53 protein-coding genes and 4 tRNA genes are annotated in these 50,398 nt (G+C 64.5%); 23 read left to right on the top strand and 34 right to left on the bottom strand.

Annotation, left to right across the window (positions count from 1 at the left end):
- Positions 1-342: 342 nt before the first annotated feature.
- Together IOC69_RS00485 and IOC69_RS00490 are read right to left on the bottom strand one after the other, a co-directional pair.
- A complete protein-coding gene (locus tag IOC69_RS00485; protein ID WP_290541563.1) occupies positions 343-783 on the bottom strand; it encodes a MarR family transcriptional regulator in 441 nt (146 codons plus the stop codon).
- Positions 784-1,890 (bottom strand): twin-arginine translocation pathway signal protein, encoded by a 1,107-nt coding sequence (locus tag IOC69_RS00490; RefSeq protein WP_290541564.1) that lies wholly within the window; start codon positions 1,888-1,890, stop codon positions 784-786.
- 213 nt (positions 1,891-2,103) lie between these two features.
- Here IOC69_RS00490 and IOC69_RS00495 point away from each other — a divergent pair, with 213 nt between their 5' ends.
- A complete protein-coding gene (locus IOC69_RS00495) occupies positions 2,104-2,661 on the top strand; it encodes an NAD(P)H-dependent oxidoreductase (protein WP_290541565.1) in 558 nt (185 codons plus the stop codon).
- A gap of 30 nt (positions 2,662-2,691) precedes the next feature.
- Entirely contained in the window at positions 2,692-3,432 is a 741-nt protein-coding gene (locus tag IOC69_RS00500; RefSeq protein ID WP_290541566.1) for a DUF4386 family protein, read from the top strand.
- A gap of 142 nt (positions 3,433-3,574) precedes the next feature.
- Here the strand turns inward: IOC69_RS00500 and IOC69_RS00505 are convergent, their stop codons facing one another.
- Together IOC69_RS00505 and IOC69_RS00510 are read right to left on the bottom strand one after the other, a co-directional pair.
- Positions 3,575-3,919: a hypothetical protein gene (locus IOC69_RS00505; protein WP_290541567.1), complete on the bottom strand. Its 345-nt coding sequence runs from the start codon at positions 3,917-3,919 to the stop codon at positions 3,575-3,577.
- A gap of 146 nt (positions 3,920-4,065) precedes the next feature.
- The gene (locus tag IOC69_RS00510) at positions 4,066-5,001 is read right to left on the bottom strand and encodes a 1-phosphofructokinase family hexose kinase (protein ID WP_290541568.1); all 936 of its coding nucleotides are present in this window, start codon (positions 4,999-5,001) and stop codon (positions 4,066-4,068) included.
- A 75-nt stretch (positions 5,002-5,076) separates the two neighbouring features.
- Between IOC69_RS00510 and IOC69_RS00515 the strand changes: the two genes are divergently transcribed.
- Positions 5,077-5,418 carry a LysR family transcriptional regulator gene (locus IOC69_RS00515; RefSeq protein WP_290541569.1) on the top strand — a complete coding sequence of 114 codons (342 nt, stop codon included), beginning with the start codon at positions 5,077-5,079 and terminating at the stop codon, positions 5,416-5,418.
- A 41-nt stretch (positions 5,419-5,459) separates the two neighbouring features.
- Here IOC69_RS00515 and modC read toward each other — a convergent pair whose 3' ends face one another.
- The 4 genes from modC to IOC69_RS00535 all read right to left on the bottom strand — a co-directional run bounded on the left by modC (position 5,460) and on the right by IOC69_RS00535 (position 9,051).
- Complete coding sequence (gene modC / locus IOC69_RS00520) at positions 5,460-6,551, bottom strand: molybdenum ABC transporter ATP-binding protein (RefSeq protein ID WP_290541570.1); 1,092 nt, start codon at positions 6,549-6,551, stop codon at positions 5,460-5,462.
- Complete coding sequence (gene modB, locus IOC69_RS00525) at positions 6,548-7,243, bottom strand: molybdate ABC transporter permease subunit (protein ID WP_290541571.1); 696 nt, start codon at positions 7,241-7,243, stop codon at positions 6,548-6,550. The genes modC and modB overlap by 4 nt, the downstream gene beginning before the upstream one ends.
- Positions 7,244-7,402: 159 nt before the next feature.
- On the bottom strand, positions 7,403-7,846 hold the full coding sequence (locus tag IOC69_RS00530) for a c-type cytochrome (RefSeq protein WP_290541572.1): 444 nt from the start codon (positions 7,844-7,846) through the stop codon (positions 7,403-7,405).
- On the bottom strand, positions 7,843-9,051 hold the full coding sequence (locus IOC69_RS00535) for a pyrophosphate--fructose-6-phosphate 1-phosphotransferase (protein ID WP_290541573.1): 1,209 nt from the start codon (positions 9,049-9,051) through the stop codon (positions 7,843-7,845). Before IOC69_RS00535 ends, IOC69_RS00530 begins: the two co-directional genes overlap by 4 nt.
- Before the next feature lie 160 nt (positions 9,052-9,211).
- On the opposite strand from IOC69_RS00535, the gene IOC69_RS00540 reads away from it, so the two are divergent.
- Entirely contained in the window at positions 9,212-9,700 is a 489-nt protein-coding gene (locus IOC69_RS00540) for a DUF2852 domain-containing protein (protein ID WP_290541574.1), read from the top strand.
- A gap of 313 nt (positions 9,701-10,013) precedes the next feature.
- On the opposite strand, the gene IOC69_RS00545 is transcribed toward IOC69_RS00540, so the two are convergent.
- On the bottom strand, positions 10,014-10,442 hold the full coding sequence (locus IOC69_RS00545; RefSeq protein WP_290541575.1) for a flagellar biosynthetic protein FliO: 429 nt from the start codon (positions 10,440-10,442) through the stop codon (positions 10,014-10,016).
- Between the two features lie 187 nt (positions 10,443-10,629).
- On the opposite strand from IOC69_RS00545, the gene IOC69_RS00550 reads away from it, so the two are divergent.
- Positions 10,630-13,155: a PAS domain-containing sensor histidine kinase gene (locus IOC69_RS00550; RefSeq protein ID WP_290541576.1), complete on the top strand. Its 2,526-nt coding sequence runs from the start codon at positions 10,630-10,632 to the stop codon at positions 13,153-13,155.
- Positions 13,156-13,307: 152 nt separating this feature from the next.
- Positions 13,308-14,654, top strand: coding sequence for an amidase (locus IOC69_RS00555; RefSeq protein WP_290541577.1), 1,347 nt, complete (start codon positions 13,308-13,310; stop codon positions 14,652-14,654).
- A 340-nt stretch (positions 14,655-14,994) separates the two neighbouring features.
- On the opposite strand, the gene IOC69_RS00560 is transcribed toward IOC69_RS00555, so the two are convergent.
- The 6 genes from IOC69_RS00560 to IOC69_RS00585 all read right to left on the bottom strand — a co-directional run bounded on the left by IOC69_RS00560 (position 14,995) and on the right by IOC69_RS00585 (position 17,738).
- Positions 14,995-15,072 (bottom strand) — tRNA-Arg (locus IOC69_RS00560).
- A 9-nt stretch (positions 15,073-15,081) separates the two neighbouring features.
- On the bottom strand, positions 15,082-15,390 hold the full coding sequence (locus IOC69_RS00565; protein ID WP_290541578.1) for an ETC complex I subunit: 309 nt from the start codon (positions 15,388-15,390) through the stop codon (positions 15,082-15,084).
- Between the two features lie 35 nt (positions 15,391-15,425).
- Positions 15,426-15,502 (bottom strand) — tRNA-Pro (locus IOC69_RS00570).
- A 63-nt stretch (positions 15,503-15,565) separates the two neighbouring features.
- Positions 15,566-16,057, bottom strand: a complete 492-nt coding sequence (locus IOC69_RS00575) for a DUF192 domain-containing protein (protein WP_290541579.1) — start codon at positions 16,055-16,057, stop codon at positions 15,566-15,568.
- Between the two features lie 41 nt (positions 16,058-16,098).
- Positions 16,099-16,680, bottom strand: a complete 582-nt coding sequence (locus tag IOC69_RS00580) for a cold shock protein (protein ID WP_290541580.1) — start codon at positions 16,678-16,680, stop codon at positions 16,099-16,101.
- 329 nt (positions 16,681-17,009) lie between these two features.
- Positions 17,010-17,738, bottom strand: a complete 729-nt coding sequence (locus IOC69_RS00585; protein WP_290541615.1) for a Sir2 family NAD-dependent protein deacetylase — start codon at positions 17,736-17,738, stop codon at positions 17,010-17,012.
- Positions 17,739-17,782: 44 nt separating this feature from the next.
- Between IOC69_RS00585 and IOC69_RS00590 the strand changes: the two genes are divergently transcribed.
- Positions 17,783-18,202: a VOC family protein gene (locus IOC69_RS00590; protein ID WP_290541581.1), complete on the top strand. Its 420-nt coding sequence runs from the start codon at positions 17,783-17,785 to the stop codon at positions 18,200-18,202.
- 4 nt (positions 18,203-18,206) lie between these two features.
- Here IOC69_RS00590 and IOC69_RS00595 read toward each other — a convergent pair whose 3' ends face one another.
- The 3 genes from IOC69_RS00595 to IOC69_RS00605 all read right to left on the bottom strand — a co-directional run bounded on the left by IOC69_RS00595 (position 18,207) and on the right by IOC69_RS00605 (position 19,867).
- Positions 18,207-18,584 (bottom strand): cupin domain-containing protein, encoded by a 378-nt coding sequence (locus tag IOC69_RS00595; RefSeq protein WP_290541582.1) that lies wholly within the window; start codon positions 18,582-18,584, stop codon positions 18,207-18,209.
- Positions 18,581-19,327, bottom strand: a complete 747-nt coding sequence (locus IOC69_RS00600; protein WP_290541583.1) for an SDR family oxidoreductase — start codon at positions 19,325-19,327, stop codon at positions 18,581-18,583. Before IOC69_RS00600 ends, IOC69_RS00595 begins: the two co-directional genes overlap by 4 nt.
- A 120-nt stretch (positions 19,328-19,447) precedes the next feature.
- Positions 19,448-19,867, bottom strand: coding sequence for a hypothetical protein (locus IOC69_RS00605; protein WP_290541584.1), 420 nt, complete (start codon positions 19,865-19,867; stop codon positions 19,448-19,450).
- Positions 19,868-19,938: 71 nt separating this feature from the next.
- Here IOC69_RS00605 and IOC69_RS00610 point away from each other — a divergent pair, with 71 nt between their 5' ends.
- Positions 19,939-20,514 carry a DUF2878 domain-containing protein gene (locus tag IOC69_RS00610; RefSeq protein WP_290541585.1) on the top strand — a complete coding sequence of 192 codons (576 nt, stop codon included), beginning with the start codon at positions 19,939-19,941 and terminating at the stop codon, positions 20,512-20,514.
- Between the two features lie 394 nt (positions 20,515-20,908).
- Here the strand turns inward: IOC69_RS00610 and IOC69_RS00615 are convergent, their stop codons facing one another.
- Both IOC69_RS00615 and IOC69_RS00620 read right to left on the bottom strand, forming a co-directional pair.
- Positions 20,909-21,358: a hypothetical protein gene (locus IOC69_RS00615; RefSeq protein ID WP_290541586.1), complete on the bottom strand. Its 450-nt coding sequence runs from the start codon at positions 21,356-21,358 to the stop codon at positions 20,909-20,911.
- Positions 21,359-21,370: 12 nt separating this feature from the next.
- Positions 21,371-21,622 carry a hypothetical protein gene (locus tag IOC69_RS00620; RefSeq protein WP_290541587.1) on the bottom strand — a complete coding sequence of 84 codons (252 nt, stop codon included), beginning with the start codon at positions 21,620-21,622 and terminating at the stop codon, positions 21,371-21,373.
- A 235-nt stretch (positions 21,623-21,857) separates the two neighbouring features.
- On the opposite strand from IOC69_RS00620, the gene IOC69_RS00625 reads away from it, so the two are divergent.
- The 7 genes from IOC69_RS00625 to IOC69_RS00655 all read left to right on the top strand — a co-directional run bounded on the left by IOC69_RS00625 (position 21,858) and on the right by IOC69_RS00655 (position 27,477).
- The gene (locus tag IOC69_RS00625) at positions 21,858-22,226 is read left to right on the top strand and encodes a hypothetical protein (RefSeq protein WP_290541588.1); all 369 of its coding nucleotides are present in this window, start codon (positions 21,858-21,860) and stop codon (positions 22,224-22,226) included.
- 10 nt (positions 22,227-22,236) lie between these two features.
- The gene (locus tag IOC69_RS00630; protein WP_290541589.1) at positions 22,237-23,289 is read left to right on the top strand and encodes an HD domain-containing phosphohydrolase; all 1,053 of its coding nucleotides are present in this window, start codon (positions 22,237-22,239) and stop codon (positions 23,287-23,289) included.
- 293 nt (positions 23,290-23,582) lie between these two features.
- Positions 23,583-23,933: a hypothetical protein gene (locus IOC69_RS00635; RefSeq protein WP_290541590.1), complete on the top strand. Its 351-nt coding sequence runs from the start codon at positions 23,583-23,585 to the stop codon at positions 23,931-23,933.
- Between the two features lie 79 nt (positions 23,934-24,012).
- The gene (locus tag IOC69_RS00640) at positions 24,013-24,990 is read left to right on the top strand and encodes a formylglycine-generating enzyme family protein (RefSeq protein ID WP_290541591.1); all 978 of its coding nucleotides are present in this window, start codon (positions 24,013-24,015) and stop codon (positions 24,988-24,990) included.
- Positions 24,990-25,496 (top strand): hypothetical protein, encoded by a 507-nt coding sequence (locus IOC69_RS00645; RefSeq protein ID WP_290541592.1) that lies wholly within the window; start codon positions 24,990-24,992, stop codon positions 25,494-25,496. Before IOC69_RS00640 ends, IOC69_RS00645 begins: the two co-directional genes overlap by 1 nt.
- The gene (locus IOC69_RS00650; protein WP_290541593.1) at positions 25,493-25,933 is read left to right on the top strand and encodes a DUF202 domain-containing protein; all 441 of its coding nucleotides are present in this window, start codon (positions 25,493-25,495) and stop codon (positions 25,931-25,933) included. The genes IOC69_RS00645 and IOC69_RS00650 overlap by 4 nt, the downstream gene beginning before the upstream one ends.
- A gap of 35 nt (positions 25,934-25,968) precedes the next feature.
- Complete coding sequence (locus IOC69_RS00655; protein WP_290541594.1) at positions 25,969-27,477, top strand: arylsulfatase; 1,509 nt, start codon at positions 25,969-25,971, stop codon at positions 27,475-27,477.
- 360 nt (positions 27,478-27,837) lie between these two features.
- Here the strand turns inward: IOC69_RS00655 and IOC69_RS00660 are convergent.
- The 10 genes from IOC69_RS00660 to pyrH form a co-directional block, all read right to left on the bottom strand.
- Positions 27,838-27,912, bottom strand: a tRNA-Glu gene (locus IOC69_RS00660).
- Between the two features lie 53 nt (positions 27,913-27,965).
- Positions 27,966-29,762, bottom strand: a complete 1,797-nt coding sequence (gene recJ / locus IOC69_RS00665; RefSeq protein WP_290541595.1) for a single-stranded-DNA-specific exonuclease RecJ — start codon at positions 29,760-29,762, stop codon at positions 27,966-27,968.
- Positions 29,759-31,063 (bottom strand): homoserine dehydrogenase, encoded by a 1,305-nt coding sequence (locus tag IOC69_RS00670; protein WP_290541596.1) that lies wholly within the window; start codon positions 31,061-31,063, stop codon positions 29,759-29,761. The genes recJ and IOC69_RS00670 overlap by 4 nt, the downstream gene beginning before the upstream one ends.
- Before the next feature lie 199 nt (positions 31,064-31,262).
- Complete coding sequence (fabZ, locus tag IOC69_RS00675) at positions 31,263-31,736, bottom strand: 3-hydroxyacyl-ACP dehydratase FabZ (RefSeq protein ID WP_290541597.1); 474 nt, start codon at positions 31,734-31,736, stop codon at positions 31,263-31,265.
- A gap of 231 nt (positions 31,737-31,967) precedes the next feature.
- Entirely contained in the window at positions 31,968-34,343 is a 2,376-nt protein-coding gene (gene bamA / locus IOC69_RS00680) for an outer membrane protein assembly factor BamA (RefSeq protein ID WP_290541598.1), read from the bottom strand.
- Between the two features lie 103 nt (positions 34,344-34,446).
- Complete coding sequence (gene rseP / locus IOC69_RS00685; protein ID WP_290541599.1) at positions 34,447-35,595, bottom strand: RIP metalloprotease RseP; 1,149 nt, start codon at positions 35,593-35,595, stop codon at positions 34,447-34,449.
- 221 nt (positions 35,596-35,816) lie between these two features.
- Positions 35,817-36,665 (bottom strand): phosphatidate cytidylyltransferase, encoded by an 849-nt coding sequence (locus IOC69_RS00690; protein WP_290541600.1) that lies wholly within the window; start codon positions 36,663-36,665, stop codon positions 35,817-35,819.
- Positions 36,665-37,399: an isoprenyl transferase gene (locus tag IOC69_RS00695; RefSeq protein ID WP_290541601.1), complete on the bottom strand. Its 735-nt coding sequence runs from the start codon at positions 37,397-37,399 to the stop codon at positions 36,665-36,667. The genes IOC69_RS00690 and IOC69_RS00695 overlap by 1 nt, the downstream gene beginning before the upstream one ends.
- Positions 37,400-37,418: 19 nt before the next feature.
- A complete protein-coding gene (gene frr, locus IOC69_RS00700) occupies positions 37,419-37,985 on the bottom strand; it encodes a ribosome recycling factor (protein ID WP_290541602.1) in 567 nt (188 codons plus the stop codon).
- A 4-nt stretch (positions 37,986-37,989) separates the two neighbouring features.
- Complete coding sequence (gene pyrH / locus IOC69_RS00705) at positions 37,990-38,784, bottom strand: UMP kinase (protein ID WP_290541603.1); 795 nt, start codon at positions 38,782-38,784, stop codon at positions 37,990-37,992.
- 370 nt (positions 38,785-39,154) lie between these two features.
- On the opposite strand from pyrH, the gene IOC69_RS00710 reads away from it, so the two are divergent.
- Together IOC69_RS00710 and IOC69_RS00715 are read left to right on the top strand one after the other, a co-directional pair.
- A tRNA-Thr gene (locus tag IOC69_RS00710) sits at positions 39,155-39,229 on the top strand.
- A gap of 38 nt (positions 39,230-39,267) precedes the next feature.
- Positions 39,268-40,077, top strand: coding sequence for a hypothetical protein (locus IOC69_RS00715; protein WP_290541604.1), 810 nt, complete (start codon positions 39,268-39,270; stop codon positions 40,075-40,077).
- A 31-nt stretch (positions 40,078-40,108) separates the two neighbouring features.
- Here the strand turns inward: IOC69_RS00715 and IOC69_RS00720 are convergent, their stop codons facing one another.
- The gene (locus tag IOC69_RS00720; RefSeq protein ID WP_290541605.1) at positions 40,109-41,128 is read right to left on the bottom strand and encodes an O-methyltransferase; all 1,020 of its coding nucleotides are present in this window, start codon (positions 41,126-41,128) and stop codon (positions 40,109-40,111) included.
- Positions 41,125-42,561, bottom strand: a complete 1,437-nt coding sequence (locus IOC69_RS00725) for an ATP-binding protein (protein ID WP_290541606.1) — start codon at positions 42,559-42,561, stop codon at positions 41,125-41,127. The genes IOC69_RS00720 and IOC69_RS00725 overlap by 4 nt, the downstream gene beginning before the upstream one ends.
- A gap of 109 nt (positions 42,562-42,670) precedes the next feature.
- Here IOC69_RS00725 and IOC69_RS00730 point away from each other — a divergent pair, with 109 nt between their 5' ends.
- Positions 42,671-43,753, top strand: coding sequence for a DNA cytosine methyltransferase (locus IOC69_RS00730; RefSeq protein ID WP_290541607.1), 1,083 nt, complete (start codon positions 42,671-42,673; stop codon positions 43,751-43,753).
- 43 nt (positions 43,754-43,796) lie between these two features.
- The gene (locus tag IOC69_RS00735; protein WP_290541608.1) at positions 43,797-43,943 is read left to right on the top strand and encodes a hypothetical protein; all 147 of its coding nucleotides are present in this window, start codon (positions 43,797-43,799) and stop codon (positions 43,941-43,943) included.
- A 380-nt stretch (positions 43,944-44,323) separates the two neighbouring features.
- Here the strand turns inward: IOC69_RS00735 and IOC69_RS00740 are convergent, their stop codons facing one another.
- Both IOC69_RS00740 and IOC69_RS00745 read right to left on the bottom strand, forming a co-directional pair.
- Entirely contained in the window at positions 44,324-44,830 is a 507-nt protein-coding gene (locus IOC69_RS00740) for a DUF1269 domain-containing protein (RefSeq protein WP_290541609.1), read from the bottom strand.
- A gap of 245 nt (positions 44,831-45,075) precedes the next feature.
- A complete protein-coding gene (locus IOC69_RS00745) occupies positions 45,076-46,125 on the bottom strand; it encodes an ABC transporter ATP-binding protein (protein ID WP_290541610.1) in 1,050 nt (349 codons plus the stop codon).
- A gap of 359 nt (positions 46,126-46,484) precedes the next feature.
- On the opposite strand from IOC69_RS00745, the gene IOC69_RS00750 reads away from it, so the two are divergent.
- The 4 genes from IOC69_RS00750 to IOC69_RS00765 form a co-directional block, all read left to right on the top strand.
- Complete coding sequence (locus IOC69_RS00750) at positions 46,485-47,840, top strand: NAD(P)H-dependent oxidoreductase (protein WP_290541611.1); 1,356 nt, start codon at positions 46,485-46,487, stop codon at positions 47,838-47,840.
- Positions 47,837-48,853, top strand: a complete 1,017-nt coding sequence (locus IOC69_RS00755) for a thiamine pyrophosphate-dependent dehydrogenase E1 component subunit alpha (RefSeq protein ID WP_290541612.1) — start codon at positions 47,837-47,839, stop codon at positions 48,851-48,853. Before IOC69_RS00750 ends, IOC69_RS00755 begins: the two co-directional genes overlap by 4 nt.
- A complete protein-coding gene (locus IOC69_RS00760; RefSeq protein ID WP_290541613.1) occupies positions 48,853-49,839 on the top strand; it encodes an alpha-ketoacid dehydrogenase subunit beta in 987 nt (328 codons plus the stop codon). Before IOC69_RS00755 ends, IOC69_RS00760 begins: the two co-directional genes overlap by 1 nt.
- Position 49,840: 1 nt before the next feature.
- Positions 49,841-50,398, top strand: a 558-nt coding sequence (locus IOC69_RS00765; RefSeq protein WP_290541614.1) for an E3 binding domain-containing protein, incomplete at its 3' end; no start/stop codon positions are given.

Here is a 50,398-nt window from a genome sequence, read left to right on the forward strand (position 1 = left end):
CCAATTCTCGCCTTGAGCGAGGCAAGCTCCGCCTCCCACTCCAGCAACGCGCCCGACCACTCCGCGACCATTGTCGTCCTCCCGCCAAAAGCGGCAGGAATCACAAATCTATCGCAGACGCAACTGTAGTACTAGTAATGATTGTTCCAGCGCTCGGAGCCGCGGGCGGCGCCGCCGACGCCCATGCCCACTGCTGCGCCGGTGCCCGCGCCGCAGCGCCTCATCCACGAAACCGCCAGGGTTCGATCCCTGCCGGCCCTTCGGCCTGCACCCCGATGGTCACCCCGACAGGCTTTTCCAGTTCGCGGAAAGCAGCGGCATTTTGGCGGGGGGGTCCAGGTTTCAGTCCCGTGACGCGTCGAGATGCTCCCGCATTCTGGTCAGATCCGGAAGCAGTGAACTGGCAAGGCCGGGCAGTGCGCGTTCGACCGCGGCGAGGTCCGGTCCCAGCGACCGGATCACCCGATCGCGGAAGCGCCTGCCGGCCTTGGTGAGCCAAACCTGCTTGGATCGGGCGTCCGACGGGTTGGGGCGCTCTTCAACCCAAGCCCGTTTCCTCAACCCCGACAGCGTATGGGTCATGGTCGTCTTGGGCGTCTGGAAGGCCTGCGCCAGTTCCAGCGGTGTCGCCCCGTCGCGAACGCGAACCAGATGGTTCAGAACCGTGAAGTGCGGCACGAGAACACCCTTCGGCATGCGCGATTGCAGGATCGCACTTGCCAACTGGTTGATGATCCCGATCTCATTGAAGAACCGGAACAGATTGGGGATATCCTCGTGCATTCAACCGACAAGCTTTTCCTCAAGGCTCCAGCGTGGCGCGGCCGGCACGGGAGGAGCGAATCCAACACGGGCGAGCATCTGTACAGTATGGCCGGGCTTGGCGTAAAGCGCATGAATGCGGGCGTAGGGAGCCGCCATTTCAGGATATTCCTGCAAGGCCTGGCTGAGCGGCTGCAATGACAGGCCCAGCTGGGTCGCCGCCAGACTGAGCCGCAGCCAGCGGGTGCCCGCGTCGAGTTGATCGCGCCGGCTGTTTGCCTCCGAGACCTGCACGACAAAGGCCGGGGTCGATGCGATTGCGTCGGTGAAGGAGTCCATCGCCGTCTGCCAGCCCATGCTGCCCTGCGGAAGTTGCGCCTCCTGGGTGATCAGGCCCAGAACGGCGAGGAGATTGATCAATCCGCCGCGAACGGCCAGCCCATCCGGCGAGGCATCGATCTGTCCCGCTCCGAAGCGCAGCACGTCGACGCTCTCCTTCCAGACGCGTGGCGTCGTCAGTTCGATGTCCCACGCATCCTTTGCAAGCACGCGCAGGCTTGCCACCGCGTCGGGCTCGCTGACCACGACACCGTATTCGGAGAGGGTTGCCGCGGCGTCTGACGGCAGGGGCCGCATGTCATAGACCGACCGGTTGGTCCGCCGGTTCGCCGCCGCGCCGAACAACGGGTCAGGCTGCGCGGCGTTCGGGCGAAACCGTGCGCGGACCACCGGCGACTGGCTGTTCTCGCCCTCGGGATAGAAATCCAGATCGACGCCGAAGCCTGACTCCGCGGCAGCCAGCCGCATCAACTCGGTGAAGCAGCCAAGACCGATGGTGATCTGGCGGCCGAACGGATCCGTCTGGGGCAAGGAGCGTGCCGGATCCAGAAACAGGGCAACGCTGTCCGTCCCGATCAGCTGCGCCTTCCAAGGCTGAAGATTATGCGGGTTCGGCGCAAGAAGCGCCCAGGACAGCGCGTTGCGGCGGATTTCGCCATAGCCGCCTGCGAGCGACCAGGGCTCCACCGCCCGGGATGGCGCGCGGCTTGCCACCACCGCGCCAGCACCGGCCGCCGCAATTGCGCCCCCGCCGACCAACAACAGAACCTTTCGCCTTGTGAGTTTCATCGCTCTTTCACTCCTGCGCGTTTCCCGGAAAACAGTCTTGAGGCCGCCATGAGCCAGCTGTGCGGAGCACCCATGAGGACCGCGGCATTCGCGCTTGGGGGCAGCGACAGAGCAGGCTTGCAGCGCCATCAACTCTGTCATATAGTACGATATCGTACTTATCAAGAGGGTGCCGCGATGGATGATGGCAGAGCACCAAGGGTCGGCAGGGCAATGAGGCGGAAGACGCTTGTCTTTGTGGGGCATCCGGATCAGCAAAGCTTTTGCGGCGCGATGGCCGAACGCGCTCTTGAGCTGGACCTCGCCAGGGGCAACGATGTGGAACTCCTCAGGCTTGCCGATCTTCATTTCCCGGTCCCGGTGTCGCGGAGGGCGGAGGATGACCGCGCGCCGGAACCGGATGTTCTTCGCTTCCGGGACGCGATTCGCGCAGCCGACCATCTGGTCTTCATCTTTCCGATTTGGTGGGGAGGCATGCCGGGCCGTTTCAAATCGCTGCTCGAACTGGCGCTGACACCGGGTTTTGCGTTTCAGTACGTCCCAAATTCAGTCCGCTGGAGGCGCCTTCTGACCGGCAAAACAGCGGAGCTGTGGGCCACCATGGACACGCCGCCATGGTTCTACCGCACCATCTACCGCGATGCCGGCATCAGCGAACTGCGACGCAACACGCTCGAATTCTGCGGCGTGAAGGTCACGCGGGTCCGGCGTTTCGGCTCCATGCGCATCTCCACCCAGGGCCAGCGTCAAGGCTGGCTCGACAGCCTTTAACAAGCGCCTTTCGCTGACAGGAATCGCACCATGACCACTGACCACCAGTCTCACCATATGCCGGCTCCGTCCCGTCTCCTTTATCTCATTGCCGGGATTGTCCTGCTCCTCCAGGGGTTCAGCATCTTTGCGCCCATGGTGGTGCTCGGCGGGGCGATCCTATGGCCTGACAGCCTCGATTACCCTCCCGCGCGGATGCTGCCCTTGCTTAAGGAGCAGCTTGGCGCGGTGCGGCTGGGTTATGGCCTGTATCTTGGCTATTCGCTGCTGTTCCTGGCGAGCGGCGTTCTCACCGTGCGTTTGGCGGCCCGGCCCGGCCCGCTGGGCGTCCTGGGCCTGATCGCCATCGGAGCCGCGGCGGTTTCGACCCTGGCGAGGTCCATAGGGATTATCCGCTGGCTCACCGGCAGCACCGCCCTGGCGGAGGCCTATTCGGCTCCTGGTCTGTCACCGGATGCGCGCACCGCCATCGAGGCGACGCAGGCGGCCATCAATGCCTGGGGTGGGGCGATTGGCGAGGCATTGGGCGTTGCGGCTTTCGCGGCGATCTGGGCGATCTCAGCAAGCCTGCTGATCCTGCGCGACCGGCAGCTTCCGGCCTGGGCGGGTTTGACCGGGGTGGTTGCGGGTGTGATCGTCGCGTTGCCCGGCCTGGAACTCTTCGGCATCGCGCCGCCGGTTTCGATCGTGCTCTCCACGTCCGGCATTCAATTCTGGCTCATGGCGCTCGGCCTTCTGTTCATGCGGCGCGCGCTGCGCCGGACTGCATGAAAAGAAAGATGGTCCCACAGCCACCCGCTGGCTCTCGGGGCATGTTCTGACCAAGTGGGTCCACCTGATCGGAACATGCGCTGTCTCTTTGTGTAGCCGCATTTTCAACGGTCAACCGGTGCCCGCTTGACCTGAAAATGCTTTACCGCTTCTGGATGCAGGAGTTGTATTTTTTCCAGTAATGGTTGTTCCAGCGCTCGGAGCCGCGGGCGGCGCCGCCCACGCCGCCGATGCCGGCGCCCACTGCCGCGCCGGTGCCAATGCCGCTGCCCCTGCCCCCCGTCACCAGGCCGCCGATGATGCCGCCTGCAACCGCGCCGGCGATGGCGCCGCCTGCCGTGGAGCCGAGCGACTTTTCATCGGCGTATTTTTCGGCCTTGCGGCGGCAGTAATTCTTCTCGCTCTGCGTCGGCCCCGCATAGGAGGCGTCCACCGTCAGGACCGGCGCGAGGAGCAGGCTAAGGCAGACCAGGGCTGCTTTCTTCATCTGATGATCTCCGCATTGGCAATGGCGGCAATGTCTCACAGGGGGCCGCGCCGGGCAAGCCCGCCGTGCCCGCCGCCTGAACCGTGGGGAAACGCCCAATGTTCCGCGCGGCCGCCTGCTCCGGTCCGGTGGCGGAGAACCGCGGTTCATGGCGGCTGCCTGCCGCCCGCCGTCGCGAACAGGGCGAACACATCCTCCCTCCGGCACAGCGAAGTGCCGCTGTTGGCGGTGGCTGCAGCGCCTGCCGCCATGGCGAGCAGGAAGGCTCGGTCGATCTCCCAGCCCCGCGACAGCGCCCACACCATGGCGCCGAGGAAGCTGTCGCCCGCGCCCACGGCGGAGCGGACAGCCACCGTCATGGCGGGAAGCCGCAGCAGCCTGTCCGCCGTCGCCAGCACCGCGCCGCCCGCACCCAGCGTGACCGCCACCATGCGCGCCTGGCCTGCGGCGATGATCGCACGGGCGGCCGCCTCGATGCCCGCCGCGTCCAGCTCATGCCCGGCATAGCTCTCAAGTTCGCTCTGGCTTGGCTTCACCAGGAAGATGCCGCCATGATTGAGGGCGGCCTTCAGCGCCGCGCCCGATGTATCGAGCACGAAGGGCAGGCCGTTCCGCGCCGCGGCTTGCGCCAGCCTCACATAGCTGTCCGCCGGCGCGCCGCGCGGCAGGCTGCCGGAGGCGACGACGAAGCCATCCGTCTTGCGCGCGACAGCGTCGGCGCAGGCATCGATCTCGTGGCCGCGAACCTCCGGGCCCTCCGGCAGGAAGCGGTATTCAAGCCCGGTCGACCGGTCATGCACCATCAGCGCCACGCGCGTCTCGCCGGCGATCGGGATTGGCGTCCAGGCGATGCCCTCGGCCTTGAGCAGGCGGCCGAGGAAATCGCCCATCTCCCAGCCCGACAGCGCCAGCGCCTCCACCCCGCCGCCCAGGGCCGAGATCACGCGGGCCACGTTGATGCCGCCGCCGCCGGGCTCATAGCTCGTGTCTTTCAGCCGCACCTTGTGGGTGGGCTGAACCCTGTCAGCCTCGCTGAAGACGTCGATGGTGGGGTTGAGGGTTATGGTCAGCACGGCGGCCATGGAAGGGGTTCCTGAGGGGCTGGATTCGGGGTTGCGTTTGTTCGATCATCGCCATGTGACGAAAGGGCTAATCCCATGGCAGACCTCAGCATCCGCGTCGATTTCGGTCCAGACCTGAGAGTGGGGCCCGGCAAGATCGCCCTGCTGGAGCAGATCGCGGCGCTGGGCTCGATCTCGGCGGGCGGGCGCGCCATGGACATGTCCTACCGCCGCGCCTGGGAGCTGATCGAGGAATTGAACGCCATTTTCGGCAAGCCGGTGGTCGAATCCCGCAGCGGCGGCAGGAAGGGCGGCGGCGCCACGCTGACCCCGCTGGGCCTGAGCCTCGTTTCGCGTTACCGCGCCATGCAGCGCGCGGCGGCGGCGGCGGCCGAGCCGCACCTCAGGGCGCTCGCCGCCGAGATGGCGAAGGCGTGATCCGTATCCGCAAACGTGGAACTGGCGCAAACCTAACCCGGTCAGCGGGCCTCGGCGGCGGGTCCGCTCACCGACACGGCTTTCACCACGGCATAGGCGGGCGTGCCGGCCGCGAGCTTCAGCACGGCGGCCGAATGCCGTGTGATGCGCGCCATCACGGCCCATCCGCCGCAATCGAGCCTCACGTTGACGGAGGCGGCATCGGCCGGCGCGACCGCGGCCACCGTGCCCCTGAGGATGTTCAGTGCACTGATGTGTTTCGGCTGCTCCAGCGCCAGCATCACGTCGCGCGCCCGGATGCGGACGCGGGCGGGCGCGCCCGCGGGGCCGAGGCGGCCCGGCACGTAGATGTCGCCCGCCGGGGAGGACAGGCGGGTGAGGCCGGAGCCCGCGTCATATGAGGCTATGACCATGTCGATGATGACGCCGCCTTCCCCGCTCTCTTCCGCGGGCACCAGGTCGAGGCGCTGGGCGATCTCCGCCGCGGGGCCGAAGGTCGCCAGCCGACCGTCGCGCAGCACGGCGACGTCGGTGGCGAGCCGCATCACCTCCGCCACGGAGTGGCTCACATAGACGATGGGAATCTTAACCTCGTCGCGCAGGCGCTCCAGATAGGGCATGATTTCCGCCTTCCGCGCGGCGTCGAGCGAGGCGAGGGGCTCATCCATGAGGAGAAGGCGCGGCGAGGCGAGCAGCGCCCGGCCGATCGCCACGCGCTGCTTCTCGCCGCCCGACAGCTCGCGCGGCCGTCGCTTCAGCAGGTGGCCGATGCCCAGCAGCTCGAGGATCGGCGCCTTTTTCGCATAGCGCTCCGGCTTCGGCGTGAACCATTCGCCATAGGCGAGATTGGCCTGGACGCTCAGGTGCGGAAAGAGCCGCGCCTCCTGGAACACATAGCCGATCCGGCGCTTGCCGGGCGGCAGGAAAACGCCTTGCGCGGTGTCGGCGAGCAGCGTGCCGCCAACGCTGATGCGGGCGAAGTCCGGGCGGATCAACCCCGCGATGACATTGACGAGCGAGGTCTTGCCGCAACCAGAGGCGCCGAAGACCGCGGTGATGCCGCCCGTGCTGGCGAAAGCGGCCTCGAGGGTCAGGCTGCCGAGCCTGTGGCGCACGTCGGCGGCGAGGCTCATGCGGCGATCCGCTGTCCCGCCCGGCGCGCGAGGAACTCGGAGACGAGCAGCGCGCCAAGCGATATCGCAATGGAAATCGCGGTGAGTTTGAGGGCGCCCGCGTCGCCGCCCGGCACCTGCGTCAGCGTGTAGATGGCGGTGGGCAGCGTCTGGGTTTCGCCGGGGATGTTGGAGACGAAGGTGATGGTGGCGCCAAACTCGCCCATGGCCTTGGCGAAGCACAGGATCATGCCGGCAATGATGCCGGGGAGTGTCAACGGCAGCGTGACGGTCAGGAACACCCATATGGCATTGGCGCCCAGGGTCTCCGCGGCGGCCTCGAGCCTTGTGTCCACGGCCTCGATCGAAAGCCGGATCGCCCGCACCATCAGCGGAAAGCCCATCACCGCGCAGGCCAGCGCCGCCCCCGTCCAGCGGAAGGCGAAAACGATGCCGGCCTCCGCCAGCCAGGCGCCGATGGGCCCTCTCGTGCCGAATGTGAGCAGCAGGAGATAGCCCGTCACCACCGGCGGCATGACGAGCGGCAGATGCACGATGCCGTTCACCAGCGGCTTGCCCCAGAACTCCTTGCGCGCCAGCAGCCAGGCCACGGGAAGCGCCACGGGCAGGCTGGCGATCATCGCGGCGCTGGCGACCTTGAGGCTCAGGCGCACCGCCTGCCATTCCTCCGGAGTGAGGGAGAGGAGGGTCACTCCACCCACATTGCCGTCATCACGGCGGAAGCCGTGATCCAGCTTTCCACGGGGCAACCGCCAAAAGCCGGGCCCCGGCTTTCGCCGGAGTGAAGGATTATATGTCGAGCTTTCGTCATATCCATCTGGCTATAACACTTTCCCGCTCCGGACAACCCGTCACGGCGCCTGGATCGACTGGACATAACTCACCAGACCGGCAATCCGCCGCGACGCTTCGCCGGAGGCCTTCATGGCGTCGGCGACCCTGGTGCTCTTGCCCACCTCCTCCGTGACGAAGACATCGCCCCAGACCGGCATTTCGCGCGTGCCGTGACCATCCGGCATGTCGAGTCCGGCGATGGTCCCGAACACCTTCTCGCCGGGGAAGGCGCCGTATTTCCGCGTGACCATGGTGAGGTCGGCCGGCTTCCTGGCGAGATGCGGGGCCTGCGGTCCGCCGCCCTTGCCGTCAATCCCGTGGCAGGGGGCGCAGAGCTTGCCGAAATCGGCCTTGCCCTGGCCGGAGGCCCCGTCCGCCGCGGCGGGCGCTGCAGGCAGCGCAAGGCTGAGAAGGGCAAGGCTGAGAAGGGCAAGGTTGAGAAGGGCGGGGAGGGGCCTCACGGGGTCTGGCCGATGTCCTTCAGCATCCCGGCGAACCATGGCGTGTGGACGTCGAAGTGCTTGCCGCCCCTGATGCGCGGAAACTCGATGGCGCGGAGCTCGTCGTCTTTCTCTTCGTCATGGCCGATGACGCCGGAGACGCCATCGAGGGCGGAATCGACCGCCACATGCACCATGGCGCGGATCAGATCGAGATCGGCCTGGTTGGCCGCCGCCGAGCGGCCGAAATAGCCGGACTTCTGGACGAGCGTCTTGTCGGCGCCGATCTTCCTCGCGAACTGCCTGCCGAACCAGTCGCCCACCCTGATGCTGTCGAGCCGCACATGGCCGAAGGCGTCGCGCTCCACGGGCTCGCCCCTGGCCTCGAGCTCGGCCACGATCTCCCGCACGCAGGCGCCTTCGGAGACGAAGATCGAGACCGAGTCATACCGGTCCATCACCTGGCGCAGGCGGGCCGCCTCCGTCTCCATGTCGATCGCCATCTCGGGGATATAGACCGCGTCGATGTCCTTGTGTTTCCGGTCGAGGTTGAATTCAGGAAGAAATTCCAGATGGTCCAGCCGGTCGCGCCAGGCCCTGGCGGTGGCGGCGGTGAGCCAGCCGCAGTGCCGGCCCATCACCTCGTGGATCACCAGCTGGCGCGAGGAGGTCGACTGCTCGTTGACCACGTTCTCGAAGAACAATGCGCCATGCTCGGCCGCGGTCCAGGCGCCCAGGGTCTGGCGGATCGGGATCACGTCATTGTCGATGGTCTTGGGCAGGCCGACGACGGTGAGCTTGTAGCCATTGGCATGGAGATAGGCCGCAAGGTCGGCCGCGGTGGTGTTGGTGTCGTCGCCGCCGATCGTATGGAGGATGGTGACGCCGTCCCTCACCAGCTGGCTGGCGGCGGCCTTCAGCGGGTCTTCGCCCTCCCTGACAAGGCCGCGCTTCACGCAGTCGGCGGCGTTGGTCAGCTTGACGCGGCTGTTGCCCAGGGGCGAGCCGCCGTGGCTGTGCAGCACATGCGCGCGGCGGCGCACCTCGGGCGTCACGGGGATGGACTTGCCCTGCAGCAGCCCCTTGTAGCCGGCGAGATAGCCGATCATCGGCGCCTCGGGGGCAATCTCCGAATAGCGCTCGATGAGCCCCCCCACCGCCGAGGAGAGGCAGGGGGCGAGGCCGCCCGCGGTCAGCATCGCGATCTTGTGGTGTGCGTGGGTCATCCTCTCCTAACTCCCCGGGAAAACGGCGCGTAAACGATTAGCACCGGCGGCGGCCGGGCGGAACCCGGCAAAACGGCCAGGCCCCCATAACGATTTTCATTGAAGCCGCCCTTGGGGGTTCCCACCTGTTGGCCTGTCAACTTTGGAGAGAGGATCGGAGATGACACATTCGGCTTCGGCTGGTTTCGAGCAGAACGGCAGCGCGCAGAAGCGGGGCTGCAATTGGGGCTCAATGGGCCGTTGGTCGCCCTGGGAGATCGGCGCAGTGGTCGCCGGCTTCGTGGTGTTCTGGCCTTTGGGCCTGATCGCCCTGTTTCTGAAATGGAAGAACGGCGAAATCTGGAAGGGCTCGGCACAGCAATCCGCCCCGTGGAACGGCTTAAGGGCTGATTTCGCGGGCTGGAGTTCGGGCTGGAAAAGCCACTCCCATGGCTTCGCCGGTTCCGGCAACGCCGCTTTCGACGTCTACAAGCGCGAGCAGCTGAAGCGGCTTGACGAGGAGCGCCGCAAGCTGGAGGACGAGCAGAAAGCCTTCCGCGATTTCGTGGAGCGCCTGCGCCGCGCGAAGGACCAGGACGAGTTCGACCGCTTCATGGCCGAGCGCCGTGCCAGCGCATCTTCCGATCAGGCGGACTCACCTGATCGATAAGAACATGCGCCGGATCAAAAGCTCGAGCATGATCTTGTCGCAAAAGTGATTGCTCTTTTGCGGATCATGCTCTGGCCGGACCGCGATGAACGATCAGCCGGTGATGCCACCGCATCGGCAGGAGCCCGGCCATAGGCCGGGCTCCTTGCATTTTCCGGCGCATCGGTCGTTTCATCGGCGCCCTCCAGGTCATGCCGGTTCCCCCGAGAGGGAGGCAAGCGCAACCCGCAGCCGCCTGACTGCTCTCTGCCCTATCTCTTTGTCAGGTCGCGTTTTCGACGGTCAACCGGTGTCCATTTGACCTGATAATGCTTCAAAGTTCGGGTTCTTCGCGCTTGCGGGTCGGCGGTGGAGCGCCGGGTCCCGGGTCGGACTTGCCGATCGGCTCGGTTTTGAAAACCGGGGCGCGCGGGGCCGGGCGTGCCGCGCCGGGCTGTGCGGGATCGCGCCGGGGCGGCAGCGGATGGGGCGGCTGTCCGCCAGGGCTTCCGATGCCGCCCTCGATCACCACGTCCTGCGGACCGCCGATGAGGATCAGGTGCTCGACATTGTCGCGCCGCACCAGCACCAGGCGGCGGTCCTTGTCGACACTGTAGTATTCGCTGATGCCGAGGCGCTGGCCGCGCCGCCCGCCGGACACGCGCGGGCTGAACGCGCGCCACGCGGCCAGCAGGACCGCCAGGATCAGCAGGATCGCCACCGCCAGGATGATGTTGTTCATGTTCTCGTTCAGGAAATCCATCCGCGCTCCCACTCCGCAAAGCCGATACGGCAGCCTCGCTGGCCCCCCGCCGGCGCGCCGCTCCTTGCCCCGGCATGGAACTCTGGCGGGGGGCCGGAGCTTTGTAAAGCGCAGATCGGCGCGTGGCGGCGAACGATCCAGCGGACACCCAATTGCCCTATACTGATAATGATTCGGGGTTGGATGGATGACGGAGAGACATGCAACGGTGACGGGCGGGATCGCGGCGCCGCCATTGACCGGTATCGGCGGAGCGGGCCGGACCGCGCTCGCCCTGCTGCTGGCGCTTGCCGCCGCCGCCGTGGCCGTCTTCGGATTGCGCCAGATCGGCGGCGACGCACCGCGCGGGCTGCTGTGGGCCGGGGCCGCCCTGGCGGCGCTGGGCCTCGCGTCGCTCCTCGGGCTGGCGGTGGGGGTGCTGCGCCTTGGCCGCGACCGCGGTGACCGCGCGTTTTTCGACGCGCTCGCCGCCGCGCTCGGCCACCCTCTGGTGGTGACCGATGCGCAGGGCCGCGTCGTCTATGCCAATGCCGCTTATGTGGCGCTCAGCGCCAGGGGCGGCCGTCTTGTCGGCATGGACGTGCTCTTCGCGCCCTATGCCGAATTCTCCGCCCCCGTCTATCAGCTCGCCCAGGCCGTGGCCGAGGGCCGCGGCGAATTCCGCGAGCTGCGCGTGGCGCCGGGGGCGCCCGCCCCTTGTGCCAGCGCCGACCGCCCGGTCTGGGTGAAGCTTTCCGCCACGCCGGTCGCGGGGGGCGGGACGGCGCTGCGCCTCTGGCAGCTCCAGGACATCAGCGAGGACCGGGCGCGGCAGGAACAGGCCTTCTCGCGCCTCCAGTTCATCATCACCTATCTCGACAATGCGCCCGCCGGCTTCTTCTCGACGCTTGCCGACGGCCAGGTGGACTACATCAACGCCACGCTGGCGCAGTGGCTGGGGATCGACCTTCCGCAGGCGCAGAACTCCGGCATGAAGCTCGGCGGCCTCGTGGGCGAGCAGGCCGCGCGGCTGATTTCCGGTGTCGCGCCCAGGCCCGGCGCGGCGGTGACCGAAAGCTTCGGCCTCGACCTGCGCAACAGGCTCACCGGCAAGCTGATCCCGGTGCAGCTGATCCATCACGTGGAGTTCGACGCCGGGGGCCAGCCCTCGCCGTCGCGCAGCATCATGGTGCCCCGCCATCTTGCCGGCGCCTCCGCCGCGGGCGGCGAAATCTCGGCGCCGCGGCTCTCGCGCTTCATCAACAACGCGCCCATCGGCATCGCCGAGATCGACAGGGACGGGATCGTGCGCATGGCGAACGGCGCGTTTCTCGAACTCTCGCCCAGGGCGCGGCGCGGCGCGGCGCTGTCCGCGGCCATCGTCCCCGCCGAGCGCGGCCTGCTGCTGCAGGCCCTTTCGGCCGCCCTGTGCGGCGAGGCGAGCCTCCACCAGATCGAGGCCAACGTCGAAGGCGCCAGCCCGCGGAACGTGCTCTTCACCTTCACAAGGCTCGCCCCGGAAGACGCAACGGCGGTGGTTTTCGCCGTCGACAAGACCGAGAACAAGTCGCTCGAAGTCCAGCTCGCCCAGAGCCAGAAGCTGATGGCGGTGGGCCAGCTCGCCTCGGGCATCGCGCATGACTTCAACAATGTGCTGACGCCCATCATCGGCTTCGCCGACCTGCTGCTGGCCAAGATGCGGCCCACCGATCCGGCCTTCGCGGACGTCATGAACATCAAGCAGAACGCCAACCGCGCGGCGAACCTGGTGCGCCAGCTGCTCGCCTTCTCGCGCAAGCAGACCCTGCAGCCCAAGGTGCACGCGCTCACCGAGGCGCTCTCCGACCTCGGCAATCTCCTGGGCCGCGTGCTGGGCGAGAAAGTGTCGCTCAAGATCAACCATGACCGCGAGCTGGGTCTCGTCATGGTCGACATTCACCAGTTCGAGCAGGTGATCATCAACCTCGCCGTCAACGCGCGCGACGCGATGCCCAACGGCGGCGCGCTCACCGTGCGCACCTATAATGTGGGGCTGGAGGAATCGCGCTCGATCATGCCTTCCCTCATGCCGCCCGGCGACTATGTGGCCTGCGAGGTGCGGGACACCGGCTCCGGCATTCCGCCCGAAATCCGCGACAAGATCTGGGAGCCCTTCTTCTCGACCAAGGACGTGGGCAAGGGCACGGGCCTCGGGCTTTCGACCGTCTATGGCATCGTCAAGCAGACGGGCGGCTTCATCTTCTGCGACAGCGAGGTGGGCAAGGGCTCCACCTTCCGTATCTACCTGCCGCGCTACTACCCGAAGGCGTCCGACGAAGCCCCCGCCGGGGAGAAGCCGGTGGAGGCGCCAAAGCGCGATTACACGGGCAGGGAGCGCATTCTGCTGGTCGAGGACGAGGACGCGGTGCGCGCCTTCGCGCTCCGCGCGCTCGCCTCGCGCGGCTACACCGTGGTCGAGGCCGACTCGGGCGAAAGCGCCATCGAGAAGATCGACATGGACGAAAAGGGCTTCGACCTCATCATCTCCGACGTGGTCATGCCGGAAATGGACGGCCCCACATTGCTCCGTGAACTGAGGAAGCGGGGCATCGAAACCAAGTTCGTCTTCGTCTCGGGCTATCCCGGCGAGCAGTTCGAACAGGACCTCGAAGGCCATGCCGGATACAGCTTCATGCCCAAGCCCTTCTCGCTGAAGCAGCTGGTCGAGAAGGTGAAGGAGGCGATGGAGGGCTAAAGCATTTTCAGGTCAAATGGACACCGGTTGACCGTCGAAAACGCGTCAGATCAAAAGTTTGCGCATGAGTCTATCGCAAAATCTTACCGCAAAACCGGTTCCACTTTTGCGGATCATGCCCTAAGCCCGGATGCAGGACGACAGGACCCCGCATGCAGACCCTTGCCGAACTCTCCCGCCAGCTGGTCGAGCGCACGGTCACATCCCGCGACCTGGTGGAGCGCTCGCTGGCGCTGATCGCCGATCCGGCGGGCGAGGGGGCGCGCAGCTTTGTTGCGGTCGATGCCGGGGGCGCCCGCGCGGCAGCCGATTTCGTCGACCGGCAGCGAAAGCGCGGCCGGGAGGTCTCCCCGCTCGCCGGCATTCCCTTTTCCGCGAAGGACATCTTCGATCTCGCGGGCGAGGTGACCACGGCGGGCTCCACGGTGCTGCGCAACGATCCGCCGGCCACTGCCGACGCCGTGGCCATCGCTCGGCTGAAACACAAGGGGATGATCGTCATCGGACGCACCAACATGACGGAGTTCGCCTATTCCGGCGTCGGCCTCAACCCGCATTACGGCACGCCGCGCTCGCCTTTCGACCGCGCCACGGGGCGCATCCCCGGCGGCTCGTCGTCCGGTGCCGCCGTCTCGGTGGCCGATGGCATGGTGGCGCTCGGCATCGGCACCGACACCGGCGGTTCCTGCCGGGCGCCTGCCTCCTATTGCGGCATTGTCGGCTATAAACCGAGTCACGGCCGCGTGCCGCTTGCCGGCTGCAGCCCGCTGTCCTTCAGCTTCGACAGCATCGGGCCGCTGGCCACCTCCGTCGCCTGCTGCGCCACGGCGGATGCGGTCATGGCCGGCGACTGGGACGGCGTGATGCCGGAACGGCAGGCGAGGGGCCTCCGCCTCGCCGTGCTGCGGGACGTGGTGCTCGACGGCCTGACGCCCGAAGTGGAGCGTGACTTTGCGCTGGCGCTGAAGGCGCTCGAAGCGGCGGGCGCCATCATGTCCGCGATGAGCTTCCCGGAACTGCGCGAGATTCCGGCGATCAATGCCAGGGGCGGCATCGTCGGGGCGGAGGCGTGGTTCACCCACCGCGCGCGCATCGCGGCATCGGGTGCCGGCTACGACCCGCGCGTCCGCGTCCGCATCGAACTTGCGGAGTCGATTTCGGCCGCCGACTATCTCTGCCATCTGGCGCGCCGCCGCGAGATGATCCAGCTGTTCAGCCGGCGCTTCGAAGGATATGACGCAGTGCTGCTGCCCGCGACGCTCAACACCGCCCCCGCCATCGCCAGCCTCGCGGAGGACAAGGACTATATCCGCTTCAATGCCATGAGCCTGAGGAACACCTATACCGGCAATTTCCTCAACGGCTGCGCGATCTCGCTTCCCATGCAGGCGCCGGGCGCGGCGCCCTGCGGACTGATGGCCATGGCGCCCTGGGGGCATGACAGAAGCCTTTTCGGCGTTGCGGGGGCGCTGGAGCGGGTGCTGGCTGCACGCTCATGATACAGGCTGAGCGCGAATTCCCCGGCAGCTTCGCGTAATCATCCGTACACGTCCTGTTGTTCCGGCATGTTCCGGTATGTTCCGGTGCGCTCCCTTTTCTTATGAAGTATTAGAGCGGCGGGCGGTCATATAGAATCGCGATCATTCTCCCTCCCCCTTGTGGGGAGGGATTAAGGGTGGGGGTCCCCGGGCTCAGGTCTTGGAGAATTGGACTCGTGGGCCCCCACCCCTACCCCTCCCCACGAGGGGGAGGGAAATCCTAATGGAGTCAATTGACCGCCCGCCGCTTTAGCCACATTTAGTCAATGATTCATTGGAAAGCGCGGGAAGCGTCGAGAACTGGCGACCCCGGCAGGATTCGAACCTGCGACCTAGTGCTTAGAAGGCACTTGCTCTGGTCCAGCTGAGCTACGGGGTCCTTGCAGCCTCAGTGCGTCCAGTTGACGGACCGGCCGAACTTGAAATTGTCGGAATAGGACTTCTTGATGAACCTGGCGGCGGGGGCCACCGGCAGCACCTGATAGGCCAGGCCCTCGCGCTCGCAATAGGCGATGGCCTCTTCCCTGGTGTCGAAGGTGAGCTTCACCTGCGCGCGGGTGTCGGCCGAGGAGGTCCAGCCCATGAGCGGGTCAACGGTGCGGGGCGCGGAGGCCGGGAATTCCAGCACCCAGTTGTCCTGCTTCGCCTTGCCGGACTGCATGGCGTTGCGGGCGGGCTTGTAGATGCGGACGGACATGGGCTCTATCTCTCTCATCGACTGCGGGAGGCCGGTGGTCGGGGTGGCGAGATTTGAACTCACGACCCCCTGCGCCCAAGGCAGGTGCGCTACCAGACTGCGCTACACCCCGATTTGGGCCTCCGCTGGGTTAAGCTCATATCCAGATTGGCCCGCCGGGGCAAGGCTCCGGGGTTCAGGGCGATGGCGCACCCGGCTCCTCGGCATTGTTGAAGATGCGGTGGTAGACCACGTTGCCGGAATGAATGTCCTTCTTCCTGGCCGTTCCGGCCGGGAGTTCCAGCACCGCCCTGACGGGCTCGGTGATGCCGATGGTGTCAAGCGACTTCGGCACCGTGTTCTCGGCGATATAGGCAATCGTGCCGTCGGTCCGGATGAACAGCATGTCGAGGGGGATGTAGGTGTTCTTCATCCACATGGAGACGGGGCGCGGGTCGCCGAAATCGAACAGCATGCCGTGGTTTTCCGGCAGGCGCTGGCGGAACATCAGCCCGCGTTCCCTGGTCATGTCGGTGTCGGCGATTTCGACGGTGAACATGGTGGCGTCGTTGTCGGTGGCGATGGTCAGCGGCTCGATCTTGGTCAGCGCCACGTCAGCCCGGAGCGGGCCGGAGGGCAGCAGCGCCAGAATGGCGCAGAGAACGAATGTCAGGGCATGGTTCCTCATGGCCCGCAGTCCTTCCCGCCCAATTGTTGCAGAACTTTGTCCTACTGGGTGTGGGCCGGGCCGCCCTCAAGCGACAGGCGTACTTCCGCCGCCATCTTGCCCTTTGGCCCGTCACCGAAACGGATGTAGATCCAGCTGTCCGGCTGCAGATCGGCGATCGCCGTCCTGCGCAGCGTTTCCATGTGAATGAAGATATCCGGCTGACCCTCGCCCTCGGAGGCAAAGCCGAAGCCGCGGGCGCGGTTGAACCACTTCACCTTGGCGCGGATCCAGGCGCTGGACGGCGTGACCGCGGTGTGCGTGCGCGGGCGGCGCTCCACCGGGTTGATGGCCGTCGAAGGGTCCACCGCCAGCACGCGCAGGCACTGATAGCCCTTCTGGCGCGCCACCGCCTCGCAGACGATGCGGGTGCCTTCAAGCGGCGCGTCAAATCCGTCGCGCTTCAGACAGCTGAGATGAAGCAGCACATCCTGCATGCCGTTGTCGGGGATGATGAAGCCGTAACCCCGGCCCACATCGAACCATTTCACAAGCCCGCTCACCTGCACGATGCGGATGTTGCTGTCGGGCGAGCCGGTCTGTGGAGTTACCTGCCCGCCGTTCACTTCGCCGCTCACCGCCATGTTACCAACTCTGCCCCCGGTGCGGCTTTTCGCTCGCGCCTTGCCGCCGTTCTGCGCCAATCTGCGCAAATCCGGCGCGTTTGTACAGCCCCGCCACATGACCCGTGTGGAAAACCACAGGCAGCGCACGCAGAATTCCCAGGCTGTGGCCGGCCGACATCAGGCTCTCCCCCGCAAAAGCCTGCAATCACTGACAATTCATGCATGCCGGGGGCGGTGGGCAAGGCTCCGGCCGTGAGCGTAGTGCCGGACACGCACCGCGCCGCCGCGCGGTGCGGCGCCCCATGTGTTGCAGGCGGTGCTCAGGCTTTCGTGCGCGGCGCACCGAATCATGCAGCGCGGATGCGGTCCATCACCGCACACAACACCGGGCCTGAGTCGGCGTGGATCACAAGATCCGCAAGACCGTCGAGCCCCGTCTCCTCGCGGTTGAGGATCACCATTGGGGTGCGGTTTTGTTTCGCCAGCACCGGGAAGCCCGCCGCCGGAAAGACCTGCAGCGATGAGCCGATGGCGATGAACAGGTCGGCATTGAGCGTGGCGGCGCGCGCATCCGCCATTTCCTGTTCCGGCATGGCCTGGCCAAAGGAAATGGTGGCGGATTTCACGATGCCGCCGCAGGCGGTGCAGCGGGGCGGCCGGCCCGTGGCCTCAATCGTGTCCTTCACCCAGCCGATCTCGTGGCGGAGCCCGCAGGTAAGGCATTTGGCATAGGTGCCGTTGCCATGGATCTCGATGATGCGCTGCGCCGGAATGCCCGAGGCCTGGTGCAGCCCGTCGATGTTCTGGGTGATGACGGTGGCGACGTGGCCCCTCTCCGCAAGCTGCGCCACCGCGCGGTGGCTTGGCCCGGGTTCGGCCTTGCCGATCGTCTCCCGGATCATCAGGAAGCGCCGCCAGGCCTCAATCCGCGTGTCCTCGGAGGCGAGGAACTCGCTGTAGTCGATGGGCTTGTACCTCGTCCAGAAGCCGCCGGGCGAGCGGAAGTCGGGGATGCCGCATTCGGTGGATATGCCGGCCCCGGTGAACACCACCGCCCGCCTGGCGCGCTGGACCATGAAGGCCAGTTCCTCTATCTGTCCGTCATTCACGAGGTGATCCCATGAAATATCTCCACACCATGATCCGCGTCTCGAACCTCGAGCAATCGCTCGACTTCTTCATCAACAAGCTCGGCTTCGTCGAGCAGCGCCGCCACGAGAACGAGAAGGGCCGCTTTACGCTGGTTTTCGTCGCCGCCCCCGAAAGCCCCGATGCGCCGGTCGAGCTGACCTATAACTGGGACCCGGAAGTCTATACCGGCGGCCGGAACTTCGGCCACCTCGCGCTTGGCGTCGACAATATCTACGATTATTGCGCCAATCTCCAGACGCACGGCATCACCATCAACCGGCCGCCGCGCGATGGCCGCATGGCTTTCATCCGCACGCCTGACGGCATCTCGATCGAACTCCTCCAGAAGGGCGAGGCGCTGCCGGTGGCCGAGCCTTGGAGCTCCATGCCGAATACGGGAACATGGTAGAGGGTCACCACACGCCGTCCACCTCATAGGCCTCGTCCATTCCCGGCCAGGGCGGCATCGTCACGCCGACGCAGTGCAGCGGCCCCGCGCCGTCATTTCTGAACTGGAAATGCGCACCGACCGGAATCGAGACCGAAATCCCCGCCCGCAGCTCCGCCGTCACTTCCATGTCGCCGAGCTTTCGCCACATGCGGCCCTGCCCATGGGTGACGAGCCACACCTCCTCCACCGTCCGATGCGCAACGGCTTTGGAGACAGCGCCCGGCGGCAGTGTGAACTGCGCCATGGACCCGCGCGAGGTGGCGGCGAGGATCCGCACCTCGGACCCGTCGGGTGCCGTGGCGTCGGGGTGGCGCGGGCGTTCGCGCGTCTGGAGGCTCATGCCATCAGCTGCCCGCCATTGACCTCGATCACCTGCCCGGTCACGTAGCCCGACGCCTCATCGCTGGCGAGATAGAGGAAGGCGCCGGCGCAATCCTGCGCCACGCCCAGCCGCTGCATGGGAATGGTCTTGCGCGTCGCCTCGCGCTTGGCCTCGTCCGAGAAGCGGTCGTGGAAGGCGGTATGGATCGTGCCCGGCGACACGCAGTTGACGCGCACGCCATGGACCACGAGTTCCTTCGCCAGCGTCTTGGAGAAGGCGGAGACGAAGGCCTTGGCCCCGCCATAAACCGCCCCGCCCGGGCTCGAGCCGGTGCGTGCCGCGATCGACGTGACATTGATGATGTTGCCCGAGCCCTGCTGCTTCATCAGTTTCGCGGCGATGCGGCAGCAATGGATGAGCTGGCGGCAGTTGAGGTCGAACACCCTGTCGATGAACTCGTCCCCGAGGTCGGTCACCGCCACGCGGCCCACCAGGCTTCCGGCATTGTTGACCAGAACGTCGATGCGGCCGAAGCGGGCGAGCGCCGCGTCGATGAGCTTTTCCGGCGCGCCCTTCGCCGTGAGGTCAAGCTGCAGCGTGGCGATGCCGGCCTTCCCGATCTCGCCGAGTTCCGGCCCGCCGCCCAGATATTGCGCGAAGACTTTCGAGCCCGCCGCGGCGAAGGCAAGCGAGGCCGCGCCGCCGATGCCGGTGACGCCGCCCGTCACCACCACAACCTTGCCCTTCAGATCGTCGAACATGGAAGCTCCTTTATCGTGGCGCGGCTCGATAGGGTTTCGATCAGAGCGGATCGAAACCTTATCCATCTATTTTAACGTATTTTCCACGGTCAACCGGTTTCCACGTGACCGGAAAATGCTTCAAGGGGCTGTGGCCGAGATTTCGCGCAGGCGGGCCACCCCGCTCCTGCCGTCGTCGCGCACCCATTTGATCTTGTTGCCTGACAGCTTGGTGACCGTGAAGCAGAAGGTCTTGCCGCCATACCATTGCTGCCACTTCTGGCACAGCCTTTCGCCCGCCACCCACCAGCGGCCACGGTCCTTCGGCGTCATGTATTTGCCAAGACCAGCCGCCTCGCCCGAGCCGTCGACCACGCCGCCTGCGCGGTAGGTGAGCGGAATCTCCCCACCCAGCGGCGCCGCGAGATAAACGCGCTTGCCGCTTATGAAGGACTGGAGTTCGGCGCCGGCCAGCTTCCCAGCCGCGGCCGGCGCCGCAAGCAGGGCCAGCGCCAGACCAGCGGGCAAGAACCGCAGACCCGCGGCGCGCGTAAAGCGCATGATTTGCATTCTCAAAACAGTCTCCCTGAAACCGACCTTGCTCCTACGCAGAACAGCCTCAGCCAGACCGCATGCACGCCTTCACAGCCCTGTTTCAGTTCCTCGCCTTCGACGCCGCCTGGGTTTCCGCCGTGGCTGGCGGCGCTGTCGGCTGGCCGGTGATCGGCGGCCTTCCCGCCCTTGGCGTGCTGGCTTTTCACCTTTTCGTGAGCCGGGCGGTGATCTGGGCGGAGCTGCGCGCCGTGCTGGCCATCGCCCTGTTCGGCATCCTGCTGGAGACGGGCTTCATGGGGGCAGGGCTTGTCACCTTCGCCGGCACGCCGGTGCTGGGCGTGCTGCCGCCCATCTGGGTCTGGGCACTGTGGCTGGGCTTCGCCAGCCTGCCCAATGGCAGCCTCGGCTGGCTCATGGGCCGTCCCGGGCTGCAGGCGCTGCTGGGCCTGGCCTTCGGTCCGCTGGCCTATTGGACAGGCGCCAGGATGGGAGCCGCGGAAATGCCGCCGCCCGGGTCGCTGGCGTTGATCGGGCTCGCCTGGGCGCTGGCCTTCCCCGCCATTATGGGGCTGGCGCAGGCCATCTCGCCGCGGTCTTCCGCAAGAGGAGTCGATCCCGATCATGCATCAGGCGACAGTCTGCCGGGCAAGTGAACCGGCCCGACGGATGGAGGGACCCGCCCGGCCTTGAATTTTGCCTCCGCCCCGGCGCTCTGCCGCCTGCGCACGGCCCCACCCATGCGCCGCCGGCACAACAGCGTGATCGGCCAGAGTGGAACCCGCTTTTGCGATAAGGGCATGCTCAAGCTATTGATCTGGCGCATGTTCTTTTCGTTCAGGCGATTCCGCCTGATCGGCCCATGCACCGGCCGGGGCCTAGGCGGCGGCGTGGGCGATGCTCGCGGTGCCAGAGCAGGTTTCGGTTCAGTGGACTCGAAACCTGCTCCATCTCTTTGCTTGGTCGCATTTTCGACGGTCACCCGGTGGCCATTTGACCTGAAAATGCTTTATTGGCGGCATCCGCAGTTTCGGCCTCCCGCCGCAGGCGTCAGGCCTTGTCTTTGCGGCGCTTGGCCATGGCGCCGATGATGGTGGAGATCGCCGGCAGCAGGAGCCCCGCCACCGACCCGCCGCCGAGGCCTCCCATCAGCGGCGCGGAGCGGATTTCGGTTTCGATCGAGTCCGCCGCCATGTTGCGGATTTCTTCCGCCAGCGCCATTTCGGGGCCGGGCTTGACGAAGGCGGCGATCGCCAGCGCCGCCGCCGCGAGCGCGAGGTTGATCAGGCCCAGGCCCGCAGGCGTCCACACCGGTCCCCACAGCGGGGAGAGCCAGACGAAAAGCCCCATGTTGATGAACACGAACCCCAGCCCCGCGAAGAGCAGCGCGAAGCCCAGGAAGGCCGAGCGCTTCATGGCGAAAGCGAGCCTGGCCTGCACCAGCAGCACTTCGCCGCGCAGGATAAGGCGGATGTGGCGGGAAAAGCTGTTCAGGTTCATAGCCCGTTTTCCCTAATGCGCGGTGAGGCGGCCGATGACGATGCCGAGCGCCAGTGCGCCCGCGACAGTGGCCACCGGATGTTCCGCGATGGTTTCTTCCGCGTTCTCCAGCATGTCCTGAACGAGGCGGTTGAGATCCGCGATCTGCTCGTTAAGGCCGCCTTGCGCCGCCTCGCCGCCGGGCGGGTTTTGCGCCGCGCGCAGCTTCGCCAGCTCGGCCCTGATCTCGTCGAGTTCGGTCCGCAGCGTCTTGCCCAGCGCCATGCCAAGAGCCTCCTTGCCCGTCCCGCCGCGTGGTAAGCGAATAAAGAATGTGCGGCGGGAAACTTCCGCGCTGCGATTGTAAACACGTTAACACGTCTGTGGAAATCTGAACAGCATTGCAGGTGGCGGCCCTACGGGGCCGAGGCATCACGCCGCCCCGCCCGCCGGAAGGTTCCGGCATCCCTCCCCTCGTCCATCGTGCGGGCCCGCCCGCCAACGACTTTTCAGGACTGCCATGACAGCGCATGCTCTCACGGACTCCCGCCCCCCATCCGCACCTCCCGAAGTGTGGGACGTGCAACGCCTGGCCAGCCTCCTCGCGGATGTCGGCGAGGCGGGCCTGCGCGATGTCCTGCGCCTGTTCATGGCCGATCTGCCCTATCTGCTGTCGCAATTCGAGGCCGGTCAGGCGGCGGAAGACGCGGACGCGGCGGACGCCGTGCTGGCGGTGGTGCTCGATTCCGCAGAGACGCTGGGGCTCGCGGCGCTGGCCGCGCGGGTGCGCGGACTGCGGGCTGCTCCGCTCGCGCCGGATGGTCCGCGTCTTCTCGCCTCGGAGGCGGCGCGCATCCGCTTCGTTCCCTCACTCAAGCATGCTTCATAAGGATTATCCGATGAGCGCCCGACTCTCCGTCCTGATCGTCGATGACAACCGCACCAGCCTCGCCCTCATGGACATGCTGGTGCGCAAGCTGCCCGATTGCTCCACGCTGCTGCAGACCGATGCCCAGCTGCTGCTCGCCAGCCTGGGGCGTATCGACTATGACGTGGCGGTTGTGGCAAGCCGCATGGCGCAGCTGGACGGCATCGCGCTTGCGCAGCGCCTGATGGACGATCCGCGCCTCCACGACAAGCCCATCCTGCTCACCGCCGATGAGCCGGATGGGGCTCTGCGTACGCGGGCCGCCGAAGCGGGCATTGCCGAAGTTCTGGGAAAGCCCATCAACCCGGTCGAATTCCGCGCCCGCATCCAGAGTCTTGCGCGCCCCCGCCATGCCGCGCAGGCCGAGGCGGAATGGAACGACCCCGCCGCAGCCTCCCAGATCAGCGCGCGCGAGGAGGAATATCTGGCAACTCTGGTGAAAGTTGCGTGCTGCCGGGATTTGGAGTCGCCGATGCACGGCCAGCGCATGGCCCGCTATTGCGCCATCCTCGCGCATAATCTGGGCATGCCCGGGGAGTTCTGCCACGATATCCGCCACGCGGCGCCGCTGCACGACATCGGCAAGGCGGGCCTGAGCGATGCACTGCTGCGCAAGGCGGGTTTCCTGTCACCCGAGGAGCGCAAGGCGATGGAGGAGCACACCCGCATCGGCCACGGCCTGCTCAAGGGCAGCCGGTCGCGCGTGTTCCGCATGGCGGCCGAAATTGCCCTCTCGCATCACGAGCGCTGGGATGGTTCGGGCTATCCGCAGCGGCTTCGAGCCGAGCGGATTCCGCTCGTCGGCCGCATCGCAGCCGTGGCCGACGTGTTCGACGCGCTGACCAGCGTGCGTTCCTACAAGGCCGCATGGTCGGTCACCAACGCCTTCACCTATCTCCATGACAACGCCGGCGAACAGTTCGACCCCGCCTGTGTTGCCGCCTTCGAAAGCGCCCGGGACGAGATTGCCCAGGTCATGCGATGCATGCCAGACTCTGAAGACGACGCCGCCGACGCGGCTTAGCGCATGTTCCGATCCGGTGGAACCGCGTGGTGGGAACATGCGCCAGATCAAAAACTTGAGCATGATCTTATCGCAAAGCCGGCTCCATTATTGCGGATACTCTGGCCGGCGCGGCTCGCCCCCGGGGTGGGTCTGGCGCGACACTCATTGCGCCGGTGCATGGAAGGGCGAGCGCGCGCTCACCCGCGGACTTCTGCCCGCCACTGGCGAATAACCATTTTTTGAATATTCTTCCACGGCGGTTGTGCTAGTCTGATCCGCGTCGATTAAGCAATCCACGTGAGAGAACACCCATGCTCAGATCCTTGATGCGCGTCTGCGTTATCGCCGCCGCCTTCCTGGCCCTTACGGCCATCGCGACACCCGAACTGGTGACGCAGGCCGAAGCCTCCGCCTCGCGAGCGCGCAGCAACCAGTGTTCGCAGCAGGCCCGCCGCCATGCCGACCGCAACACGCGGCGCACCACCGCCACGGGTGCGGCGGGTGGCGCTGCCATTGGCGCCATCGCCAGCGGCAGCCGCCGCAACACAGGCCGCAATGCCGGGCGCGGTGCGCTGATCGGCGGCGGCGCGGGGCTGCTCGCTTCCACCAGCCGCTGGAACGCCTATTACAATTATTCGTTTCGCAACTGCATGGCGCGGTAGCAGCTGGTGGTGCGCCGGGCATCCACCACAATTATGCCTGGCTCCGTCACAACGCTGTCCATCGAGATCGGTTGGCCGGATGACAGTGACTGACCTTGCGGCGGCGGCGGCGCCCCACGCGGCCGCGCCTCACTCACGCATGGCGTTCGTGCCGGGCGGTGAGTTCCTCATGGGGTCGGACCGGCACTATCCGGAGGAAAGGCCGGCGCACCGTGTGCGCGTCGATGGCTTCTGGATCGACGAGTATCCCGTCACCAACCGTGAGTTTTCGCGCTTCGTGAATGAAACCGGTTATGTGACCTTCGCCCAGATCGCGCCGGACCCGAAGGACTATCCCGGCATCCTGCCCGAAATGCTGAAGCCGGGCTCCATGGTGTTTACGCCGCCAGATCGTCCGGTGGACCTCAACAATTATGGCAACTGGTGGGCCTTCGTCATCGGCGCGGACTGGCGGCGCCCCTATGGCCCGGACTCCACGCTCAATGGCCTTGAGGACCATCCCGCCGTCCACATCTCTTATCAGGATGCCGAGGCCTATGCCGCCTGGGCGGGCAAGGCGCTGCCCACGGAAGCCGAATGGGAATATGCCGCGCGCGGCGGGCTCGAGGGCAAGGAATTCGCCTGGGGCGACGAGTTGGCGCCCGGCGGCCGCCACATGGCCAATATATGGCAGGGCCAGTTCCCCTGGCAGAATAGCGAGGCGGACGGCTTCACCCGCACCTCGCCGGTGGGCGTTTACCCCGCCAATGGATTCGGCCTCCACGATATGGTCGGCAATGTGTGGGAGTGGACGACGGACTGGTATGCGGCGCGGCATCCCGCACAGAAGAGCTGCTGCGTGCCGTTGAACCCGCGCGGCGTGGCCGAAGGCCAGAGCTATGATCCGCAGCAGCCGCAGTTCCGAATCCCGCGCAAGGTGGTGAAGGGCGGCTCGCATCTCTGCGCTCCCAGCTATTGCCGACGCTACCGCCCTGCGGCGCGCCACGCGCAGCCGGTCGACACGGCGATGAGCCATGTCGGTTTCCGCTGCATAAAGCGCTTGGAGAAGACAGGCTGATGGCACGGAGCGCCACGACGACGCAGATCGTGCTCGCCCGGACCACGGTGGCGCTGGTCATCGTCTTCGCCCTCGTCGGCCTGGTCACCCATGGCATGTCGGCTGAGGTGTGGAACCGGGTGTTCCGCTCCATTGCCGAGCGCCCCGGCGGGCCGATGACGTTCCGCTTCATCCTGCAGCCGGTGATGGCCTCGGTGCTCGCCGCTGTCGATGGCGTGCGCGATGCGCGCAGCGGGGCGCCTGCCTATTTCTGGAGCCTCGTCACCGGCTCCGCCCCGCGGGCTGACCGGCTTTATGACGGGCTCATCGCCACATCGCGCGTCATCCTGCTCGGACTCGCCATGGACGTCGTCTATCAGCTGATCGTGTTCAAGACATTCTATCCCGGCGAGGCGGCGATCGTCGCGGTGCTGCTCGCCTTCGTGCCCTATCTTCTGCTGCGGGGGCCCTTCCAGCGCCTTGCGCAGCTCATGGGCGCGGGCGCGTCACCACAGGACAAGGCATGAGCGAGATTGAGACCGCCAAAGAAGGCCGCTTCACCGTAAAGACCGCGGCCGAAACCCATTTCGCGTGGATGCGGACGAGGTTCGCGGTGGAGCGCACCATCCTTGCCTGGATCCGCACTGCGGTCTCGCTCATCGCCTTCGGCTTCACCATTGTGCAGTTTTTCGAGCGCATGCAGGCCGTTCCGGGTGCGGTGCCCGCCGTCTACCCCAATGCGCCGAACTATTTGGGCCTCGCGCTGATCGGGGCCGGCATCGGCTCGCTTGTCGTGTCGATGTGGGAATACCGCTGGACCATCAACTATCTGTGGAGCGGCGATTACGCGGCCATTGCCGGCATGACGCCGGAGGGCCGCAAATCCCCCGTCGTCGCCGTGGCGCTGGTGCTGCTGGTGGTGGGGATCTTCGCCTTCCTCAGCGTGCTTCTGCGACTGATCTGAACGTGCCTCTATAAACTCAAACGGGAGACGGAGCGATGGCGACCAAACCGAAGAAAACCAAGAAGCCGAACATCCTGGTGCTGTGGGGTGACGACATCGGCTGGTGGAACATCAGCTACAACAGCCGCGGCCAGATGGGCTACCGCACGCCCAACATCGACCGCATCGGCAACGAAGGCGTGGCCTTCACAGACTATTACGGCCAGCAGAGCTGCACCGCCGGCCGTGCCGCCTTCCTCTGCGGGCAAAACCCGATCCGCACCGGCCTCACCAAGGTGGGCATGCCGGGCGCCGACGTGGGCCTCCAGAAGGAAGACCCGACGATCGCCGCACTCCTCAAGCCCCATGGCTACCGCACCGGCCAGTTCGGCAAGAACCACCTGGGCGACAAGGACGAGTTCCTGCCCACGCTGCATGGCTTCGACGAGTTCTTCGGCAATCTCTATCACCTCAATGCCGAGGAAGAGCCGGAGGACCCGGACTATCCGAAGGATCCGAATTTCAAGAAGCGCTTCGGCCCGCGCGGCGTCATCCACAGCTGGGCTGACGGCAAGGGCGGCCAGAAGATCACCGATACGGGCCCTCTCACCAGGAAGCGCATGGAAACGATCGACGACGAGGTGACGGAACATGCGCTGCGCTTCATCGACGATGCGCACAAGGCCGATGAGCCCTTCTTCGTCTGGTACAACACCACCGGCATGCATTTCCGCACCCATTGTGCGCCGAGGCACAAGGGCAAGAGCAACGGCCAGGGCGACTACAACGACGTGATGGTGGCGCATGACGAGAACATCGGCCGCATGCTCGACAAGCTCGACGCGCTCGGCATCGCCGACGACACCATCGTCATGTATTCGACCGACAATGGCGTCCACTACAACACCTGGCCCGATGCCGGCATCACGCCCTTCCGCTCGGAGAAGAACACCAACTGGGAAGGCGGCTGGCGCGTGCCGGCCTTCCTGCGCTGGCCCGGGCATATTCCCGCGGGATCGGTGGCGAACGGCATCGTCTCGCACCAGGACATGCTGCCCACCTTCCTTTCGGCGGCGGGCGAGCCCGACATCAAGGAGAAGCTGCTGAAGGGCCACAAGGCCGGCAAGACAACCTACAAGGTCCACCTCGACGGCTACGACATGCTGCCCTACCTGGCCGGCAAGACGAAGGAGAGCCCGCGCAATTCCTTCTTCTACATCTCGGACGACGGCGACATTCTGGCCATCCGCATGCAGGACTGGAAAGTCGTGCTGATGGAGCAGCGGGCCAAGACGCTGCAGTGCTGGTTCGAGCCCTTCGTCAAGCTGCGCGCGCCGAAGATGTTCAACCTCCGGCGTGACCCCTTCGAACGCGCGGATGAGAACTCCAACACCTACTGGGACTGGGTGATCAGCCACGCCTATATCGTCTATGCGATGCAGGGCGTGGTGGCCGACCAGATCGAGAACTTCAAAAAGTTCCCGCCGCGCCAGAAGCCAGCCTCCTTCAACCTCGACGCCGTTATGCGCACCCTCGAGGAATCAACTTCCAGCGCCAATCACTAAAGCATTTTCAGGTCAAGTGGACACCGGTTGACCGTCGAAAATGCGACCAAACAAAGAAACAGAGCAGGTTTCGAGTTCACTGAACCGAAACCTGCTCCAGTGACGATGGAGATGGCGCGCCGCGTCGTCACGAATATCGCCTGCGCCCAAGGGCAAGTTTCACCTCATGCTGCGCCTCTACTGGCCGGAAGAGACCAAGCCCTCGATCATCGACGGCACATGGATGATCCCGGCGGTAGAGAAGGTCTGAGCTTCACAGTCCAACTGCGGCGCGCGCCGGGCAGTCGTCCGTTGCTGTCCGCGCGCTCCGCCGCGGAACAACCGACCGAATTTGCAAGGATGGTGACAAGAAGGAAGAAGTGGCGCGCCCTACGGGAGTCGAACCCGTCTTTACAACGTGAAAGGCTGTCGTCCTAACCGATAGACGAAGGGCGCCCTCGCCAGGCGAGTGGCCGCTCTATAAGGGGGTTCGGCTGGCTTGGCAAGCCTTACGAGACGCGTGCCGCATCCTCGATGTGGAGGCAGGGAAGGCGGGCCCCGGACCAGTCGTCGATCGTCAGCCGACCCGCCACGTGAAGGGGTAACTGCCTCTCGCTCAGCAGCAATTCGCCCAGTTCCGTGCCCATGGCGCGGAAGGCGACCGCCTTCAGCTTCTTGCCATCGGAGGCGGCCAGCGTGCACCGGATGTGGTCGCCCCCCGCCCGGCCGGCATAAAGCACGCGGTGGGCGGGAAAGGCGAAAACGGGCGACGGGTGGCCCGTGCCATAGGGGCCTGCCTGCTCCAGAAGCTCGATCAGCTCCAGTGTCGCCGCGCCAGCCGTCAGGGCCGCATCGATTGCCAGCGCCCGGTCCTGGGCGGCCGCCACCTGTGGGCCGAGCCGCTCCTCGAGGAAGCCGCGCAGGTCGCCGAGGCGCTCCGTCCCGACCGTGAGGCCCGCCGCCATGGCGTGCCCCCCGCCCTTGACGATCAGCCCCGACTCAAAGGCCTCGCGCACGGCGGAGCCGATATCGACGCCAGGCACGGAGCGGCCCGAACCCGAGGCGAGCTTGCCCTCCCTGTCTTCCGCCAAAACGAAGCTCGGCAGCATGAAGCGTTCCTTGAGCCGTGCGGCGGCGAGGCCGACCACGCCCGGGTGCCAGCCCCGGCCGGAGACCATCAGCACGCTGCCGCGCCGCTCCTTGCCCAGCATGTTGTCAGCCTGGATCATGGCCTGGTCGACGACGGCAAGCTCGATCTCCTGGCGCTCGCGGTTCAGCCGCTCCAGTTCCTGCGTGATCTGCGCCGCCTCGCCCTTGTCCTCGGTGGTGAGAAGCGTGAGCGCCATCGCGGCATCGCCGATGCGGCCTGCCGCATTGATGCGCGGGCCCAGCAGATAGCCCAGCGCATGGGTGTCGGGCTTCCTCTTTAGCCGCGCCACGTCGGCGAGGCAGGCCAGGCCTAAGTTCTCGCGCCGCGCCATGATCTTGAGGCCTTGCGTCACATAGGCGCGGTTGAGGCCCTTGAGCGGCACGACATCGCACACGGTGGCGAGGCTCACGAGTTCCAGCCACCGCAGCATGTTGGGCTCCGGCCTCCCCTCGTTATACCAGCCCTTCAGCCTCAGCAGCTTGTTGACCGTGGCGATGAAGATCATCGTCACACCCGCCGCGCAGAGATAGCCAAGGCCGGACGTATCGTCCTGCCGGTTGGGATTGATGACGGCATGGGCCTCGGGCAGCAACTCGCCCGCCTGGTGGTGGTCGACGATGACCGTCGTCATCCCCAGCTCCGCCGCGCGCAGCAGCGGATCATGCGCCATCACCCCGCAGTCGAGGGTGACGAGAAGCTGGGACCCTTGCGCCTTCAGGCTTTCCACCGCCGTCAGGCTTGGGCCATAGCCCTCGGTCAGCCGGTCGGGAATGTGCACGGCACACGAAGACCCCACGGCCCTCAGAAACAGCGTGAGCATCGCGGCGGAGGACACGCCATCGACATCATAGTCCGCGATGACGCCGATCTTCTCTCCCGAGGCGATCGCCCCGGCCAGCCGCGCCGCCCCCTTTTCCATGTCGCGCAGAGCCGAGGGCTGCGGCATCAGCGCGCGGATCGTCGGGCTGAGGAAAGCTTCGGCCTCATCGACACCCACACCGCGCGCGGCAAGCACGCGACCGATGATCTCAGGCAGTTCATGGCGCTGCGAAATCGCCTCGGCGATGCGCTGGTCGTCAAGCCGCGCCGTCCAGCGCCGGGCCGACGCCGAGCGCTCGACGTTAAGGAAGGGACGCGTTTTCGCGCCGGCGATCAAAGCCTCTCGATCCGGATCATGCGCGGGCGGCCCGCCACATGGCCGTCCTGCTCGATGCGCCCGAGGGCGGCGCGCATGGCGCTTTCAACCGTGTCATGGGTGATGAGGATGAAGGGTGCGGTGGCGCGCGTCTCGTCCTTCTCCAGCTTGCCGCGCTGGAAAATCGACTCAATCGAGATGTTCTCGTCAGCGAGGATTTTCGCCACGGCCGCGACCGCGCCGGGCTTGTCCTGAAGTGTCAGCGCCACGTAGAAGCCGCCCTCATGCGCCTTCTGCGGCGCCGCCTTGTAGGGGCGCAGCTGCCTCGCCGGAATGCCGAAGGCCGGGCGGAAATTGCCGCGCGCGATGTCGGCGATGTCGGAGAGCACGGCGGAGGCGGTGGGATGGGCGCCCGCGCCACGGCCTTCCAGCATCAGCTCGCCCACGAAGTCGCCCTTGACCACCACCGCGTTGAACACGCCATCGGTGTCGGCGGCGGGCGAGCCCTTGGGAATGAGCGTCGGGTGCACGCGCTGCTCGATCCCCTGCTCCGAGGAGACGGCAACGCCGAGGAGCTTGATCTTGTAGCCCATCTCGCCCGCCTGGCGGATGTCCTCGAGCGTGATCTGCTCGATCCCCTCAATGTCGATGGCCTCGAGGTTCACTTCCGCTCCGAAGGCGAGCGAGGTGAGCACCGCAAGCTTGTGCGCCGTGTCGAAGCCACCCACGTCGAAGGTCGGATCAGCCTCGGCATAGCCCAGCTGCTGGGCTTCCCTCAGCACGTCGGCGAAGCCGCGGCCCTCGTTGGCCATCTTGGTGAGGATGTAGTTGCAGGTGCCGTTCATGATGCCGAACAGCTTGCCGGCGCGGTTGCCCGCCAGCCCCTCGCGGATCGTCTTGATAATGGGAATGCCGCCCGCGACGGAGGCCTCGAAGTTCAGCGCAACGCCCTGCTCCTCCGCCAGCCGGGCGAGCGCGGAGCCGTGATGGGCAAGAAGCGCTTTGTTGGCGGTGATCACATGCTTGCCCGCCTTCAGCGCGGTTTCGACGGCACTCTTCGCCGGGTCGCCCTCGCCTCCCATCAGTTCCACGAAGACGTCAGTATTGGGGTCGGCGGCGAGTTTCACCGGGTCATCGTACCAGGCGATCCCGGAGAGGTCATGCCCGCGGTCCTTGCCCTTGCTCCGGGCCGACACCGCCACCACCTCGACGGGCCGTCCGGCCCGCACCGCAACCAGGTCCTTGTGCCGGGCCAGGATGTCGAGAACGCCCACCCCGACGGTGCCCAGACCCGCAATTCCCAGCCGCAACGCTTTCGTCATGTCGGTGCCCGCCAAACGGTGAATCTGCCTCAACTGCCGCGTCTTATGGCGGGAGACCGAAGGCTTGGCAACGCCTGCTGCTGGCTGGTCACTGGAGCATGATCCGCAAGAGCGGAACCACTCTTGCGACAGGATCATGCTCAGGCATATGATTCGGCGCATGTTCCGTTCAGGCAATTCCGCCTCAACGGGACAAGCGCTAGCCCCGCTCGTTCATCAGCATGGCGCCGATTTCGGCTTCGGCGGCTTTCTTGCCGTCGACCATGGCCTCGGCCCAGTATTTCCACACCGGCGGGCGCCTGTTCGACAGTTTGACGTGAATGTGCACGCTGTCACCCGGCACGACGGGTTTCCGGAAGCGGGCCTTGTCGATCGACATGAAGAAGACGAGCTTGCCGGCGTGTTCGTCGCCCAGGTGGTTGAGCACCAGGGCGCCCGCCGCCTGGGCCATGGCCTCGACGAGGAGCACGCCGGGCATCACGGGGCGGCCGGGGAAATGACCCTGGAAGAAGGGCTCGTTCATGGTCACGTTCTTGACGGCAACGCCGCTCTCCTCGCCGTTCATGTCATACATGCGGTCGATGAGAAGGAAGGGATAGCGGTGCGGCAACAGCTTCATTATGCGCGCAATATCCGCCGTCTTCAGTTCAGGGGCCGCTATGGCTTCGGTCATATCGCCCATATCTCCGAAAAAAGTGACGGACGGCCGACGCGGATTCACCGGACGCGCGCCAGCCTGCGTAGCGCTTGTTCCGCTCCGGACGGACGTTTCTTAGAGTATGAACCGCAAAAGTGGAACCCGCTTTTGCGATAAGATCATGCTCAGGCTTTCGATCTGGCGCATGTTCCGACCAGGCGATTCGGCCTGAACGGAAGATGCGCTGGGCCTGTGTCCGGCCTCCGTCTAGAAGGCGGTGCCGACCGAGAAGCGGAAGTACTCCGTCTTGTCGCTGTCCGCTTTCAGCAGCGGATAGGCCGCTTCGAAACGCAGCGGGCCGAAGGGCGAGGACCAGATCACGCCCGTGCCGACGGACAGGCGGAACGCGGCCGAATCATAGCTGGTGCAATTGCTGGCATTGGGGCCGAGCGGCAAGCTGTTGTTGCCATAGGAACAGTCGCCCTGGCCCGCCAGCACAGTATCGACGCCCGAGTCGAAGACCGTGCCGAAATCGGTGAACGCCTCGCCGAGGATGCCCCACTGCTCGGGCAGGCCGATTGGGAAGGTCATTTCCAGCGTGCCGATGGCGTAGGTCTTGCCGCCGACCGCGTCGGTGCTGCCGCTGTTGCCCCGCTGGCGCGGGCCGACGCCGGCCGGCTGGAAGCCACGGAATGTGTCGCCGCCCTTGAAGAAGCGGTCCTGCAGGCGGGCATTGTCGCCGTTGAAGGGCAGAAGCTGGCCGGCGTTGGCCTCGATTTTCAGCACCACGGCGTCCTCGTAGACCGGCAGGAAGTACCAGCCATGGGCCTCCAGCTTGCCGTAGTCCACGTCGCCGCCGAGACCGGCGATTTCGCCCTCAAGCTGGCCGCGGAAACCGTTGGTCGGACGCACCGGGTTGTCGAGATTGTCCCAGGTATAGGTGGCCTGCACAGCGGACTTGGTGGACTCGCCCTGAGACTCGATCACCGCCGGCGAGGCCTGCGACTTGCTGATCTGGTTCACATCGCGCCAGCTGAGGCCGTATCTGAAGTTGATGCCGCTGTATTCGTCGATGCGGAAGCCGGTGCGCAGCGCGAAGCCCAGCATCTGGCTGTTGTAGTTCGACTCCTGCTGGTTGTTGACGTTGGTGGCGAAAACGTCAAAACCGGCGGAAACCGGCAGCCCCATGAAGTAGGGATCGGTGAAGCTCAGGGTGACGTTCTGCCGATACCAGCTGCCGGAGATATTCACCTTAACGTCATAGCCCTTGCCGAGGAAGTTGCGCTCCTGCAGCGATATCGAGCCGACGATTCTTTCCTGCCTTGCGTAACCGATCGAGAAATTGACCGACCCGGTGGACTTTTCCTGCACAACAACGGTGAGCACCACGCGGTCGGGCGCGGAGCCCTCCGATTCCTGGAAGTCGATCTTTTCGAAATAGTCGAGCGCGGTCAGGCGTCGGCGGGCGCGCTCGATGACGACGCGGTTGAAGGCGTCGCCTTCAAAAAGATTGAGTTCCCGGCGGATCACCTCGTCCTCGGTGCGGTAGTTGCCGACGATGTCGATGCGCTCGATGTAGGTGCGCGGGCCCTCGACGATATTATAGGTGATGTTGAGGCTCTTGTTGCCGGGGTCGCGCGCAATGTCCGGGTTGACGCGGGCGAAGACGAAGCCCTGGCGCGCCGCCTCAAGCGTGAGCTGTTCGACCGTCTTGTCGACCTTGGTGGCGTCGAAATAGTCGCCCACCCCGGTCTTGACGTTGGCGATGAGATCCTTGGAATCGAGCTGGGCATCGCCCACATTGACGGCGACGTCGGCCACCGTATAGCGCGGCCCCTCATCGATGGTGAAGGTGATGATGAAACCGTCGCCGGACGGAGTGAGAACCGCCTCCGCCGAGATCACCTGCACGTCGGCGAAGCCGTTCCTCAGGTAATAGCGGCGCAGCAGTTCCTTGTCGTATTCCAGGCGGTCGGAATCGTAAGTGTCGTTGCGGTTGAAGAAACGCCACCACGAATATTCCTGGGTGCCGATGACGCCTTTCAGGGCGCTGGCGCTGAACGCGTTATTGCCGACGAAGTTGATCTGCCTGACCTTGGTCTCGCCGCCCTCGTTGATCTCGTACACCACGTTCACGCGGTTCTCCGGCAGGCGGATGATTTTGGGAGAAACCTTGACCGAGTAATATCCGGCGCGGCGATAGACGGCGATGATGCGGTTGACGTCGGAAAGGACCTTGGCGCGCGTGAACATCATGCGCTCCCTCAGCTCCACTTCCTTCGCCAGGTCGGCGTCCTTGACCGCCCTGTTGCCCTCGAAGTTCACCTCGTTGACCATGGGGTTTTCATCGACCTTCACCACCAGCGTGTTGCCGCGGCGGGTGATCTGAACGTCGGAAAACAGGCCGGTCTGGAACAGCGCCTTGACCGACTCATCGATCTTTTCGGGCGTGGCGTTCTGCCCGCGGCTGACCTGGACATAAGAGAGGATCGTGTCGCTCTCGATGCGCTGGTTACCCTCCACGACGATCGCGGTCACCACCTCCGCATAGGCTGGCGTAACGGCAACTCCCGGCGCGGCGACCGGCGCGAGAACACTCAGTAAGAAGGCCAGGAAAGCAACAAATACAAACTTATAACGCATCAATCGGCCATTTCCACTTGCGCGCCGTCCAACCGAGTTCCGAATCGCAGGAAGGGGTATCACCCGCCCCGCGGCGCATTGCAATTGAAACCTTCCCACGCACTCACCCACCCAGCCACACCGTCGCCACCCGCATGAGATCGTTCCAGGTGCCAACCACCATGAGCATGATCACCAGCGAGACACCGGCGCGGAAGCCCCACTCCTGAGCGTTTTCGCCCAGGGGTTTGCCCCGCACCGCCTCGACGGCATAGTAAACCAAGTGTCCACCATCAAGCATAGGAATTGGAAAAAGGTTAAGCAGACCGATACTGACAGACAAAAAGCCAATGACTGTGACGTAATGCCAGAAGCCGGCGGAGGCCGCGTCACCCGTTGCTTTGGCCATGGAGATGGGGCCGCCAAGCTGGTCGGCGTTCTCGCGCCCGGTGAACAGCTTGCCGGCATAATCGACGGTCATGCGCACGATGAACCAGGTGCGTTCGATGCCGCCGCCGATGGCGGCCACCGGCCCCAGCCGCTCATGGAGGATCGGTCCCATCTGGTCGCTCTTCACGCCGAGGAGGCCGGTGCGCACCGTGCCGCCGAAATTGTCCGGTTCCTCGTGCAGCTGCGGCACCACGGTGAGGGTGATGCTTTCACCGTTCCTGACCAGTTCCACCGGCAGCGCTTCGCCGGCCCTGGTCATCACCGCCATCCTCAGATCTTCGAAGCGGTCGATGCGAGCGCCGTCGATCGACACGATCAGGTCGCCGGCGCGGATGCCGGCCTTCTCCGCCGCGCTGCCCGCCAGCACCTCGTCCACCTTGGGTGGAATCAGCGGCCGGCCGACGATCATGAATGCGGCAGCGAAGATGGCAATGGCCAGGATGAAATTGGCGATGGGCCCGGCGGCCACCACAAGGGCGCGCTGCCACACCGGCTTGCCATGGAAATTGCCGGGGTCCTGCCTGGCGCGCGCCAGCGCCTCGGCATCGGGCAGGCTGGAGGCATTGGCATCGCCCCGGAAGCGGACATAGCCGCCGAGCGGCAGCCAGGCCACCTTCCAGCGCGTGCCCTTGCGGTCATTCCAGCCGAAAATCTCGCGCCCGAAGCCGATCGAAAAGGCCTCGACGTCCACCCCGCACCAGCGCGCCACCAGAAAGTGGCCGAGCTCGTGGATGAAGACGATGACGGTAAGCCCCACAAGAAAGGACACGACATAGATGGCGCCCGTGCTCAGCGGCAGGTGCAGCAGTTCCGACAGGTTCATTTCCCACTTCCCCGGCCCGCCTGGAGGCCGTTATCTTCAACGGTCATGCCCCTTTCGCATGTTCCGTTCAGGCGGTATCGCCTGACCGAAAAGAACATGCGCAAGATCAATGGCTTGAGCATGATCTTGTCGCAAAAGCGGTTCCACTTTTGCGGATCATGCTCTGGCACCCCGAACCGGCAGAGGACGGGAGCAATGCGGCAAGATTTCGGCCAACCCGGTCACCAGACAAGGATTCCGGCCCCCGCATGGCCGATCCCGGCGCGCAGCGCACCGATGAGGGCCGCCGCGGTGGCCACCGCAACCAGCCCGTCCACCCGGTCGATGACGCCGCCATGGCCGGGAATGAGGCGGCCTGAATCCTTGACGCCGTAATGGCGCTTCATGGCCGATTTGAACAGGTCGCCCCCCTGCTCCACCAGCGCCAGCAGGCCCGCCACCAGAAGCAGCATCCAAAGGCCGGGCAGGCCCAGCGCCAGGCCGACGCAGAGCGCCGCCAGCGCACTGCCCGCAATGGCGCCGCCAAGACCCGCCCAGGTCTTCTTTGGCGAGATGCGCGGGGCAAGCTTCGGGCCGCCGATGATGCGGCCGGAGAAATAGGCCAGCGTATCGGCCGCCCACACCATCAGCATCACCAGCACGATGGCGGCGGTGCCATAAACGGGATCGCCGCGCAGCACCACCAGCGCGATGGGCGGCAGCGCCACATAGGGAACGCCCAGATAGCGCCAGGCCGGCCCCTGCGGCTGCTGGCGGCGCGCCATGAGGACCGAGAGCAGGCCCAGAACGGCAATTGCGGCAAGCACGCCCGCCAGCCCGATGTCGAGCGGCAGCAGCGCGCCGCACATGGCGGCCGCGGCGTGCACCGCGAATTGCCGCGGATTGCCGTTGTGGACGATCATCACCCATTCCTGCGCCATCAGAATGCCGATCAGCGCCACAAAGAGGTGGAACCAGATGCCGCCCGCCCATACATCCACCAGCACCGCCGGGATGAGCACGGCGGCGGACAGCGCCCGGACGCCCAAATCGCCCCATTTTGCCACGGGCGGCGAGGGTTCCCCGCCCATCAGGCGGTCTGCGCCTTGAGGCCGCCGAAGCGGCGGTCGCGCCCGCGGAAAATGCCGATGGCGCGGGCCAGGCTCTGGCCGTCGAATTCCGGCCAGTATTCGGGCATGAACACGAATTCGGTGTAGGCGCATTGCCACAGCAGGAAGTTCGAGATTCTCTGCTCGCCGCCGGTGCGGATGAGGAGGTCCGGATCGGCGAGGCCCGCGGTGTCCAGCTCGGCGGCGATCAGCTCCGGCGTGATGGCGGCGGGCGCCAGACGGCCCTCCGCCACCAGCGCCGCCAGCGCCCGGACGGCGCGGGCGATTTCCTGGCGGCTGCCATAGTTGAAGGCGATGACCAGCTTCAGCCCGGTGTTGCCGCGCGTCAGCGCCTCCGCCTCCTCGAACATGGCGCGCAGGCCCGTCTCCAGCCCGTCACGCCCGCCGATGATCATGACGCGGACATTGGATTTGTGAAGCTCGGCCACATCGGTGCGGATAAAGCGGCGCAGCAGTTCGAGCAGATAGCGCACCTCGGCCTGCGGCCTGGACCAGTTCTCGGTCGAGAAGGAATAGAGGGTGAGAATCCGAACGCCCAGACCGCCCGCCGCCCGGACCGTGCGGCGCAGCGCCTCCACCCCCTCGCGGTGGCCGGCCGAACGCGGCAGGCCGCGCTCCGTGGCCCAGCGACCGTTGCCATCCATGATGATGGCGACGTGGGCAGGCGTGCCGTCCGGGCCGGGGCTGGCTGACATGGGAGGGGCCGCCCGCGCCTCAGACCTGCATGATCTCTTGTTCCTTGTGCTTCAGCACCTGCTCGATGTCCTTGATGGCGTCATCGGTCATCTTCTGCACATCGTCGGCCTTCTTCTTGTGCTCATCCTCGCTGATAAGATGGGCTTTTTCGAGCTGCTTGAGGTGGTCCATGCCGTCGCGGCGCACGTTACGCACGGCCACGCGGGCCTTTTCGGCATAAGTGTGGGCGACCTTGACCAGCTCCTTGCGGCGCTCCTGGGTCAGGTCGGGCATGCGCAGCCGGATCACCTGGCCCTCGGTCTGCGGGTTGAGCCCGAGGTTCGAGGCGCGGATCGCCTTTTCGACGGCGATGACGAGACCCCTGTCCCACACGCTGATCTGCAGCATGCGCGGCTCCGGCACCGAGATGGAGGCGACCTGCGCCAGAGGCATGTTGGCGCCATAGGCATCGACATGGATGGGCTCCAGCAGGCTCGAGGAGGCGCGGCCGGTGCGCAGCCCGCCGAAATCGTGCTTCAGCGCATCGACCGCGCCGTGCATGCGCCGCTTGATGTCCGCCGCGTCGAAAGCCTGGGGCTGGGCCATTGGGTCAATCCTTCGTCACCGTGGTGAACAGCCCGCCGCCGTTCACCACTTCGAGCACGGCGCCGGGCTTTCTGATCGAGAAGACCACTACCGGAATCCCATTGTCCCGCGCAAGGGCAATGGCGGCGGGGTCCATGATGCGCAGGTCCCTGGCCAGAATTTCGCCAAAGGTGATCCTGTCATAGCGGCGCGCCGCGGGGTCGGCCTTGGGATCGGCGGAATAGACGCCGTCGACGCTGGTGCCCTTGAACAGCGCATCGCAGCCGAGCTCGGCCGCGCGCAGCGCCGCACCCGTGTCGGTGGTGAAGAAGGGAAGCCCGGTGCCCGCCGCGCAGATGATGATGCGGCCCGCCTCAAGGTGGTGAATGCCCTTGGCGCGCGAATAGGTTTCGCACACGGTGGGCATGGCAATGGCGGAGAGCACCCGCGCATCCATGCCCTTGCGCGTCAGCACCCCCTGCATGGCCAGCGCGTTCATGACGGTGGCCATGATGCCCATGTGATCGGCCGGCACTCGGTCCATGCCCTTCGCCGCCCCGGCGAGCCCGCGGAAAATGTTGCCGCCGCCAATGACAAGCGCCAGCTGCACGCCCGTCCCCGCCACCGCCAGCACCTCATCGGCGAGCCGGCCAACCGTATCAAGATCGATGCCATAGGGCTGGCCGCCCATCAGAACTTCGCCCGAAAGCTTGAGAAGGATGCGCCTGTAGGTGGGCCCGCGGGCGGGCGCATATGGGGGAGGCGTATGTGGGGGCGTATGTATGGGCGTATGTGGGGGCGTATGTGGGGGCGTGGACATGAAACCCGGCTCGCTGCTGAGAAGGCCGCACTCTAGAAGCCGCCAACCGATTCGTCACAAGGGGCGCGGAGGGCTTTGTCTTGCCTGTTGCCAGTCAGGTCGGGCCGTTATAGAGCTTGATCCGCAAAAGTGGAACCGGTTTTGCGAAAAGATCATGCTCAGGCTTTTGACCTGGTGCCTGTTGTTTTCGGCGGGGCAATTCCTCTTGAACGGAACATGCGCTGGAGCAGGTTGCGGTTCAGTGAAATGGAAACCTGATCTATCTGTTTGTTTGTTTGGTCGCATTTTCGACGGTCAGCCGGAGCCCACCTGACCAGAAAATGCTTCAACCACTCCCCACCGCCTGCCTGCCGCAGACGGCGGAGCAAAGGCCGGGTTAGCTCAGCGGTAGAGCAGCGGTTTTGTAAACCGAAGGCCGGGGGTTCAATCCCCTCACCCGGCACCATAATTCCTTTTTTCGTGTTTTCATCCTTACCGGTTTAGATGATGCCGCGCACGTTCACCACATTGCGCCATCCGGTCGAAAAGCTACTCGAAGCTGAGTACTTTCTTGCGGGCGTGTCCCAGTCCTCGGGCCTCAATTTTCAGTTCGAATTGAATGCCTTTCTTTCAGCTAGTCGCAGCGTGACATTCGTGCTTCAAAAAGCAATGTCCGAAGTTCCGCTCTTCGCTGCTTGGTACGAGCAGCAGCAAGCCTCTATGAAGGCCGATGCGGCAACGCGGTTTTTCATTGAGCTACGAAATATCTCTCAAAAGCAGGGACCGGTTTCGTTTGTTGGCGGCAGCCTACTGAGCAGAGGTTGGACATATCGTTTCGTAGGAAGGCCGCATGCGGTTCCTGCGGAATTGGTTGGGCGTGACATTGGGACATGTTGCGCCTCGCACCTGATGAAGCTTGCAAATTTGTTGCTCGCCTGCACCCAAGTATTTCCTTTTCACTCCTGCCCGAGCCGAGCCTTCAGCGAGGAGGGCATGGCAGCTTTGAGATATGACTGGCGTGATGTCGAAGACGCAATTGGATTACCCGCTGGGTATACCGACGTTGCGGGCATTCCCGCGTCGGAGAAACTTCGCGTCTTTCGCCGCGAAATTGAACCTCTCGACATGGCGTCAATTGAGCGCATCGCAGTCGGTGACCTTCGCACCAACGGGGCACAACTTAAATTTCCCGCATCCAGCGGCTCCGATCTGGTGGATGGTATAGCTACAAGAATGGGATCTACCAACACTGAGAGCGGACATCCACGCGAGGTATTCCTCCAAGCAGTGCTCAAGCGTATCAAAGATATTTAATCACCATAGTTCGCAAGCCGCTTACCTGCCATCAAATCTCAGCGGAAAGCAAGGTGGGATAGAACCTGTAATATCTCCTATAGCATTCCAGAAACTCATCCATCTTGATATCTGAGGCCGCGCCAAAGCCCAATTCTGCGACAAGGTCCACGGGATTTTTGCTCATTATCCCTTTTTCCAAAAAAAGTCGCTCGCGTATCGTCAAAGTCGGCACGAGGAGACGGTGAACTTCCGACCAATCGGTCGAGACGAATGGCCAAGATTGCACATCAAGCCTCTCCAAAAAGGCACTCCTATCGCTTCGAGGAACAATCGCACCTGTAATCGACAGCATTTGCTCGCCGTCAGCATACCGGATGATAGAGAGCGGACAAAAAATGTTGTCTCCTGTGACAGGTAGTGCCTTCAATGCCGCAGCGCCAAACGATTTTGAAATAGCAAGAGGAAGACCTTCTTGCGTCATATTCTTGGGAGAGGTTTCAGAGGGAAGAAATTCGCCGATGCGGCTCTTTAGATTCTTGAATTGCCTTTCCTGCTTATCGGTCACGAGTAATGGGATTGCACCCGGGAGCTGAGGCTCAAGGAGCGCGCTCGGCTGCGCGTTTACAGTTACACGAACAAGGTCACCGGCTCTTAGCTTGTTGAGAAGGGCCTCGAACTCCCTGACTTGATGGCCGAGCTGTCCTGGACTCGTGTAGTCCAACCATACGATCAGGCCTTCAGGCTCAGGGAACGAGCAAGCACTCAAAATGGCATCCAGATCGGAGATCAATTCGCCTGATTTTTTATGAAGACAATGACATGTCTCGATTGGTTTGTTGAACTTCTGTCGAGCGACGATCAACTCCTCCAAATCGAAGGCTATCAGCCGCGTGATGCCCAAATGTCGATGAACCAGTTTATGGTCCTCAAGCGGGTAAGCTCCCATACTCACGTACACGTATTCGGCAAGCGGCTTCCATCGCTCAAAACGAGTTAGGAGATCGAGGAATAGCCTCCGATCAACGCTTTTGTGCGGTCTAAGGTAATATGGGATCGAGGCACCGCTCATTTTTCGGGGGCCTTGGTCGCCCTAAGCGCCTCATTGAATGCAGCCTCACCAACAGCTCCCGGTTTGACCCTGACATCATCGAAGAAATGCTTTGCGAGAGTAGCTACATCAGTCTTAAGCGCAACGAAGCTGACACGTAAGCTGGTCTTCTCCTGTTCAGGCTCTGGATACTTTGGTTCGTATTTCTTGATCCCTTCCACTTTACGGCTTAAAATCATAGGCAATGCCGCAGGAAGCGAGCGCAAAGTAGGTAGATCGACATATTCGCTTGCCTTATATATTTCTTCCAATTTCTGTGGAAATTTCTTCCATTTGTTTGTGAAAGAAGTCAGATGCTTAGTTGCATCACGCATCAAATCCTTCGCTTCGGAATAGACGTTCGAAGCTGCGTCTATTCCTCTTTTCGTAGTCGTCAGAGGAAGTTTCTTCGGATCATCACATCGCAGAAGAACAATCCCTGTGATCGCGATAAACTGGCCATGGTAATTAGGGACCGTCGCCTCACCCCAACCGGTCAAACGTGACTTGTCCTTCCAAATCACTACTCGATCGTTGCAGGCAACGGTCCAGCCGGCGTCGTCGCTGGCACCCCTTGTATCTTCCTCTTCCTCACCTTCTTCCTCAGAAAGAAGCTCACGATACAGGCCAGCGAAGATTTCGACCTCCACATCACCAAGCGTTCCTGCATAGACATAGGGCGCAATTCGTTGATCTGTTCCACCGGTTGTTCGAATGAGCTTAAATTCTTCTGCGTCAATCGGTGAAACACCTGCCGCCATTTCGGCATCAGATCCCACACTGACGGAAAAGCCTTTTGCGATGATGAGAGAATAGTGTCGCGCAACGGTTCGCCGGAACTCATCAATCCAAGAGCCGTCCAAAAACGATGACTTCACTTCATCGTTGAGTTGATAGATTTCGATGCGCGTTCCCTTCTCCGGCAGTTTGCTATCGGCCAACTCATACATTGGTAGTTCGTCCCACTTATCGTCGCGCATCCAGTCAGGGGTGAACTCTACGACGAATCCTGTATCATGTCGGGACTCGACCAAAGCCTCCGTTCCGAGCTTGAAGATGGCCCGCTTCATTCCGATCCCATACATGCCGACGGTGGCGCCGTGTGCGGTCGTCCCGGTTGCCGGCGGTCGACCCATCGCGAACGCGCTCTTCTTAGCAACTTCGATCGGTATTCCACCGCAGTTGTCTTCGATTACGAAGTGGTCGGGCGCAATAGTCAGGGTGGCTTTGAAACCAGCATAAGGTTTAGAATTGTCAGTCGAGATCGTCCCGGACCGAATAATTCCGTCGACACAGTTGTCCAGCAGATCGAGGAGAGCGTCTTGGAGTTCGATGTCTCGCGTCAACATCCGAACGAAGAACTCTTTCGTCGGGGATGCCACCGCGGTCCCGATTTGTTCTGCGCTTCCAATCATGCTTCACTCCCCTTCCGTCATGGCTGATTCCCCGTTCGACGGCTCTTGACAAATAAGGTATAGTCTTCCGATCAGCCATAATCGAGGGAAAGGGTAGTTTGTGCAAGGGGTGCCCAAAATCATTGACCTGTTCTGCGGCTGTGGAGGTTTCTCGTTAGGGGCTGAGGCCTCTGGTTTGGTGCCCACGGCTGCATTCGATATCGATCCTATCCTAACGTCTTCATTTTTGGTTAACCACCCGAAATCCCGACTGATACTCACTGATCTGTCGAAAGCCACGGGAGCGGACATTATTCAGGTGGCTGGGGGACAGGTTGATGGGGTTTTCGGGGGGCCGCCCTGCCAGGCATTCAGTGCAATTGGGCATCGCCACGTTGACGATCCGCGGCGGACTCTCCTCGGACATTTTTTTCGACTGATCTCCGAACTGAAGCCGTCGTTCTTTGTAATGGAAAACGTCACGGGGCTCGGCTATTCTAACACTCGGCGAGTTTTGAATGAGGCGTTGAGCCTTATTCCTAGCAGGTACAACGTTCTTGGCCCGCTCGTCTTGGATTCTGCCGATTTTGGGGCGGCGACCAGACGTCCGCGCTTGTTCATTATAGGCTATGATCCAGCTCGGTGCGACAATCTCACTGAAGCCGACATCGAGACAAGAAAGCAAAAGCCGACGACTGTTCGCGCGGCAATCTCCGACCTTGCGACTGCAGTTCAACTCCATGATGACGGCGAATACGATCAATGGAAAATCTGCCAGCGGGGGCGTCCGAGTAGCTATGCGGCCTGCCTTCGTAACAAGGACGGTACGTTCACCGGCCATAGACGAACCGTTCACTCGCCTGAGGTGATTAAGCGTTTCAAAAAGGTAGAGCAGGGTGGCATTGAGACCGTTGGCCGCCATCCACGTCTAAGCTGGCATGGGCAGTGTCCGACGCTGCGCGCGGGTACCGGAAATGATCGTGGATCGTTTCAATCTGTTCGACCTCTTCACCCCGACGAACCTCGAGTGATAACCGTGAGAGAAGGAGCTCGATTACAAGGCTTCCCAGATGGTTTCCGCTTCCATCCGGCTGTCTGGCACAGCTTCCGAATGATCGGCAATAGTGTATCGCCCATTTTGTCAAAGATGATATTCTCATTGATTGCGTCACGCATAGAAACCGGTCGGGGATTCCGGTTGGCAGCGGAGTGACTCTTTGACAAATAGGCTGTCGCCTAACCGAAGATCCTGGCTAATGTCTCGCGTTAGCAGCAAGAATACGGTGCTGGAAATCGTTGTCAGGAAGGTAGCTCGTTCATTGGGACGGCGATTCCGCTTACATCAGAAGCAACTCCTTGGAACGCCGGACCTTGTTCTCCCCCCAAGTGGCGAACGACAATAGTTGTCCACGGTTGCTTATGGCATCGACACATTGGCTGCACGAAAGCAAGCACCCCGAAAAGCCGGGCTGGGTACTGGCAGAACAAACTGTCATCGAACGTCCAGCGCGACAGAAAGAATGTTGCCCTGTTGCGCAAAGAGGGTTGGCTTGGACTTACCGTTTGGGAGTGTGAAACCTAAAATGCCGCCAAGCTCAGCATTAAACTTGCGCAAGCCGTTGTAAGCCCCCTCCACCTTACCTCATAGGTTGGAGTCCCGGCAGCGTGACCGCCCTGTTTAGCGGTTGATGCAATGGCCATAGGCGCGGGGTCCTCGGGCTGCGCGGCCGCCTGGTGGCCATTGCTTGCTCAGGCGGCTGCGATCAGCGAACCTTCGCCCCCGTCAGGCCGGCGGGTTGGACTTCACATGCTCGTCGAGCGCGTCGCGCAGGGCTTTTTCCTTGGTTTCGTCGAGCGAGGTGCGCAGCACCGTGCCGCCATAGGGGGCGAGGTCGGCCAGCACCTTGTCGGCGGTCATGTTCCTGACGAGCAGGAACAGCGCGGCATTGCCCGGCTTGATCGCTTCGGCGACGCCTTTCATGAATTCGTCATTGATGCCGTAATCGCTGAGCTTGCCGCCCAGCGCGCCCGCCGCGGCCCCCAGCAGCACGCCCGCCAGCGGCATCATGAACACCAGGCCGACGAGGAGGCCCCAGAAGCTGCCCGAAGCCGCACCGGCGGCGGTGGTGTTCAACAGCTGATTGAGCTTGATCTTTCCGTCAGCGTCCTTGACGACCACCACGGCATCCTGCAGCGAGATCAGATACTCCTTCTGGAGCTCCAGCACGCGCTTGCGGACGGTCTCCGCCTTTTCCTCGGTCTCATAGGTAATCGCAATAAGATCGGCCATCCGCAACCTCCTGTCAGCCCATTTGCCATGTGGAGCTCAATCGTCCACGTGGACTTTCGCAACACCATTACCGCCCAAATCGGCCGCTCACAAGCGGCGGAGCGCGGTTTTTTCCGCATCAGGCCGATGAGAACATATTGGGCGAGGGAGTCCGGATCGCGCCTGGCCATTGCGCCTGGCCCTTGCGCCTGGCGGCTTTGCGCCCTCACGCGCCGGGCGGCGCGACAGCGCGGAGAGGCCGGGACTTAAATCCTCGCCCCGTCCGCCGCATCGAACAGATAACACCGCGCCACGTCGAAGCTCAGGCTGATCGGCGTTCCGAGTTCCTGGCGGAAGTTGCGCGCGCCCTTGGCCACCACCATCTGCTCGCCCGCCAGCGCCGAGACCAGCGTCTGATCGCCCGTCGGTTCCAGCGAATAGAGGGTGGAATTGAGATGGCCCTGGCCGGGGTCCGCCACCGAGATATCCTCCGGACGGATGCCGAGGATCACGCCCTTGCGGCTCTGCCCGCCCACGCCCCCGACGCGCGCCGACGGGCCCAGAAAGACGCCGTCCTCGATATCGCCCTTCAGGAGGTTCATCGGCGGCGAGCCGATGAAGCCGGCGACGAAGACATTGGCGGGGTTGTTGTAGACCTCGTCGGGTGTTCCCAGCTGCTGGATTTTGCCCTTGCTCATGATGGCGATTCGGTCGGCCAGCGTCATGGCCTCGATCTGGTCATGGGTCACGTAGATGGTGGTCGTCTCCAGCCGGCGCTGAATGTGCTTCAACTGCGCGCGCATGGTGAGGCGCAGCTTGGCATCGAGGTTGGACAGGGGCTCGTCCATCAGGAAGACGCGCGGATGGCGCACCACGGCGCGCGCCAGTGCGGCGCGCTGGCGCTGGCCGCCCGAAAGCGCGCGCGGCTTGCGGTCAAGGAGGTCGCCCAGTTCCACGATGGCCGCGGCCTCGCGCACCATCCGGTCATGCTTTTCCTTCGGCACGCCGCGCATGCGGAGCGGAAAGCGGATGTTCTCGTAGATCGTCATGTTGGGGTAGAGCGCGTAGGACTGGAACACCATGGCCACGTCGCGGTCGCGCGCGTCGACGTCGTTCACCGTCTCGCCGTCGATCAGGATTTCGCCGCCCGTCGGGTCCTCAAGCCCGGCGATCATGCGCATGGTCGTCGTCTTTCCGCAGCCCGAGGGACCGAGGAACACCATGAATTCCTTGTCCCTGATCTCGAGATCGATCGCATCCACACCGACCACCGGACCCCAGGCCTTGCTGATCTTGTTGAGGCTGATCGATGCCATGCGCTGCGCTCCCGATTTTTGCGGAGTGTTACACATCCGACACTAAACGCAAGATGGCAGCGCGATTGTTTCGGAATTCCAGCGCATGTTCCGTTCAGGCGGAACCGCCTGGACGGAACATGCGCCAGGTCAAAAGCCTGAGCATGATCTTGTCGCAAAACCGGTTCCACTTTTGCGGATCATGCTCGAGCAGCCAATGGGCATTTCGTGACCCCAACGGACCCAGGAAAACGGGCCGTTTGCACATGCTCACACCTTTCGCAGATGCAAAAAACGAGAGTTTGAAAGAAACAATACTTATTGACACTTTGTCAGGCAAAAGTATCTTATTCCAGACTTCCAGCAGTCAGGAGACCGGCATGTCGGCAGACGATATTCCGCGCGGCCACCGGCGCATCGGCGCGACGACCGGACTTGCGGCAGATCTGGCCCGCCGTCTTGAGAAGGAGGGCCGCCCGATCCGCATAGGCCTCATCGGCTCGGGCGAGATGGGCACCGACATCGTCACCCAGTGCCAGCAGATGACCGGCATTGCGGTGGCCGCCATCGCCGAGATCAACCTGCCCGCCGCGCGCAAGGCGCTCAGCATCTCCGGGCGTCCTGACGACGCCGTGGCGGAAGCCGGCACGGCCTCCGCCTTTGCCTCAGCGCTCGACGGCGGCAAGACGGCGATCACGCAGGATGCGCAGCTGGTCTGCACCTCGCACCACATCGATGTGGTGATCGATGCCACGGGCAAGCCCGCCGTGGGGGCCGAGATCGGCCTCACCGCCATGGAGCACGGCAAGCATCTCGTGATGATGAACGTCGAGGCGGACGTCACCATCGGCGCCTATCTGGCGCGCGAAGCGAAGCGGCTGGGCGTGGTCTATACGCTGGGCGCGGGCGATGAGCCCTCCTCCACCATGGAACTGGTCAATTTCGTCACCGGCCTCGGCTACCCGATCATCGCCGCCGGCAAGGGCAAGAACAACCCGCTCAACATCGATGCAACGCCCGACGCCTACATGGAGGAGGCCAGGCGCCGCAACATGAACCCGCGCATGCTGGTGGAGTTCGTCGACGGCTCCAAGACCATGGTGGAAATGGCGGCCATCGCCAACGCCACCGGCCTCGTGCCGGACTGCCCCGGCATGCACGGCCCCGCGGCGGCGCTCGACCAGCTCGAGAAGGTGCTGTGCCCGAAGGCCGATGGCGGCGTGCTGTCCAGGAAGGGTGTCGTCGACTATTCCATCGGCAAGGGCGTTGCCCCCGGCGTCTTCGTCATCGCCGAAATGGCGCACCCGCGCGTTCGCGAGCGCATGCAGGACCTGAAGCTCGGCCCCGGCCCCTACTACACCTTCTATCGCCCGTATCACCTGACGAGCCTCGAAGTCCCGCTTTCCTGCGCCCGGGCCGTGCTCTACCGCATGGCGGACATGACGCCGCTGGACGCGCCCTCCGCCGAGGTCTGCGCCGTGGCGAAGAAGGACCTGATCCCCGGCGAGCGCCTCGATGCCATCGGCGAATACGCCTACCGCGCCTGGATCATGACGGTGGACGGTGCGGCCCGCGAAAACGCCGTCCCCTGCGGCCTTCTCGAGAACGGCAAGGCCACGAAGCCCATCAAGAAGGGCGGGCTTCTCACTTACGACAACTGCGCGGTGGACAGTTCCGCCCGCATTGTGGCGCTGCGCCAGCGCCAGGACGACATGCTGAAAGGAAGCTTGCAATGAACGCGGTGGGCAGGATCAAGCCGAACGCCAGGCCCTTCTACCAGAAATATTCCGCTGACGGGCTGAAGGAAGCGCTGCGCAAGATGTATCTGATCCGCCGTTTCGAGGAAGGGGCGGAGGAAGCCTACATGCGCGGCCTCATCCACGGCACCATGCATCTCTCCATCGGCCAGGAGGGCTCCGCCGTGGGCGCCACCATGGGGCTGCGGACTTCCGACTACATCACCTCCACGCATCGCGGCCACGGGCACTGCATCGGCAAGGGGGCGGACCCCAAGCTGATGTTCGCCGAGTTCTTCGGCAAGGAGGAAGGCTATTGCCGCGGCCGCGGCGGCTCCATGCATATCGCCGACGTGGCAACCGGCAACCTTGGCGCCAATGGCATCGTGGGCGGTGGCCTGCCCATCGCGGTGGGCGCCGCACTCGCCATCAGGAAACAGAAGCGCGACGACGTGGCCATGTGCTTCTTCGGCGACGGCGCATCGAACGAGGGCGCCTTCCACGAGGCCCTCAACATGGCGGCGGTCTGGAAGCTGCCCGTGGTCTTCGTCTGCGAGAACAATAAATACGGCATGTCGGTGTCGACCGAGCGTTCCATGGCGGTGGCCAATGTGGCGGACCGCGCCGCGGCCTATGGCATGCCCGGCGTCATCGCCGACGGCAATTGCATCGCCGATGTGGAGGAGGCGGTCGCCGACGCCATTGCGCGGGCCAGGCGTGGCGAGGGCCCGGCGCTGGTCGAATGCAAGACCTACCGCACCCGCGGCCATTCCCGCTCCGACCGCAACCGCTACCGCACCAAGGAGGAGATCGAGGAATGGAAGGCGCGTGACCCCATCCCGCTTTTCGAAACCGAACTGATGGCGCATGGCCTCGCGACCGGGGCGGAGGTCAACGCCATCCGCGAATCGGCGGAGGCCGAGATCGCCGCAGGCATCGAATTCGCGCGTCTTGGCACCGATCCCAATCCCGCCGAAGTCACCCGCGATGTCTATTCGGACGGGGCCGCCTGATGCGTGAGCTGACTTACGCGCAGGCCATCCAGGAGGCGCTTGCCCAGGCGATGGACGCCGACCCCGCCGTTTTCCTGATGGGCGAGGACATCGGCGTCTATGGCGGCGCCTTCCAGGTGACGGGCGACCTCGTGCACCGTTACGGCGAGGACCGCGTGATGGACGCGCCCATCTCGGAGCTGGGCCAGGCCGGTGTCGCGGTGGGCGCCGCACTTGCCGGCTGCAGGCCGGTGCTGGAATTCCAGTTCTCGGATTTCGCCACGCTCGCCATGGAGCAGATCGTCAATCAGGCCGCCAAGCTGCGCTTCATGCTGGGCGGCAAGGTGAACGTGCCCCTCGTCATGCGCTTTCCAGCCGGGTCCGGCACGGGTGCGGCGGCCCAGCACTCGCAGTCGCTGGAAGCGTGGCTTGCCCATGTGCCGGGCCTCAAGGTGGTGCAGCCGTCCACGCCGGCGGATGCGAAGGGCATGCTGCTCGCCGCCATCGACGACCCGGACCCCGTCATGGTCTTCGAGCACAAGCTGCTCTACAAGATGAGAGGCGAGGTGCCGGAAGAGCCCTACCGCATTCCCATCGGCAAGGCGCATGTGGCGCGCGGGGGCCGCGACGTCACCGTGGTCGCCACGTCCATCATGGTGCACAAGTCGCTGGAGGCCGCGCAAATCCTCGCGGCCGAGGGCATTGATGCCGAGGTGATCGACCTCCGCACGCTGCGCCCCATCGACACGGCCACCATCATCGACAGCGTGAAGAAGACCACGCGGCTGGCCTGCGTCTATGAAGGCGTCAAGACGCTGGGCATCGGCGCGGAGATCAGCGCGCGCATCGCCGAGAGCGAGGCCTTCGACTATCTCGATGCGCCGATCCTGCGGCTGGGCGGGGCCGAGTCCCCCATTCCCTACAATCCGGAACTCGAGAAGGCCGCCGTGCCGCAGGCGCCGGGCATCGTCGAGGGCCTTCGCAACCTCGTGAAGGGGCGGCTCTAGCATGGCCGTCGAAGTCATCCTCCCCCGCGTCGACATGGACATGGCGGCAGGCAAGATCTCCAGGTGGCTCCACAAGGACGGCGACAGGGTCGCCAGGGGTGCCGCCCTGTTCGAGATCGAGACCGACAAGGCGGCGATGGAGATCGACAGCCCGGCCGACGGCATCCTGCGCAACATCATGGTGAGCGCGGGGGCCAGCGCGCCGGTCGGCTCCGCCGTCGCCTGGATCTACGCCGAGGGCGAGGCCGTGGCCGCCCCTGCCCCCGCGGCGGCAACCGCCGCTGCGTCGGCGTTACCGGCCGCGGCGCCGCCACCGGCAGCGCATGTTGTATCAGCCCCCGCCATCACTGGCGAGGCCCCGCGCGCCACACCGCTCGCCCGCCGCCTCGCGCGGCAGGCCGGCCTCACGCTGGCTGCCCTCTCCGGCACCGGCCCGCGCGGCCGCATCACCGCCGCCGATGTGCGGGGCGCCGGCGAGGCGAATTCCGCACCGGCCGCCACCGCCGCCCCCGCACCATCGGCGGAGGACATCCGGAAGCTTTACGCCCCCGGAAGCTTC

This window comes from Aestuariivirga sp., from assembly GCF_020252405.1.
Lineage (GTDB): Bacteria > Pseudomonadota > Alphaproteobacteria > Rhizobiales > Aestuariivirgaceae > Aestuariivirga.

Excerpts from the sequence above, each read along its gene's own strand:
- IOC69_RS00635 (WP_290541590.1), top strand. The coding sequence starts at position 23,583 with ATGCTCAGATCCTTGATGCGCGTCTGCGTTATCGCCGCCGCCTTCCTG.
- fabZ (WP_290541597.1), bottom strand. The coding sequence starts at position 31,736 with ATGACCGAAGCCATAGCGGCCCCTGAACTGAAGACGGCGGATATTGCG.
- IOC69_RS00670 (WP_290541596.1), bottom strand. The coding sequence starts at position 31,063 with ATGACGAAAGCGTTGCGGCTGGGAATTGCGGGTCTGGGCACCGTCGGG.
- IOC69_RS00640 (WP_290541591.1), top strand. The coding sequence starts at position 24,013 with ATGACAGTGACTGACCTTGCGGCGGCGGCGGCGCCCCACGCGGCCGCG.
- frr (WP_290541602.1), bottom strand. The coding sequence starts at position 37,985 with ATGGCCCAGCCCCAGGCTTTCGACGCGGCGGACATCAAGCGGCGCATG.
- IOC69_RS00500 (WP_290541566.1), top strand. The coding sequence starts at position 2,692 with ATGACCACTGACCACCAGTCTCACCATATGCCGGCTCCGTCCCGTCTC.
- IOC69_RS00615 (WP_290541586.1), bottom strand. The coding sequence starts at position 21,358 with ATGAACCTGAACAGCTTTTCCCGCCACATCCGCCTTATCCTGCGCGGC.
- IOC69_RS00495 (WP_290541565.1), top strand. The coding sequence starts at position 2,104 with ATGAGGCGGAAGACGCTTGTCTTTGTGGGGCATCCGGATCAGCAAAGC.
- IOC69_RS00535 (WP_290541573.1), bottom strand. The coding sequence starts at position 9,051 with ATGACCCACGCACACCACAAGATCGCGATGCTGACCGCGGGCGGCCTC.
- IOC69_RS00545 (WP_290541575.1), bottom strand. The coding sequence starts at position 10,442 with ATGGATTTCCTGAACGAGAACATGAACAACATCATCCTGGCGGTGGCG.
- IOC69_RS00595 (WP_290541582.1), bottom strand. The coding sequence starts at position 18,584 with ATGAGCCTCCAGACGCGCGAACGCCCGCGCCACCCCGACGCCACGGCA.
- IOC69_RS00740 (WP_290541609.1), bottom strand. The coding sequence starts at position 44,830 with ATGGCCGATCTTATTGCGATTACCTATGAGACCGAGGAAAAGGCGGAG.
- IOC69_RS00745 (WP_290541610.1), bottom strand. The coding sequence starts at position 46,125 with ATGGCATCGATCAGCCTCAACAAGATCAGCAAGGCCTGGGGTCCGGTG.
- IOC69_RS00725 (WP_290541606.1), bottom strand. The coding sequence starts at position 42,561 with ATGATTGGAAGCGCAGAACAAATCGGGACCGCGGTGGCATCCCCGACG.
- IOC69_RS00750 (WP_290541611.1), top strand. The coding sequence starts at position 46,485 with ATGTCGGCAGACGATATTCCGCGCGGCCACCGGCGCATCGGCGCGACG.
- IOC69_RS00715 (WP_290541604.1), top strand. The coding sequence starts at position 39,268 with ATGATGCCGCGCACGTTCACCACATTGCGCCATCCGGTCGAAAAGCTA.
- IOC69_RS00565 (WP_290541578.1), bottom strand. The coding sequence starts at position 15,390 with ATGTCCGTCCGCATCTACAAGCCCGCCCGCAACGCCATGCAGTCCGGC.
- IOC69_RS00760 (WP_290541613.1), top strand. The coding sequence starts at position 48,853 with ATGCGTGAGCTGACTTACGCGCAGGCCATCCAGGAGGCGCTTGCCCAG.
- IOC69_RS00755 (WP_290541612.1), top strand. The coding sequence starts at position 47,837 with ATGAACGCGGTGGGCAGGATCAAGCCGAACGCCAGGCCCTTCTACCAG.
- IOC69_RS00510 (WP_290541568.1), bottom strand. The coding sequence starts at position 5,001 with ATGGCCGCCGTGCTGACCATAACCCTCAACCCCACCATCGACGTCTTC.
- IOC69_RS00690 (WP_290541600.1), bottom strand. The coding sequence starts at position 36,665 with ATGGGCGGGGAACCCTCGCCGCCCGTGGCAAAATGGGGCGATTTGGGC.
- rseP (WP_290541599.1), bottom strand. The coding sequence starts at position 35,595 with ATGAACCTGTCGGAACTGCTGCACCTGCCGCTGAGCACGGGCGCCATC.
- IOC69_RS00515 (WP_290541569.1), top strand. The coding sequence starts at position 5,077 with ATGGCAGACCTCAGCATCCGCGTCGATTTCGGTCCAGACCTGAGAGTG.
- IOC69_RS00695 (WP_290541601.1), bottom strand. The coding sequence starts at position 37,399 with ATGTCAGCCAGCCCCGGCCCGGACGGCACGCCTGCCCACGTCGCCATC.
- IOC69_RS00550 (WP_290541576.1), top strand. The coding sequence starts at position 10,630 with ATGACGGAGAGACATGCAACGGTGACGGGCGGGATCGCGGCGCCGCCA.
- IOC69_RS00630 (WP_290541589.1), top strand. The coding sequence starts at position 22,237 with ATGAGCGCCCGACTCTCCGTCCTGATCGTCGATGACAACCGCACCAGC.
- IOC69_RS00600 (WP_290541583.1), bottom strand. The coding sequence starts at position 19,327 with ATGTTCGACGATCTGAAGGGCAAGGTTGTGGTGGTGACGGGCGGCGTC.
- IOC69_RS00575 (WP_290541579.1), bottom strand. The coding sequence starts at position 16,057 with ATGAGGAACCATGCCCTGACATTCGTTCTCTGCGCCATTCTGGCGCTG.
- IOC69_RS00720 (WP_290541605.1), bottom strand. The coding sequence starts at position 41,128 with ATGAGCGGTGCCTCGATCCCATATTACCTTAGACCGCACAAAAGCGTT.
- modC (WP_290541570.1), bottom strand. The coding sequence starts at position 6,551 with ATGAGCCTCGCCGCCGACGTGCGCCACAGGCTCGGCAGCCTGACCCTC.
- IOC69_RS00490 (WP_290541564.1), bottom strand. The coding sequence starts at position 1,890 with ATGAAACTCACAAGGCGAAAGGTTCTGTTGTTGGTCGGCGGGGGCGCA.
- IOC69_RS00485 (WP_290541563.1), bottom strand. The coding sequence starts at position 783 with ATGCACGAGGATATCCCCAATCTGTTCCGGTTCTTCAATGAGATCGGG.
- IOC69_RS00580 (WP_290541580.1), bottom strand. The coding sequence starts at position 16,680 with ATGGCGGTGAGCGGCGAAGTGAACGGCGGGCAGGTAACTCCACAGACC.
- IOC69_RS00735 (WP_290541608.1), top strand. The coding sequence starts at position 43,797 with ATGTCTCGCGTTAGCAGCAAGAATACGGTGCTGGAAATCGTTGTCAGG.
- IOC69_RS00625 (WP_290541588.1), top strand. The coding sequence starts at position 21,858 with ATGACAGCGCATGCTCTCACGGACTCCCGCCCCCCATCCGCACCTCCC.
- pyrH (WP_290541603.1), bottom strand. The coding sequence starts at position 38,784 with ATGTCCACGCCCCCACATACGCCCCCACATACGCCCATACATACGCCC.
- IOC69_RS00505 (WP_290541567.1), bottom strand. The coding sequence starts at position 3,919 with ATGAAGAAAGCAGCCCTGGTCTGCCTTAGCCTGCTCCTCGCGCCGGTC.
- IOC69_RS00590 (WP_290541581.1), top strand. The coding sequence starts at position 17,783 with ATGAAATATCTCCACACCATGATCCGCGTCTCGAACCTCGAGCAATCG.
- IOC69_RS00555 (WP_290541577.1), top strand. The coding sequence starts at position 13,308 with ATGCAGACCCTTGCCGAACTCTCCCGCCAGCTGGTCGAGCGCACGGTC.
- IOC69_RS00650 (WP_290541593.1), top strand. The coding sequence starts at position 25,493 with ATGAGCGAGATTGAGACCGCCAAAGAAGGCCGCTTCACCGTAAAGACC.
- IOC69_RS00610 (WP_290541585.1), top strand. The coding sequence starts at position 19,939 with ATGCACGCCTTCACAGCCCTGTTTCAGTTCCTCGCCTTCGACGCCGCC.
- bamA (WP_290541598.1), bottom strand. The coding sequence starts at position 34,343 with ATGCGTTATAAGTTTGTATTTGTTGCTTTCCTGGCCTTCTTACTGAGT.
- IOC69_RS00620 (WP_290541587.1), bottom strand. The coding sequence starts at position 21,622 with ATGGCGCTGGGCAAGACGCTGCGGACCGAACTCGACGAGATCAGGGCC.
- IOC69_RS00645 (WP_290541592.1), top strand. The coding sequence starts at position 24,990 with ATGGCACGGAGCGCCACGACGACGCAGATCGTGCTCGCCCGGACCACG.
- IOC69_RS00605 (WP_290541584.1), bottom strand. The coding sequence starts at position 19,867 with ATGCGCTTTACGCGCGCCGCGGGTCTGCGGTTCTTGCCCGCTGGTCTG.
- IOC69_RS00655 (WP_290541594.1), top strand. The coding sequence starts at position 25,969 with ATGGCGACCAAACCGAAGAAAACCAAGAAGCCGAACATCCTGGTGCTG.
- IOC69_RS00585 (WP_290541615.1), bottom strand. The coding sequence starts at position 17,738 with ATGGTCCAGCGCGCCAGGCGGGCGGTGGTGTTCACCGGGGCCGGCATA.
- IOC69_RS00540 (WP_290541574.1), top strand. The coding sequence starts at position 9,212 with ATGACACATTCGGCTTCGGCTGGTTTCGAGCAGAACGGCAGCGCGCAG.